The sequence below is a fragment of the Nocardia carnea NBRC 14403 genome (assembly GCF_000308515.1).
Lineage (GTDB): Bacteria > Actinomycetota > Actinomycetes > Mycobacteriales > Mycobacteriaceae > Nocardia > Nocardia carnea.
This window is the reverse complement of sequence record NZ_BAFV01000018.1, coordinates 1-57,145: the sequence shown is the minus strand read 5'-3', so window position 1 is coordinate 57,145 and position 57,145 is coordinate 1. Positions and strand designations below refer to the sequence as shown.

At 67.2% G+C, this 57,145-nt stretch carries 59 protein-coding genes (1 of these 59 cut by a window edge); 26 read left to right on the top strand and 33 right to left on the bottom strand.

Annotated features, from left to right (window positions below; all coding sequences use genetic code 11):
- Positions 1-413, bottom strand: the 5' end (the start) of a protein-coding gene (locus ON22_RS05600; RefSeq protein ID WP_231508686.1) for an NAD(P)-dependent oxidoreductase. 523 nt of this gene lie to the left of the window's left edge; only the first 413 of its 936 coding nucleotides appear in the window; its start codon is at positions 411-413; its stop codon lies off the left edge, out of view.
- A gap of 475 nt (positions 414-888) precedes the next feature.
- On the opposite strand from ON22_RS05600, the gene ON22_RS05595 reads away from it, so the two are divergent.
- On the top strand, positions 889-1,647 hold the full coding sequence (locus ON22_RS05595; protein WP_033245914.1) for a hypothetical protein: 759 nt from the start codon (positions 889-891) through the stop codon (positions 1,645-1,647).
- Positions 1,648-1,829: 182 nt separating this feature from the next.
- Here the strand turns inward: ON22_RS05595 and ON22_RS34410 are convergent, their stop codons facing one another.
- Positions 1,830-2,378, bottom strand: coding sequence for an Rv3235 family protein (locus ON22_RS34410; RefSeq protein ID WP_051157188.1), 549 nt, complete (start codon positions 2,376-2,378; stop codon positions 1,830-1,832).
- A gap of 614 nt (positions 2,379-2,992) precedes the next feature.
- On the opposite strand from ON22_RS34410, the gene ON22_RS05585 reads away from it, so the two are divergent.
- Together ON22_RS05585 and ON22_RS05580 are read left to right on the top strand one after the other, a co-directional pair.
- On the top strand, positions 2,993-3,697 hold the full coding sequence (locus ON22_RS05585) for a metal-dependent hydrolase (RefSeq protein WP_033246033.1): 705 nt from the start codon (positions 2,993-2,995) through the stop codon (positions 3,695-3,697).
- Between the two features lie 41 nt (positions 3,698-3,738).
- Entirely contained in the window at positions 3,739-3,945 is a 207-nt protein-coding gene (locus ON22_RS05580; protein ID WP_033245913.1) for a hypothetical protein, read from the top strand.
- A 391-nt stretch (positions 3,946-4,336) separates the two neighbouring features.
- Here the strand turns inward: ON22_RS05580 and ON22_RS37495 are convergent, their stop codons facing one another.
- On the bottom strand, positions 4,337-4,681 hold the full coding sequence (locus tag ON22_RS37495) for a hypothetical protein (RefSeq protein WP_033245912.1): 345 nt from the start codon (positions 4,679-4,681) through the stop codon (positions 4,337-4,339).
- A gap of 231 nt (positions 4,682-4,912) precedes the next feature.
- Here ON22_RS37495 and ON22_RS36550 point away from each other — a divergent pair, with 231 nt between their 5' ends.
- Positions 4,913-5,131 carry a hypothetical protein gene (locus tag ON22_RS36550; RefSeq protein WP_156052369.1) on the top strand — a complete coding sequence of 73 codons (219 nt, stop codon included), beginning with the start codon at positions 4,913-4,915 and terminating at the stop codon, positions 5,129-5,131.
- Between the two features lie 171 nt (positions 5,132-5,302).
- On the opposite strand, the gene ON22_RS05570 is transcribed toward ON22_RS36550, so the two are convergent.
- On the bottom strand, positions 5,303-5,908 hold the full coding sequence (locus tag ON22_RS05570) for a TetR/AcrR family transcriptional regulator (protein WP_033245911.1): 606 nt from the start codon (positions 5,906-5,908) through the stop codon (positions 5,303-5,305).
- Between the two features lie 46 nt (positions 5,909-5,954).
- Between ON22_RS05570 and ON22_RS05565 the strand changes: the two genes are divergently transcribed.
- Positions 5,955-7,385: an MFS transporter gene (locus ON22_RS05565; RefSeq protein WP_231508685.1), complete on the top strand. Its 1,431-nt coding sequence runs from the start codon at positions 5,955-5,957 to the stop codon at positions 7,383-7,385.
- Between the two features lie 771 nt (positions 7,386-8,156).
- Here the strand turns inward: ON22_RS05565 and ON22_RS05560 are convergent.
- The 3 genes from ON22_RS05560 to istB all read right to left on the bottom strand — a co-directional run bounded on the left by ON22_RS05560 (position 8,157) and on the right by istB (position 10,717).
- Complete coding sequence (locus ON22_RS05560) at positions 8,157-8,525, bottom strand: ArsR/SmtB family transcription factor (protein ID WP_033245910.1); 369 nt, start codon at positions 8,523-8,525, stop codon at positions 8,157-8,159.
- A 14-nt stretch (positions 8,526-8,539) separates the two neighbouring features.
- A complete protein-coding gene (locus ON22_RS05555) occupies positions 8,540-9,784 on the bottom strand; it encodes an MFS transporter (protein WP_280925320.1) in 1,245 nt (414 codons plus the stop codon).
- Positions 9,785-9,949: 165 nt separating this feature from the next.
- The gene (gene istB / locus ON22_RS05550) at positions 9,950-10,717 is read right to left on the bottom strand and encodes an IS21-like element helper ATPase IstB (RefSeq protein ID WP_033245909.1); all 768 of its coding nucleotides are present in this window, start codon (positions 10,715-10,717) and stop codon (positions 9,950-9,952) included.
- 216 nt (positions 10,718-10,933) lie between these two features.
- On the opposite strand from istB, the gene ON22_RS05545 reads away from it, so the two are divergent.
- The 3 genes from ON22_RS05545 to ON22_RS05530 all read left to right on the top strand — a co-directional run bounded on the left by ON22_RS05545 (position 10,934) and on the right by ON22_RS05530 (position 13,154).
- On the top strand, positions 10,934-11,245 hold the full coding sequence (locus ON22_RS05545; protein ID WP_033245908.1) for a hypothetical protein: 312 nt from the start codon (positions 10,934-10,936) through the stop codon (positions 11,243-11,245).
- A 301-nt stretch (positions 11,246-11,546) separates the two neighbouring features.
- Positions 11,547-12,260: a VIT1/CCC1 transporter family protein gene (locus ON22_RS05535; RefSeq protein ID WP_033245906.1), complete on the top strand. Its 714-nt coding sequence runs from the start codon at positions 11,547-11,549 to the stop codon at positions 12,258-12,260.
- 84 nt (positions 12,261-12,344) lie between these two features.
- The gene (locus tag ON22_RS05530) at positions 12,345-13,154 is read left to right on the top strand and encodes a hypothetical protein (RefSeq protein ID WP_033245905.1); all 810 of its coding nucleotides are present in this window, start codon (positions 12,345-12,347) and stop codon (positions 13,152-13,154) included.
- 132 nt (positions 13,155-13,286) lie between these two features.
- Here ON22_RS05530 and ON22_RS05525 read toward each other — a convergent pair whose 3' ends face one another.
- From ON22_RS05525 to ON22_RS05490, 8 genes are read right to left on the bottom strand one after another with little or no spacing between them, the layout of a single operon-like run.
- The gene (locus ON22_RS05525) at positions 13,287-14,243 is read right to left on the bottom strand and encodes an MlaD family protein (protein ID WP_033245904.1); all 957 of its coding nucleotides are present in this window, start codon (positions 14,241-14,243) and stop codon (positions 13,287-13,289) included.
- The gene (locus ON22_RS05520; RefSeq protein ID WP_081595357.1) at positions 14,240-15,328 is read right to left on the bottom strand and encodes an MlaD family protein; all 1,089 of its coding nucleotides are present in this window, start codon (positions 15,326-15,328) and stop codon (positions 14,240-14,242) included. Before ON22_RS05520 ends, ON22_RS05525 begins: the two co-directional genes overlap by 4 nt.
- Entirely contained in the window at positions 15,325-16,425 is a 1,101-nt protein-coding gene (locus ON22_RS05515) for an MlaD family protein (RefSeq protein WP_033246029.1), read from the bottom strand. The genes ON22_RS05520 and ON22_RS05515 overlap by 4 nt, the downstream gene beginning before the upstream one ends.
- A complete protein-coding gene (locus ON22_RS05510; protein ID WP_033245903.1) occupies positions 16,425-17,495 on the bottom strand; it encodes an MCE family protein in 1,071 nt (356 codons plus the stop codon). Before ON22_RS05510 ends, ON22_RS05515 begins: the two co-directional genes overlap by 1 nt.
- Positions 17,483-18,487 (bottom strand): MlaD family protein, encoded by a 1,005-nt coding sequence (locus ON22_RS05505; protein ID WP_033245902.1) that lies wholly within the window; start codon positions 18,485-18,487, stop codon positions 17,483-17,485. The genes ON22_RS05510 and ON22_RS05505 overlap by 13 nt, the downstream gene beginning before the upstream one ends.
- Positions 18,484-19,488 (bottom strand): MlaD family protein, encoded by a 1,005-nt coding sequence (locus tag ON22_RS05500; protein ID WP_033245901.1) that lies wholly within the window; start codon positions 19,486-19,488, stop codon positions 18,484-18,486. The genes ON22_RS05505 and ON22_RS05500 overlap by 4 nt, the downstream gene beginning before the upstream one ends.
- 6 nt (positions 19,489-19,494) lie before the next feature.
- Positions 19,495-20,361 (bottom strand): MlaE family ABC transporter permease, encoded by an 867-nt coding sequence (locus ON22_RS05495; RefSeq protein WP_033245900.1) that lies wholly within the window; start codon positions 20,359-20,361, stop codon positions 19,495-19,497.
- Complete coding sequence (locus ON22_RS05490) at positions 20,361-21,257, bottom strand: MlaE family ABC transporter permease (RefSeq protein WP_081595356.1); 897 nt, start codon at positions 21,255-21,257, stop codon at positions 20,361-20,363. Before ON22_RS05490 ends, ON22_RS05495 begins: the two co-directional genes overlap by 1 nt.
- A gap of 365 nt (positions 21,258-21,622) precedes the next feature.
- Here ON22_RS05490 and ON22_RS05485 point away from each other — a divergent pair, with 365 nt between their 5' ends.
- The 3 genes from ON22_RS05485 (at position 21,623) to ON22_RS05475 (ending at position 23,833) form a co-directional block, all read left to right on the top strand.
- Entirely contained in the window at positions 21,623-22,291 is a 669-nt protein-coding gene (locus ON22_RS05485) for a phosphate signaling complex PhoU family protein (protein WP_033246027.1), read from the top strand.
- A gap of 496 nt (positions 22,292-22,787) precedes the next feature.
- The gene (locus ON22_RS05480; protein WP_051157186.1) at positions 22,788-23,573 is read left to right on the top strand and encodes an HNH endonuclease family protein; all 786 of its coding nucleotides are present in this window, start codon (positions 22,788-22,790) and stop codon (positions 23,571-23,573) included.
- 35 nt (positions 23,574-23,608) lie between these two features.
- Positions 23,609-23,833, top strand: coding sequence for a hypothetical protein (locus ON22_RS05475; protein WP_081595355.1), 225 nt, complete (start codon positions 23,609-23,611; stop codon positions 23,831-23,833).
- Positions 23,834-23,850: 17 nt separating this feature from the next.
- Here the strand turns inward: ON22_RS05475 and ON22_RS37200 are convergent, their stop codons facing one another.
- The 6 genes from ON22_RS37200 to ON22_RS05450 form a co-directional block, all read right to left on the bottom strand.
- Complete coding sequence (locus ON22_RS37200) at positions 23,851-24,216, bottom strand: hypothetical protein (protein WP_174375557.1); 366 nt, start codon at positions 24,214-24,216, stop codon at positions 23,851-23,853.
- Positions 24,217-24,305: 89 nt separating this feature from the next.
- Positions 24,306-25,490, bottom strand: a complete 1,185-nt coding sequence (locus tag ON22_RS05470; protein ID WP_033245898.1) for an FAD-dependent monooxygenase — start codon at positions 25,488-25,490, stop codon at positions 24,306-24,308.
- Between the two features lie 255 nt (positions 25,491-25,745).
- Positions 25,746-26,399, bottom strand: a complete 654-nt coding sequence (locus tag ON22_RS05465; protein WP_033245897.1) for a PadR family transcriptional regulator — start codon at positions 26,397-26,399, stop codon at positions 25,746-25,748.
- Positions 26,400-26,574: 175 nt separating this feature from the next.
- Entirely contained in the window at positions 26,575-26,913 is a 339-nt protein-coding gene (locus tag ON22_RS05460) for an MmcQ/YjbR family DNA-binding protein (RefSeq protein ID WP_033245896.1), read from the bottom strand.
- Positions 26,914-26,965: 52 nt separating this feature from the next.
- Complete coding sequence (locus ON22_RS05455) at positions 26,966-27,535, bottom strand: isochorismatase family protein (protein WP_033245895.1); 570 nt, start codon at positions 27,533-27,535, stop codon at positions 26,966-26,968.
- Between the two features lie 27 nt (positions 27,536-27,562).
- On the bottom strand, positions 27,563-28,873 hold the full coding sequence (locus tag ON22_RS05450; protein WP_033245894.1) for a nicotinate phosphoribosyltransferase: 1,311 nt from the start codon (positions 28,871-28,873) through the stop codon (positions 27,563-27,565).
- Between the two features lie 193 nt (positions 28,874-29,066).
- Between ON22_RS05450 and clpS the strand changes: the two genes are divergently transcribed.
- The 10 genes from clpS to rdgB all read left to right on the top strand — a co-directional run bounded on the left by clpS (position 29,067) and on the right by rdgB (position 36,069).
- Entirely contained in the window at positions 29,067-29,429 is a 363-nt protein-coding gene (gene clpS, locus ON22_RS05445) for an ATP-dependent Clp protease adapter ClpS (RefSeq protein WP_033245893.1), read from the top strand.
- 21 nt (positions 29,430-29,450) lie between these two features.
- The gene (gene aosR, locus ON22_RS05440; RefSeq protein ID WP_033245892.1) at positions 29,451-30,020 is read left to right on the top strand and encodes an oxidative stress transcriptional regulator AosR; all 570 of its coding nucleotides are present in this window, start codon (positions 29,451-29,453) and stop codon (positions 30,018-30,020) included.
- Positions 30,017-31,078, top strand: a complete 1,062-nt coding sequence (locus tag ON22_RS05435) for a P1 family peptidase (RefSeq protein WP_033245891.1) — start codon at positions 30,017-30,019, stop codon at positions 31,076-31,078. The genes aosR and ON22_RS05435 overlap by 4 nt, the downstream gene beginning before the upstream one ends.
- Before the next feature lie 112 nt (positions 31,079-31,190).
- Positions 31,191-31,613 carry a M67 family metallopeptidase gene (locus tag ON22_RS05430; RefSeq protein WP_033245890.1) on the top strand — a complete coding sequence of 141 codons (423 nt, stop codon included), beginning with the start codon at positions 31,191-31,193 and terminating at the stop codon, positions 31,611-31,613.
- A gap of 51 nt (positions 31,614-31,664) precedes the next feature.
- Positions 31,665-31,940 carry a MoaD/ThiS family protein gene (locus ON22_RS05425; protein ID WP_033245889.1) on the top strand — a complete coding sequence of 92 codons (276 nt, stop codon included), beginning with the start codon at positions 31,665-31,667 and terminating at the stop codon, positions 31,938-31,940.
- A 7-nt stretch (positions 31,941-31,947) separates the two neighbouring features.
- Positions 31,948-32,910, top strand: a complete 963-nt coding sequence (locus ON22_RS05420) for a PLP-dependent cysteine synthase family protein (protein WP_033245888.1) — start codon at positions 31,948-31,950, stop codon at positions 32,908-32,910.
- Positions 32,911-33,035: 125 nt separating this feature from the next.
- Complete coding sequence (locus tag ON22_RS05415; RefSeq protein WP_081595354.1) at positions 33,036-33,749, top strand: rhomboid family intramembrane serine protease; 714 nt, start codon at positions 33,036-33,038, stop codon at positions 33,747-33,749.
- 69 nt (positions 33,750-33,818) lie between these two features.
- A complete protein-coding gene (locus tag ON22_RS05410) occupies positions 33,819-34,583 on the top strand; it encodes a cyclic nucleotide-degrading phosphodiesterase (RefSeq protein WP_033245887.1) in 765 nt (254 codons plus the stop codon).
- A gap of 104 nt (positions 34,584-34,687) precedes the next feature.
- Positions 34,688-35,461: a ribonuclease PH gene (rph, locus tag ON22_RS05405; protein WP_033246023.1), complete on the top strand. Its 774-nt coding sequence runs from the start codon at positions 34,688-34,690 to the stop codon at positions 35,459-35,461.
- Positions 35,461-36,069, top strand: coding sequence for an RdgB/HAM1 family non-canonical purine NTP pyrophosphatase (gene rdgB / locus ON22_RS05400; RefSeq protein ID WP_033245886.1), 609 nt, complete (start codon positions 35,461-35,463; stop codon positions 36,067-36,069). Before rph ends, rdgB begins: the two co-directional genes overlap by 1 nt.
- A gap of 54 nt (positions 36,070-36,123) precedes the next feature.
- Here rdgB and ON22_RS05395 read toward each other — a convergent pair whose 3' ends face one another.
- From ON22_RS05395 to ON22_RS05385, 3 genes are all read right to left on the bottom strand, one after another.
- Entirely contained in the window at positions 36,124-36,486 is a 363-nt protein-coding gene (locus tag ON22_RS05395; RefSeq protein WP_033245885.1) for a DUF3817 domain-containing protein, read from the bottom strand.
- Positions 36,483-37,007 carry a hypothetical protein gene (locus tag ON22_RS05390; protein ID WP_033245884.1) on the bottom strand — a complete coding sequence of 175 codons (525 nt, stop codon included), beginning with the start codon at positions 37,005-37,007 and terminating at the stop codon, positions 36,483-36,485. The genes ON22_RS05395 and ON22_RS05390 overlap by 4 nt, the downstream gene beginning before the upstream one ends.
- A 74-nt stretch (positions 37,008-37,081) precedes the next feature.
- Complete coding sequence (locus ON22_RS05385; protein WP_033245883.1) at positions 37,082-37,957, bottom strand: oxidoreductase; 876 nt, start codon at positions 37,955-37,957, stop codon at positions 37,082-37,084.
- Between the two features lie 113 nt (positions 37,958-38,070).
- Here ON22_RS05385 and ON22_RS05380 point away from each other — a divergent pair, with 113 nt between their 5' ends.
- Positions 38,071-40,119 carry an ATP-dependent DNA helicase gene (locus ON22_RS05380; protein WP_033245882.1) on the top strand — a complete coding sequence of 683 codons (2,049 nt, stop codon included), beginning with the start codon at positions 38,071-38,073 and terminating at the stop codon, positions 40,117-40,119.
- A gap of 23 nt (positions 40,120-40,142) precedes the next feature.
- Here the strand turns inward: ON22_RS05380 and ON22_RS05375 are convergent, their stop codons facing one another.
- The 3 genes from ON22_RS05375 to glgP all read right to left on the bottom strand — a co-directional run bounded on the left by ON22_RS05375 (position 40,143) and on the right by glgP (position 45,027).
- Positions 40,143-40,673 carry a DoxX family protein gene (locus ON22_RS05375; protein WP_051157185.1) on the bottom strand — a complete coding sequence of 177 codons (531 nt, stop codon included), beginning with the start codon at positions 40,671-40,673 and terminating at the stop codon, positions 40,143-40,145.
- A gap of 95 nt (positions 40,674-40,768) precedes the next feature.
- On the bottom strand, positions 40,769-42,130 hold the full coding sequence (locus tag ON22_RS05370; protein WP_051157184.1) for an NCS2 family permease: 1,362 nt from the start codon (positions 42,128-42,130) through the stop codon (positions 40,769-40,771).
- A gap of 368 nt (positions 42,131-42,498) precedes the next feature.
- Positions 42,499-45,027: an alpha-glucan family phosphorylase gene (gene glgP / locus ON22_RS05365; RefSeq protein WP_033245880.1), complete on the bottom strand. Its 2,529-nt coding sequence runs from the start codon at positions 45,025-45,027 to the stop codon at positions 42,499-42,501.
- 229 nt (positions 45,028-45,256) lie between these two features.
- Here glgP and ON22_RS37825 point away from each other — a divergent pair, with 229 nt between their 5' ends.
- On the top strand, positions 45,257-47,260 hold the full coding sequence (locus tag ON22_RS37825; protein WP_033246021.1) for an alpha-1,4-glucan--maltose-1-phosphate maltosyltransferase: 2,004 nt from the start codon (positions 45,257-45,259) through the stop codon (positions 47,258-47,260).
- On the top strand, positions 47,257-49,413 hold the full coding sequence (gene glgB / locus ON22_RS05355) for a 1,4-alpha-glucan branching protein GlgB (protein ID WP_033245879.1): 2,157 nt from the start codon (positions 47,257-47,259) through the stop codon (positions 49,411-49,413). The genes ON22_RS37825 and glgB overlap by 4 nt, the downstream gene beginning before the upstream one ends.
- Positions 49,414-50,079: 666 nt before the next feature.
- Here glgB and ON22_RS05350 read toward each other — a convergent pair.
- From ON22_RS05350 to ON22_RS05340, 3 genes are all read right to left on the bottom strand, one after another.
- Positions 50,080-50,931: a tetratricopeptide repeat protein gene (locus ON22_RS05350; protein WP_033245878.1), complete on the bottom strand. Its 852-nt coding sequence runs from the start codon at positions 50,929-50,931 to the stop codon at positions 50,080-50,082.
- Between the two features lie 61 nt (positions 50,932-50,992).
- Positions 50,993-51,358, bottom strand: coding sequence for a DUF3817 domain-containing protein (locus tag ON22_RS05345; RefSeq protein WP_373280845.1), 366 nt, complete (start codon positions 51,356-51,358; stop codon positions 50,993-50,995).
- Positions 51,359-51,427: 69 nt separating this feature from the next.
- Complete coding sequence (locus ON22_RS05340) at positions 51,428-52,606, bottom strand: acetyl-CoA C-acetyltransferase (RefSeq protein WP_033245876.1); 1,179 nt, start codon at positions 52,604-52,606, stop codon at positions 51,428-51,430.
- Positions 52,607-52,868: 262 nt separating this feature from the next.
- On the opposite strand from ON22_RS05340, the gene mce reads away from it, so the two are divergent.
- Positions 52,869-53,342 (top strand): methylmalonyl-CoA epimerase, encoded by a 474-nt coding sequence (gene mce, locus ON22_RS05335; RefSeq protein ID WP_033245875.1) that lies wholly within the window; start codon positions 52,869-52,871, stop codon positions 53,340-53,342.
- Between the two features lie 86 nt (positions 53,343-53,428).
- Positions 53,429-54,445: a coiled-coil domain-containing protein gene (locus ON22_RS05330; RefSeq protein WP_033245874.1), complete on the top strand. Its 1,017-nt coding sequence runs from the start codon at positions 53,429-53,431 to the stop codon at positions 54,443-54,445.
- Positions 54,446-55,082: 637 nt separating this feature from the next.
- Here the strand turns inward: ON22_RS05330 and ON22_RS05325 are convergent.
- From ON22_RS05325 to ON22_RS05315, 3 genes are read right to left on the bottom strand one after another with little or no spacing between them, the layout of a single operon-like run.
- Positions 55,083-55,388 (bottom strand): Rv1322 family protein, encoded by a 306-nt coding sequence (locus tag ON22_RS05325; protein WP_033245873.1) that lies wholly within the window; start codon positions 55,386-55,388, stop codon positions 55,083-55,085.
- A 10-nt stretch (positions 55,389-55,398) separates the two neighbouring features.
- Entirely contained in the window at positions 55,399-56,085 is a 687-nt protein-coding gene (gene nucS / locus ON22_RS05320; RefSeq protein ID WP_033245872.1) for an endonuclease NucS, read from the bottom strand.
- 21 nt (positions 56,086-56,106) lie between these two features.
- Complete coding sequence (locus ON22_RS05315) at positions 56,107-56,643, bottom strand: hypothetical protein (protein ID WP_156052368.1); 537 nt, start codon at positions 56,641-56,643, stop codon at positions 56,107-56,109.
- Positions 56,644-57,145: the final 502 nt, after the last annotated feature.

Sequence of the window (57,145 nt, the reverse complement as noted above, 5' to 3'; positions counted from 1 at the left end):
TTGATCGCCCCGCCGAGGAAGCGCGCCCCGCAGCTTTTCACCCATTCCGCGAATTCCCGAGCCTCGGCAGGGGTGCCGCTGTTGAGGGTGATCAAGGTCCGTCCGGCCAACCGGCGCTCGGCGCCCGCCAGACTTTCGCGTGCAGACCGGAAGCTGCTGGTGCAGCTGATGACGACCGGGCTTGCGGAGAGGGCATCCGCGACGGCGATCTGATGCTCGGCACCCGCGGCCACCAGCGGCGCCACTCGGTGCGGAGTGCGGTTCCAAACGGTGGTCGGATGCCCGGCCACGAGCAAGGCTCCGGCGAGCGCCCGCCCCATCGATCCCGTACCGAGCACAGTCACCGGGACCTGCCGAGCGGCCGATGCGGTTCCGGTACGCGCTGTTCGCGGGGATTCCGCAGTCTCGTTCACAGGGACCGAGTCTCAGCGCAGGCAGCAGCACCGGCAAGTACCCACCTTCCGGTGCGATACCCCACCTTCAGGTAAGCGAACTGCTCCCGAAGGACATCACGAGGCGATGAGTGTCCCACATCACAATGTGAGCCGCCCGAGCGGGCCTCCCCGGGTCGACTTCCTGGGCTAAGCGAAATTGTGCATCGGGAACAAAAGTGATTCTCGGAATGTGAAAAAAGCACCAACTTCTGAATATCCCCCGGGAACGAATAGGTTGAGGCGGATCCATTCAGTACTGTCGTCGGCAACGGGTACCACACCGGACGGGACCCGGCACCGGAAGCGCCCGGCCGGGACGGCCTGCAATTTCAGAATCGCGGACAATAATCCGTGACAGGGCAGCAGAAATCCGGGCACGCGGATCGACTGCGTCCGATATGCGCACCTATTCCGCTGATCGAGTGTTGCCGGCAAGTAATCGGAGGAATCAGCGATGGGTGCGGGAAAATCATGGGGGGAAGTGGCAGCGGAGCTGATCCAGAAATTGAAGCAGCTCGCACCGAATTACACCCGCGCTCACGAATTACCCACGCGCCGGGCCGCCGACACGGCGCGCGATGCAGGCAACGCCTTCGAGCGGAGCGACGCCGCTGCGGCCAGATCTCTGGCAGAAACCGGCCGAACCCCGAATCCCACCCCACCGGCGGGCAGCGATATCGGTAAGCCGACCAATGCGAGCGGCTCGAATCCGGAGCGGAGAGTGCGACTCGATCTCGCCACACCCGACTACACGGCCAAACTCGCGGAGGCTCCGATCTACCGGAAGAAAAGTTTGGTCCGCGCCCGTATCGCGGAGGAGGGTGAGCTCGTCGAAACCGTTCTGGCGGATGGCACCCGAGAAACCACCAATCGCACCCGAGCGGGCCAGGTCGTCATCACGAACCCGGGCGGCGAGGAATATATCTACAAGGCAGCCGAAACGGATATCGACGCCGCCCGAACCCATTTCCGGCAACGGCACGAGGAGACCGAGGAAGCCGGAGTGTATCGAGCGAAAGGAAAGATACGCGCAATCCCGAACGACACCGGTCACCCGATCGAGATCATGGCCCCGTGGGGCGAACCACAGTACGCCGACGTCGGCGGCAAGATCGGCACGCCCTTCGATCCGGAGAAACCGGATGAGATCAGCCTGGATCGTTACCTCATCGGCGGCCAGGAATTCATCGACACCTACGAACTGGATACCTGATACCGTCCCGGCCGGTAGCCACCCCGCGCGACCTACCAACCACCTCGGCCGGCGTGATTTCGCCACTGCTGTGCGCCGGGATCGAACATGCACTGATCGCCCGATTCGACAGGATCGCAGTTTCGCGGACATCGCCCTGGACGACATCCGAGTCTCCAGCAAAGGAAACGACCGGTAGGCGATCAGGTCAGGCGTAGGGCGGTGAGCTTCCAGCCGGTTGCCGTGTGATCGACGCGGCCGGCGAGGGCGAGCCGGCGGGGGCCGCGCTGGTACATGGCTATCAGTTCGAATGCGTGGTCGCCGGCCGGGAACAGGCGGAACTTGGTGAGTGCTGCGGTGCCCAGTGTCCGGCTGGGGGCGTGATCGCCCGCTACCAGGACACCGACCGTGTGTACCAGGGCGGGCGCACACAGGGTGTTCAGTTGCGCTACCGGGCGGCGGCGATCCAGGACCTCCAGCAGGATGCGTATAGCCCTGCCGGCGAATGCCCTTGCTTCGCTCGGCTCGGTGCGGGCGTCGGCGGTATGTCCGGCGCGGTGTGCGCGGCGGATCCCCGCCGGTGCGCTGCGGTTGGCGCGCAGGGATTTGCGGTCGATACGGGGACGGCAACCAGCGGGTGTTTCCGCGGGGGCGCAAGTAGATGCCGGTGCAGCAGAGACTGCACCGGGGGATTCGCTCGGCGCCGGTTTCGCCCCGCGGCCGCTGTTGCTCCTCCGTGTACCGGCCCGCACCGACGGCGTCCCCGGGGCCGGCGGCTGGGCTCCGGGCGAGAGCGTTCTCCCCGATGGAGCTTCGGCCGAGAGCGCCCCGGGCGGCTGCGCTCCGGGCGACAGCCTTCCAGCCGACGACGGTCCCGGAGAGAGCGCTCCAGCCGACGACCCTCCGGCCGATACCGCTCCAGCCGGCTGCACTTCGGGCGACAACGTTGCAGCCGACGACGGTCCCGGCGACTGCGCTCCAGCCGGCGGCACTCCGGGCGACGGTGTTCCCGACGGCGGCGGCACGGCAGGCGGCTCCATCCCACAGGGCCGCGCGGGCGGTAACTCCGCACACGGTTCCGTCGACGGTTCGAAATCGGGCACCCGATACAGAATCGGCCGGCCATCACGCATTCGACACCCCCTGGCGAGAACGGATCGCTCCACAGGCGCTCCGGTCGCGCCAGCATTGCATCGATGGATTCCGGGGTACAGGGGTAACCAGGAGCTTTTCACCGAAACCACCGTCGTCGCGGCGTGTCTCGTGCACGCCGGGTTCCGGCGCGTCGTGCGCCGGTCCGGGTTGTCGGCATCGATTGCTAACTTTGATCGCTACGTCCGATCGCACCTTGATACCGGGAGATGTTTTGCTCGGCCATTCCCATGCCACCAGCGGCGCATTGGCATTCGCCACCGCCGCTACCGTCGTACCCGTCCCGGTGATGGAATTCGTGCGCGGCCCTGTAGATGTCAGCGCACTCGAATTGATCCTGGGGGCCCTGATCACGGCCGGTGCGGCGCTGTTGCCCGATATCGATCATCCCGGCGGCACGATCGGGGATTCACTGGGCCCGTTGAGCAATGCCGTGGCGAAGGGGGTCGCGACCATCTCCGGAGGACATCGCAAGGGCACGCACGGATTGCTGTTCGTCCTGCTGGCGGGCTGGGCGACCTGGGCGGGTGTGAATTATCTGGGCAGATACTTCACGCTCGGCGTCATCTTCGTCATGCTCGCCTTCGGTATCCGGGCCCTGCATCTGACACCGCGGGGTGATTCCTTCCGCGCCTGGGGCCTGTGCGTACTGCTGGCGGGCGGCGGCACGGTTTTGATGGACCGCTGGCTCCCGGACTCCCCGTACTGGCTCCCGTTCGCCATCGGCCTCGGCGCCCTCATCCATATCGTCGGCGATTGCCTCACCGACCGCGGCTGCCCGCTGCTGTGGCCGCTGAAGCCCCGCCTGGCCGTCCCGATCATCTCCCGCACCGGGAACAAGGTGGAGACCTGGGTCCTCACCCCGGCGATGGGCCTGGTCACGATCGCTCTGTTCTACCTCTACGCAGTACCCCAATAGCCTGATACAGCAGTCCGGAGCGCTGCGCGCAGCGTCGCGTCATGGTCAGGATCACCGTCGCGCATGGACCCCACCTGGAACGCACGATTCGCCGCGCTCTACCGACCGGAGATCTCCGCCCTGCAATCCGCGCGGCGGTGCTGTGCTACGGCAAACGGGTAACCAACGTGCAGGCCACCGTGGACATCTGCACGGAACTGGTCGAGCGGCTGGCAAGCTCGCTGATCATGTGGGAACTCTGGGCGTGAATCTCGGCGTGGCGTCCGCGGCCCGATCCGTCTGCCGAACCTGGCACGTGAAGTACGGGCAAGCGCATCAACGCTTCCCGCCCTTGCTCCAGCGTCAGCCTCCACGGCAACTCCAACGCTGTCAGATCCACCGGCGCGGCCACGCCACGAGGATGCCATTCATCTTCCGAAGGAGTCGCGGGCCCTACATTGACAGTGCTGTTCATAAAATGAGGCATTTTTGAAAACAGGCGGGTTGATCATCGCTGTTCAACGATGATTCTGGGCTCCAGAATGCCCGTAAATCCCCCTTTGATGAACAGCTGCTGCTGCGACACTCCGGTGCAGGCGTAGCGCCGGTGGTTGCCGGACCGGAACTCGAGAGATAGTTCCGGCCCCCGATCCGATCGCCCTATGGCCGCGTGGCCGTCAACACCTCCAGGGTCACCGGTTCGACGAACCGTCCGCTCGGATCGAGCGTGAGCAGTTCCTCGCGGACGGCATGTTCGAACGCCGGCCGCTGTTCTCCCAATGCGCGACGAAGCGGTAGCGATGTCGAGTACAGGTAGCCGATGGCCTGTTCGACCGTCCATACACGCTCGAATTCGTAGGCCCGCCGATCGACCCTGCAGAACTGCGATCGCCCCAGGATCTCCTCGTGGGTCAGATGGTCGGAGTAGAACCGAATCGTTTTGACCGAAAGCCCCGTGCGTTCGGCCACGACCCCGATCGGGAACAGCATCTCGTCGCGCTTCACCAAACTCAGGAACCGTCCAACAATCGATGCATTATTGGACGGATTGGGTCGTCATCATCGCTGGTCAGCGATGGTGAGGACCGGAGTTCCGTTCGGAAATACCCTTTTCTGAACACCGATACCGGCCCCGGCGTCGGCCCGGGATTCCTCCAGTGGTCGAATCCGCGGCGCCCCTGGTCGAGGCGTGGAATATAGGTCGCCTTGGGTCGCGCGAGTGAGCAGAATGCGGCCATGCCAACGAACTCGGTGCTGACAAGAGCCCACGCTCTATGGGAAGGGCTGGCCGGGGCGCCGGTTTCATTCTCCTCGGCCGAGCCCGTGGATGTGGCGATCTCGCCGCGAGCAATGATCTGCCTGGAAGAAGTGCTGGGCCCGGCCACGCTGGCCTATGTCGCGCTCGCCTTGGGCTTTCGCGAACTCGGTGCCCAACTCAGCGCCAGACTGAGTTGATTGATTCGTCGAATCGGCGTTCTGGCACTCGGTGCAACCCCTCTGTGCCGTCCAAGAACTGATGCATTTTTGAACATCGGTGTCCGGATTGATCGCTGGTCAGCAATTTTCGAGCGGCTCTCCATGTCCAGTAACCGCCGATTTGTGAACGTTCGGCATCCGGCGTGTGGTTCAGGCGAGGGTGAAGAGTTGGTGGAGGTGGTAGCGCAGGAGCGCTGTCGCGGTGTCGGGGGTGTGTTGGCCGGCCAGGATGCTGGTGCCGATGCCGTTGGTCAGGGCGACCAGGCGCGCGGCTTCCTGGTTCGGATCGAGTCCGGGAGCGAGTTCGCCGTCGGCGGCGGCGTGGGTGAGGGCCTCGGTGAGTTGTTGTTGGAGACGGTTGATTCCGGCGGCGAAGGGGGAGGCGGCGAGGTCGGGGTCAGTGAGGGCGAGCATGGCGTAGGAGGTGCCGACGAGGTGGAAGATCCGGCTGGGTTCGTCGGTGGGTAGGGCTTCGGCGAGGAACGCTTCGACGAACGCGCGGGGTGGTGGCGGGTCGGGGAGGTCGGCGAGGCGGTGGTTCCAGCGTTGGTGGGATTGCTGTTCGAGGTGCTCCAGCGCGCCGAGCAGGAGTCCGGTTTTGGTGTGGAAGTAGTACTGCACCAGGCGCAGTGAGATGCCCGCTTCGGTGGCGACCGAGCGCATGGTGACCGCGTGCAGGCCGTCGCGGGCGGCGACGCGGACCAGGGCATCGGCGATCTGGGTACGTCGGGCGGTGTGGTCGGCAGTTCTGGGCACCGCGGTTCCTCCTGGCCTCAAAGTTTGATACAAGTGTATATGATACATGCGTATCACTTTGGAGGTGGGTATGCGGCTCGACCCGAGCCCGGAGGCCGGTGCTGGTTCTGTGGTGCGGCCGGTGGTGGTGTTGGTGGTGGTGTGCGGGGCTCAGTTCATGGTGGTGCTCGATATTTCGGTGGTGAATGTGGCGCTGCCGTCGATGCGTTCGGCGCTGGGGCTGAGTGAGGTCGCGTTGGGGTGGGTGGTCAATGCCTATGCGCTGGTGTTCGCGGGGTTGCTACTGCTGGGTGGGCGGCTGGCGGACCTGTTCGGGCGGCGGCGGTTGCTGATGGCGGGGTTGGTGGTGTTCACCGCGGCGAGCCTGGTCGGCGGTATGGCCGATTCAGGGGCGTGGCTGCTCGGCGCGCGGGCGGTGCAGGGCGTGGGGGCGGCGGCGTTGGCACCGGTGACATTGGCGATCGTGACCTCGACCTTTGCCGAGGGTCCGGCCCGTACGCGGGCGTTGGCGGTATGGGCCGCGCTCGGGATGGCCGGCGGCACCGCGGGAAACCTGTTGGGCGGCGTGCTGACCGAGTGGTGGTCGTGGCGGGCGACGCTGCTGATCAACGTCCCGATCGGGATCCTCGCGCTCGTGGTCGCGGTACGGGTGATCACCACCGACCGCCCGGCGGTCCGGCCGCAGCTGGATGTCGCGGGGGCCGTGCTGGTCACCGCAGGGCTTGCCGCACTGACATACGGAGTCGGACAGGCCGCGGTCCTTAGCTGGACCGCGATGTCCACGCTGGCCGGGATCGCCGCAGGCGTTGCCCTACTGGCGGGTTTCGTGGTGGTGGAGGCGCGGTGGGTACGTGCGCCGCTGATCCCGCTGCGCCTGTTTCGGATCCGGTCGGTGACCGCGGGGAATCTGATCCTGCTGTTGACCGGTGCCTGCCTGAATCCGATGTGGTTTTTTCTCACGCTGTCGATGCAGTCCGGCCTCGGCTACAGCCCGCTGCAGACCGGGCTGGCGTTCCTGCCCCACACCTTGATCGCCATCATGATCGGCGTGTGGATCACCCCATGGCTGATGCGGTCGATCGATACCCGGCTGCTGATCGGAGTGGGGGCTCTGGTGGCGGCGGCCGGCTTCGTATGGCAGGCCCAGCTGCACCCCGGCAGCAGTTATGTGGCCGGGATCCTCTGCCCGGCGGTGGTGTTCAGCATCGGGGCGGGCCTGTTGAACACCCCAGTCACCACCGCGGTCACCGCCGGGGTGGCCGGTGAGGATGCGGGCGCGGCGGCGGGATTGATGAACACCACCAAGCAGATCGGCGCGGCGCTGGGACTGGCGGTGCTGATCACGGTCGCCGCGCCGGGCAACACTTTGGACGGCTACAACCGGGCATTCACCGCGATCGCGGTGGCGATGGTGGCAGCCGCGGCCGCCACCGTGCTGCTGCCCGCCCACCGCAATATCGCGCAACCCTGTCCATAAATCGATGCATTCTCGGACAAGACTGGCCATAATAATCGCTGGTCATCGATGTTTACGGCCGGGGAGCTGCCCGGAAATGACCCTATTGTAAACACGCGGCGGGGCGCGGATCGATCATGCGGGCATGCGGTACTGGCTGGGCCAAATGCCGAGCCTGCTCAACTCGTTGTTGCCGGTGTCGGTGATGGCGAGCGCCCTGTCTCGTGAGGTCGTTGGCGTAGCCAGTTGTGTTGCAGCATTGAGGCCATCACGGCCGACCCAAGCCTGCCGGCGAGGTGGGGGGATCGCTCGGTCCAGTCGAGGCAGGCACGCGCGGCCGGCGCGTACCCTGCTGGGAGGCGAGTGATTTCGAGTGCGTGTAGCAGGGGATGGTCCAGCGAGCGGATCTCGGTGGGTTCCCGGGTGGCCAGCGTGTTGACCACACCGTCGGTGACCAGGATGTCGGCGATAGCGACGGCGAGGCTGCCGCCGAGATGGCTGTAGCAGGCACGGGCGATCTGTAGTCGACTACCGCGGCGGGCTTGGCGCAGGCTTTCGACCGGCAGCAGGGGCGAGACCGTGGCCAGTGCTTCGATGGCGTCTGCGACTTCGGGGTGCTACGCGGCCCTCGCCTGGTTGTGCCAGTGAACTCTGACGTCGTTTATCGGTGAATTCCGGCGTCGGAGTGAGCCGGAAGGGGCGCAGTAGGACGGTGAATTTTGACGTCACTGTGGAGCGTCGGACGGAGGCTCCGGCGGGTTTGAAGTGTTCGGCGGTCGGTGGTGTCGGAGTTTATTCGTGTGGGGGTTCGCCGGTGATGACGTGGTCGGCGTGGTTGAGGCCTTCTCGGACGAGGCGGGCGAGGTGGCCGCCGTGGAGGCGGTAGATGACGCGGCGGCCTTCTTTTCGGGTGTCGACCAGGCCGGTGAAGCGGAGTTTGGCCAGGTGCTGACTGACAGCGGTGCGGGAGGTTCCGCAGGCTTCGACAAGGGCAGTGACGTCGGCTTCGCCGTGGGTGAGTAGCCAGAGGATATGCAGGCGGGTGGGGTCGGACAGCATCGCGAAGACGCCGGTGGCCGCTTCCAGGTGGGCAGGGTCGGGGGAAACGGGGTGGGTGAGGCTGGCCTCGGTGGCCGTGGGTTCGTCCGCGTGTTCGGCCATCCTCGTCACCACTTTCATCCGACCGCCGCCGGGGTGGGTGTGACCGGCTGGTGGGCGGGCCACAGCCGGGCGGCGGTGATGGCTGCGAGTGTAGCGACAGTGGTCAGGGTGGCTGCGGCGATCGCGTGGCCGGCGTGGACGCCGACCCATCCGGCCAGCGGGTAGGTGAGCAGGAAACAGGCGTGGGACAGGGAGAACTGCGCGGTGAACACCGCAGTCCGCTCGTGGTCGCGGGATTGGTAACGCAGCAGCCGGGCGGTGGGGGTGTTGATCAGTGAGGTCGCGGCGCCGAGGACGGTCCATGCCAGGGCGAGGACGATCCAGCTGAGCACCGGGCCGGGGGTGCTGGCCAGCAGCACGGTGGCGGCCGCGAGGGCAGCGGGAACGATTCCGGCGCCGGTGAGCATGATCGTGCGGTCGCGTCGGCTGGTGAGCAGGCGTGGTAAGGCCAGGGCGACCAGCATGGATCCGGCGCCGAAGCAGCCCAGCGCGATCGCGACGCCGGTATCGGGGCCGCCCAGCAGCTCGCGGACGTAGACGACGGTGTTGACCAGCACCAGCCCGGTCCCGGCCGCGACCACGAGGTTCAGCGCCAGCAGTCCGCGCAGCACCGGCCGTGAGCCCATGACGCGGACTCCGGCGAGGATACGGATGGTCAGCGGCGCAGCGCCCTGTGGTGCCGGCAGCGCCGGCAGCGTGGTGGTGACGACCAGCAGTGCGGAGGCGAGGAACCCGGCGACCGTGCCGAGGAACAACCAGTGGTAGCTCATCACGGCCAGTGCGGCGGCGGCCAGCAGCGGCGACAGCACCGCTTCCAGGTCGTAGGCCAGACGGGACAGCGACAGCGCGCGGGTGTAGTCGCGTTCAGCGGGCAGCACCGAGGGAATGATCGACTGGAACGCCGGGGTGAAGGTCGCCGAGGCGGCCTGCAACACGAAGATCAGCACATAGATCTGCCAGACCTGGTCCACCAGCGGCAGTCCCAGCGCGATCGCGGCGCGGACGAGATCGGCGGTGACCAGCACCGCGCGGCGCGGCAGGCGCTCGGTCACCGCGGCGATCACCGGCGCCACCGCGACGTAGGCGAGCATCTTGATCGCCAATGCCGTGCCCAGCACCGCCCCGGCGTCCGGTCCGGCCAGGTCGTAGGCCAGCAATCCCAGCGCGACGGTCAGCAGCCCGGTGCCCGCCAACGCCACCACCTGGGCAGTGAACAACCGCCGGAACACTCGATGACCCAGCACATCCAGCACAACCACACGACCTTCATCTCGAAACTTCCGAACATCCCGAGATTACCCTATATGTGCGCAATCAAGCACATATAGTTGGAAGGTCGGCACCCGCCCGATGATCTGCCGGTGGCGCGCGAAAATTTGCCAGTATGGCGGTGCTGAACTGGGTTCTATCAACGAATTCTGACGTCACCTTGCGGCTGAGGCGACGGCTTGGGCCGTGCGGGCGAGACGGTAGGAGTCGGTGCCGGTTTCGATAATGTGACCACCGAAGGTGAGGCGGTCCACGATCGCGGCGCAAAGCCTCGGGTCGGTGAAGGTTTTCGTCCAGCCGGAGAACGACTCGTTGGACGCGATCGCGACCGAGTTCTTCTCCTCTCGCTCGGTCAGGACCTGGAACAGTAGCTCCGCGCCGCGGCGATCGAGTTCCATGTAGCCGAGTTCGTCGATGCAGAGCAGGTCGACGCGGCCGTAGCGGGCGATCGTCTTGGTCAACTGTTTCTCGTCGGCGGCCTCGACGAGCTCGTTGACCAACTTGGTGGCCAGGGTGTATTCGACCCGATGCCTCTGCATCGCAGCTTCGGTGCCCAACGCGATGAGCAGGTGGGATTTGCCGGTCCCGGAGTCACCGATCAGGCAGAGCGGCACGCCTTTCTTGATCCAGTCGCCCCGGGCGAGGGTGTTGATGGTGGCTTCCTCGATGTTCGGGTTCGCGTCGAAGTCGAACGCCCGCAACGACTTGTCGCGAGGAAATCCTGCGGCGCGGATGCGGCGTTCGGAGCGGCGGCGGGCACGGTCGTCGCATTCGGCCAGCAACAACTCGGCCAGGAAGGCCCGGTAGGTCATCTGCTCGCGGGACACGCCGTCAGCGATTTCGTTGAATTGAGCCCGAACGGTCGGCAACCGCAGGAGCCGGCATGCCTGATCGACCGCGGCATCGGCTGCCTGTTCGGTCATGGCTGCACCCCGGAATCCACCGTGACCCGGATCGAATGGCGATATCTCGAACCCGCCGCAGAGCAGTACGCGCTGCTGCAGCGCACCCGTAGAACCCCTCACCGCTCGACCTGGCGGTGAGAACCGAAGGAAGGGAAGACCAGTGATGAACTGGGAGACACACCTGCGCACCGCCGACCCGGAGGTGCTGGAGATCGCGCAGGCAGACTGGGACGAATGCCGGTCATTTTCACCCGCGAGACGGTGATGTGGGCCGATCCCCTGCGGGTCGCCGCGTTCGGTGGCGCCGAAGGCGGTTCGCCGTGCGGACACGGCGCGAAATTCCTGCTGCCGGTGCAACTGCTGCTGGAGATGCCGGGCCCGATGGCACTGGCGTTGGCCGGCGTACCGCTGAAACCGCCGGAAGGACCGTGGCCGGACTGGGCACGCACCGATCACCCGACCGACTGGCCCGCGCTGATCGACGCAGACCCCGACCACCTCATGTGGGACCAGGGAATACTGGAGGCGAATGGGTGCCAGCAGTGACGGTGTCGCGGCCGCGTACCGACTCCTGGATGCTCACGGCCTCGACCCGTATATGGATGTGTGCCTGTGGATCCAGCCCGACGGCCGCTTCTCCGTCGAGCACACCGCCATGTGGTCAGAACCCGGCGACCTCGCAGTGAGCCACCAGGTCGACGACATCCTGGTCGACAGCGGGCGCCCACGGGAGCGGCTGTGCCAGCCCAGGAACGTAATCCCACGTCAACGAGCAATCGGAGCTCGAGGGCGGTCCGCCCGCTGGGAAGTGTGTCCTCAGCTGACCCTTTTGTCATAGCCTTCGGATATGACCGAAGCGGAGGAGGACCGGTATCTCCCGCAGACAGGTTTCGCGGCCAAGCTCAACTGGCTGCGGGCCGGGGTGCTGGGCGCCAACGATGGGATCGTTTCCACCGCGGGTTTGGTGGTGGGTGTCGCGGCGGCCGCGTCCAGTACCAGCACGATTCTGACAGCCGGTATCGCGGGGATCAGCGCGGGCGCTATTTCCATGGCTGTCGGCGAGTACGTATCGGTGAGCACCCAGCGTGACGCGGAGGCGGCGCTGCTCGCCCAGGAGCGCCGGGAACTGAAGGAGGATCCCGCGGACGAACTGGCCGAACTCACCGCGATCTATCACTCGAAAGGCCTGTCCGCCGAGACCGCCCGGCAGGTGGCCGAGGAACTGACCGCCTACGACGCGTTCGCCGCCCACGCCGAGGCCGAGCTCGGTTTGAATCCCGACGAGCTGACCAATCCGTGGCATGCGGCGTTCTCGTCGGCGGTGGCCTTCACCGTGGGTGCGCTGCTGCCGCTGCTGGCGATCCTGCTGCCGCCGACCGCGGCGCGAATCCCGGTCACCATGGTCGCGGTGCTGCTCGCGCTGGCGTTGACGGGTTCGGTCAGCGCCTGGCTGGGCGGCAGCAACCGGGTGCGGGCGGTGGCCCGCGTGGTACTCGGCGGGGCGCTGGCCATGGCGGTCACCTACGGTATCGGACAACTGGCCGATGTGGCCGGTATCTGATGCGATTGCGAGATCCGTTGCCCCGGTGTGGGTTTTATTTGAAGTGAACCAGCGACAATTCGCATATTTTGATGTACTTGGCGGGTGAGTTCTCTATTCGCCGTACTGCCGGCGGCCGCGCTCGATTCGGCCGAGCAGGCATACGAGCGGTATCTGTCCCTGGTAGAAGCACCCGAGCCCAGTCCACCGGAGCGGGCGGTGGGTGTGGTGTGCACCCTGATCCACCGCTCCGGCACCGGTTTGCGGGTCCACCGCCGCCCCGACGCCCGCGGTGCTCTACTGGAAGCCACCGTCCGCGACCGGTTCGACTGCCTGCGCGCCCTGCTGGCACTCACCGCCGATCGTGACCTGGCCGTCCTGGATGTCGCGACGCGGCGCCTCTACAACCCGCGCGGCGCCACCCGGATCCAGGTCACCACGGGCAATATCACCCTCCCTTATCTCACCGAGAGCATTCTCGACGAGATCCTGGAAACACCTCCGGACCCGCGCGACCCCACCCTGCAGGTGACCCGCGCCCCGATGTGCCATATCCGGGCCCGCCGCCTGCCCGATGAGATCTTCGAACTCGAACACCGCGATCTCGATGCGTTCTTCCAGCTCTTCACCGATAACGCGCCGCTGGTCCGCAAGACGATCTGGGCGTGGGCCATCCGCGATCCGTGGTGGCAGCAGGCCATTGCCTGGCAACCTGTCGATACTCCGGTCGCGCCGCGTAGGCGGCCGGTGCCGGAGGACGATATCGACACGGTATTGGCCGAGTTACGCCGGATGGCCGACGAACCACCCCCGGAACTCGGTGCGCTGGAACTGCTCTCCACGTTCGGAGATCTGGACAGCCGGACACAGGCCATCCTCGATCGGCCGGAACCGGATGCCCCGGAGCGGGGGTGATTCGCCGCGAAGCCACCGTGCGAGCGGGTCGCACGGCTCGGAAACGAACCTGCCGTTACGGGACACGGCGCCGAGACCGGGCGCTGTAGTCACTACGCATCGGGTGATGCCGGCGCGTCGAGCCGGCGAAAACTACTTCAGCCCGACCCGGACCTGCACGGAGTCCTCGTCGGTACTCGCCAGCGCCTGCTCGATCAAGCTGCTGATGTTCACCTGCGGCGCAGTGTTGCCCAGGCTCTCCGTGAGCGGAGCCAAACCGGGTTGCAGGGCAGCGAGTTCGGGGCCGATTTCGTCGAGGACGGTGCGCAGGCGCTCCAGTAACGGGACGATCCCGCCGTCCGCCAGGTACTTCTCCGGCGACCCCTCGGCTCCGGTGACCCGGCCGACCGATTCCACGAAATCGTCGAGGACTTCGGCGAACCTGGTGAATTCGGTGGCGGCCGCAGAGGTGGCGGGTCCCGCCCATTCGGCGTCGGCGGCGGCGGTTTCGAAGTTGTCGAGCAGTTCGGCGATCTGCGGTTCGCGGGACATGATGGCCGCGGCGAGCAGGTCGGCGGCGCGGGTGAGTTCCGGGAGTACCGCGTCGGTGCCGTGCAGGGCCTCGCTCATGGTGCGGACCAGCGAATCCATAGTGGTGGGGTCGAGCTGGTTCATGGTCCGGGTCACCATGCGGGCGGCCTCGGGGATGGACAGCGGGCTGTGGATATCTTCCGATTCCAGCCGCTGCCCGTCGGATATATAAGGCCCGGCCCCGGTTTTCGGCGCGAACTGCACATAGGGTTCGCCGAGCGCGGACAGATGTTCGATGGTGACGACACTGTCGGCGGGTAGCCGGTGCGAATCCTGCACCCGGAACCCGACTTCCACGCCGTCGGCGATACGGTCGACCGAGGTCACGCGGCCGACTTCGATACCGGTGAGCAGGACCGGTGAGCCCACACCGAGACCGCCGGAATCCTCGAGCACCAGGGAGGCGTTCAGGTATTCGCGGAACGGATCGGCGCGCACCACCCCGAAGGTCAGATAGCCGGCGCCGAGCACCGTGATGGCCGCGATACCGCCCAGCGACGCCAGTGGACCCAGTTTCATCGCACGGCTCCGATCATGCGCAGTGTTTCGATGATCCGGTTCACCTGGTCGTCGGTGGACAGTCCCGGTGTGTGGACGGCACTGATATCCACCTTCGGGCCGTTCTCCACGAACGGGATGATCTTGTCCCGCAGGAGCGCGACCAGCAGGTTCAGGTTCGAGGGTTGCCGCAGGTCCAGCGGACCCCCGGTGGCCAGCGGGACGAACGCCGCCGCGGCCGCTCCCCCGGACTGTGCCAGCGGCGCGAGCCAGCTCAACGACTGTCCCACCGGTCCCAGGCCGCCGAAGATCTCGGTCACCTCGGCGATGGACGCCGTGGCGTCGTTCATCTGCTGCACCGATTCGGGACGCAGAATATTGTCCAGCTCGTCCTGGATCCCGTGCATGACCTCAGCGTTCTCGGCCACACCGTGCAGCAGCAGGTCCACCTGATCCAGATGTGCGGCCAGGTCCACCGCGTCCGTGGCCAGCACCTGCGCGATCTGCTGGGTTTTCGCCGGGTCCTGTGGCAGTACCGAATTGAGCCGGTTGACGATGTCCTGCAGATCCCCGACCGCTCCGCTGTTGACGAACAAGGCGATCGCCGCCATCGTGTCCTCGAGCTGGACAGGTGGTTTCGTGCGGTCGCGGGGGATGGTGTCGCCGGGGTGCAGCAGGGTGTCGTAGCCGTCGGGCGGGGTGGTCAGCGCGACGTGGATATCGCCGAGCACCGTGTTCTGCCGCAGCTCCGCGATGGTGGTGGCCGGTAGCTCGACCTCGTCGTCGACCTCGATATCCACCACGACGTAGCCGGTGGTGTTCGCGTCGCCGGGGACGACGTCGACATTTTCCACATTGCCGATCTCCGCACCGTTGGCGATGACCTTCGCGCGCGCGGGCAGGTTCAATACATTGGCGAATTCGATCCGCAGCGGATAACTCCCCCCGGTGACAGTGGCACCGGGGACAGGGATATCGGAGGGGTCGAATGCGCATCCGGAAACGGCCAGGGCCGCGGCGAGTCCGCAGGCCGCCACCCCGCGCCGCAGCCGGGTGCGGTCGAAGGCGATCCGCCTCGTGGTATCGAAGGAAATTCGCCGTGTCATCGCGCACCCGCCGATCCCAGTACCAGCCGCACCAGATCCAGATCCACCATGCCGTTCGCGGCACCGGCGCAGCGCCCCGGAGCGAGCGCGTTCACCGCGGCGCAGACCTGCTCCGCGTGCTCCTGCGGTATCGCAACCCGCGGCGGTGCGTAGGTGAGACCGGGTGCACCGGTCGCCGGATCGGTGACGGTGCGTAACGCCGAGGTCAGCACCGGTGTGGTGGCGACGATTTCGCTCAGCGACCCCACGTTGGCGCGCAGCAGTTTCACCAGCGGCACCAGATTGTCCAGGGTGGACATCAGCGGGTCCGCCAGGATCACCGACAGATCGTTGAGCATCGGCAGGATTTCGCCCAGCCCGTCGAACAGCTCGATCCCCGGTGTGAGCAGCTCGGCATGCGACATCTCCAGCGTCGGCCCCAACCGGGTGAGCATCAGTTTCAGATCACCCCAGTGTTCGGCGACCTTGTTCGACACCGAGGCGTAGGCGTCGAAAATACCGGCCAGATGGGCGATATCGGCGTCCGGAGATTCCATCACCCGGCCCAGCTGGTTGATGAGGTCGTTGATCTGCGGGCCGGTACCGGCCGAGGCCGAATCCAGTGCGTCCAGGCCACCCGCCAGCGCATTCGGCCGGTTCTCGGTACCGCCGATCTGCTCGGACAGCTCGGCCAGCGCGGTCACGGTCTGGGTGAGACTCTTCGGCGTCAAGGTATTGGTGAGGCACTGCCCCGGATCGTGTTCGTCGGCGGTGTTCACACCCGGCAGCACCGCCAGTTCCCGGTCGGCGACCACGGTGTCGGACACGGTGGTGGCACCGGCACCGGCGTACACGGGATGGTCGGCGTCGACCTCGAAATCGACGCGTACCTTCGCGCCCGCCGGGGCGATCCGGGTCACCGACCCGACCGTGATACCCCGCATCGACACCTGATTGCCCTGGTAGAGGCCGATACTGTCGGGCATGATCGCGCAGTAGGCGCGGGTCTGTTTGAACGGTTCGAACGCGACCACATACCCGGCGGACACCAGCACTACCAGTACCACCGCTCCCGCGATCGACATCAGGGCCGGCGAGGCGAGCGCCCGTTTCAGCATCAGCACACCTTCCCGGGAAGCGGGACGCAGACCACGGCGCCGGGATCCAGGCCGGGCGCGGTGACCGTGGTCCCCGACTGATCGACCTGCACTCCGCCCCCGGGACCGACCAGTTCGCGCAGTTTCGCGCTCAGGCTCTGCGCCGAGGCGATCATCGGTTCCAGCTGGTCGCCGTACTCCTGCAACCGCGGCAGGGCATCGGCGAGCTGCTGCACCTTCGGCTTCAGTGTCTGATCCCAGCTCGGGGCCAGCGCCGTGACCCGCTGCACCACCGAGCTGAGCAGGCCCAGCGCCTGGCGCAGTTCGGCGCGTTTATCCAGCAGCACCGTCTCCATCAGATTGACGTTGTCCATCAACCGGCCCAGATCGGTTTTCGCGCCGTCGTACATGGTCACGTATTCGTCGGCGGTCGCGATGGCGTTCGACACCTGGGTGCGCTGGCGTTCGATGGCGTCGAGATAGCTGCCGACGGTGTCCAGCACGCTGCGCAATGTTTCCGGCGCTCCCTCGATGGAGGTGTCGAGGGCGGCGAGGTTGTTGCGCAGGGTGTCACCGTCGGTTTCCCGCAGCGGCGCCGTGGCGTCCTGGAAGGTTTCCATCAGGCTGTAGGGCAGGCGGACACGGTCCGCGGGAATCGGGTTGTCACCCAATGGTTTGTCCCCCGCCGGGAAGAGCGCGACATAGTGGCCGCCGACCAGCGTGAGCATGCGGATATCGAGCGAACTCCGGTCACCGACGAAAACATCGCGGTCCACGGTGAACCGCATCAGCACCCGATCCGGTTCCAGTTCGAGGGATTCCACCTCCCCCACCGGGACCCCGGCCAGCCGGATATCGTCACCGGCCTTCACCGACTGCGCCTCGCTGAGTTCGGCGGTGTAGGTCTTCTTACCCAGGGGGATCACATAGAGCGCGCCGACCGCCACTCCCAGCACTGCCACCGCGCAGAGTCCGGCGATACCCAACCGCAGTTGTCTACGCAGGTTCGTCGGCTCGTCGGTGATCGGCCGGTCCCGATCGAACCAGCGGCCGAGTACCGGCTTCAGCCGGGAGAGGTTCATCCGTTGCATATCGCCACCTGCTGCCCGCCGATCAGGACTCGCACCGGGGCCGGCACCTCGGCTTCGCCTTTACTGCAGTCCGGCCGGAAACCGGACGGGGTCCGCGGGAACGCGGTATCCACCGCGGCCAGCAAACCGGGCATCCGGCCGAACGTGTCGAGAGCCTGCTGCGGGTCCGGGAACAGGTTGCGGACCATCGCATCGATATCGGGGCCCATCTCCGGGCTCAGTCCCACCGCGGCCAGCAGGCGATCCACCGGTTCCAGGACCGACGGGGCACTCATCGCGAAATCCGCGAGTCCACCGACGTTGCGCTGTAACGCCTCGAAGATATCGGTGAGCCGGGCCAGCAGCGGCACCAGGTGGTACAGCCGGCCGCCCACCCGTTCGGCGAGGTCGGACATATTGCGCACCAGGGTCCCGATGAGGTGCTGGCGGTCTTCGACGTATTCGCTGAGCGTGCCGATGGCGTCGAGCGCCGGGCCGATTCCGGCGCCGTCGCCCTCGATCACCGCGAGCATGCTCTCGGTGAACTGGTTGATCGCCTCGGGCGACAGGGTCGCCAGGACCGGTTGCAGACCGTTGAACAGGCTGGTCACATCGAACGACGGAATGGTCTGCTGCGGTCCGATATCCGTACCGTCGGCGAGCCGGACCCCCGGGTTCGGCTGCTGCTGCAGATCGATATAGCGCTGGCCGGTGAGATTCTGGTAGCGGATGGCCAGGATGCTGTTGTCGTAGACGGGGGTGTCGGTGGTGACGGTGAGCCGGACCTTCGCCCGGTCGCCGTCCAGGGTGACGGCCTCGACCTTGCCGACCTGCACACCGAACATCCGCACATCGTCACCGGTTTTCAACCCGTTGGCATCGGTGAACAGTGCCTGATGGGTACCGGTTTCGCCGTCCACCGGCCGTTTGATGGCCCCGATCACCAGGGCCAGCACCAGCGCCATCACACCGGCGAACAGGGCCAGCCGCCAGGCGGCACGCCGCGCGGTCATCGTTGCCCTCCCCCGGCTCCGTTCACTTCGACCTCGAGGTCGAGCACCGGCCCATCGGGTCCCTCCTCGAACGCGACCCCCAGCCGGGTGAGCAGGGTGCGCAGATCGGCGGCCGACTGCTGCGGGTCGGGCACGGCCAGGGCCAGCAGGTTCAGGGTGGGCGCGAGCATATCGGTGTATCCGGACAGCTGGCTCGCGCTGTTCATCGTGCCGGTCAGGGCGGGCAGAATATCGCCGGTCAGCGCCTTCACGCCGGCGTCGAAATCGGGCCGGTTCGTGCGCAGTACATCGATATCCACGATCTGGTCCAGTACCTCGATGGTGGCGCCGGCGAACTGCCCGCCACCTTGGAATGCCGGACCCAGCTGCCCCACCAGCTCGTTCGCCGGCATCGACTGATGTTCGGCGATCACCCGCCCGGCCGTGATCAGTGCCTCGGCCAGCGGGGTGAATGCCTTGACATCCGCGGCGGCCTGGGAGATCACCCGTGCCATATCGGCGGTGAACACGGTGCCGCTGGTCTGCGACATACTGCGCAGCAGCGCGCCCATGGTGGCGTCGTATACATCGGCGGCACGGCGGCCGGTCAGGTCCACCACCGCACCGGACTGCAGCGGCGTGCCACCGGCGCCGGGCCGCAGTTCGATCTCGCTGATACCGAAGAGGTTGGCCGGTGCGTAATCCACCGTCATGCTGTCGTCGATCCCGTGCAACCGGTTCTCGTCGAGGGACAGGCTGATCTGCTGGGTGCCGCGACCCCCCGGCACGATCTCGGTGACCTCCCCGACCTGCACGCCGTCCACCCGCACCAGCGTTCCGGCGACCACACCGTCACCGATCTGCTCGGTGCGCAACGCGACCCGCAGCCCGTCGTCCGAGGTGAGCGACCGGTAGCCGTAACCCGCGAGGGTGACCACCGTGAGCACCGCGACGACCAGTACGCCGACCCGCCGCGCACTACGCGGACCGGCGGCGACCCCGGGCATTCCGTACTTCGGCATCTGTCCCTATCCCGTGAAGCTGATCGCCGAGTTGAATCCCCACAGCACGATCGTCAGGACCATGTCGAGGGCGATGATGGCGACGAAACTGGCACGTACCGCCCGGCCCGAGGCGATACCGACACCTTCGGGTCCGCCGGTGGCGAAGAATCCGTAATAGCTGTGCACGCAGATCACCACGATGCCGAATACCGCGACCTTGACGGTGGCCGCGATGATGTCGAATCCCGCGATGAACTGGAAGAAGTAGTGGTCGTAGACGCCGGCGGACTGGCCGTGCACCAGGGTGATCAAGCCGCGGCAGGCGAAATAGGAGCCGATCAGCGCGATCAGGAAGGTCGGCACGATGGCGATGGCGCCGGCGATCACCCGGGTGGTCACCACGAACGGCACCGACCGCAGGCCAAGCGCCTCGATGGCGTCGATCTCCTCGGAGATCCGCATCGACCCGATCTCCGCGGTGATCCGGCAGCCGGCCTGCGCGGCGAAACCCACCGCGGCCGCGATCGGCGCCAGTTCGCGGGTGGTCGCGAAGGCGGACACGATCCCGGTGACCGGTCCCATCCCGAGCATGTCCAGCGTGGCGAACGATTCGACTCCGATGGACGCGCCGATCACCAGTCCCAGCACGATCATCATAGGTACGGTTCCGCCGCCGACGATGACCGAACCGCGCCCCCACGTCATATTCGTGATGATCCGCAAGGTTTCCCCGCGGTAGCGGCGCAGTGCCAGCGGAATCGACGACAGCACCTGCCAGCAGAACACGACGGCGAATCCCAGCGAATCCACCGCGCCCAGGATCCGGCTGCCGCGGCGGAAGTAGCGCGCGAGGAATCCGAGCCCCTTCGGGGCGTACGAGGTCGCCGCCATCACGCCAGCCTGGTGGGCAGGAACATGGTGGTCACCTGAGTCATGACCAGGTTGACGATCACGATCGCGACGATCGAGAGCACCACCGCGGCATTCACGGCATCGGCGACCCCGCGCGGCCCGCCTTTGGCCTCCAGTCCGCGCTGGCAGGCGATGATCACCACGATGAAGCCGAAGATCACCGCTTTGAGCAGTGAAACCCATACATCGGCGGCGGTGGTGAACGATCCGAACGCGGCCCAGTACGAGCCGGGCGTCACTCCCTGCCCGCCGATCGCCACCAGATAGCCGGCGACGATACCGACGAAGATCACCAGAATGTTGAGCAGCGGCGCGACCAGCAGCATCGCGACCATACGCGGGATCACCAGCCGGTGCACGGGGTTGATCCCCATGGTGTTCAGGGCGTCGATCTCCTCGCGGATCGTGCGGGCACCGAGGTCGGCCGCGATCGCCGCGGCCCCCGCACCGCCGAGCAGGAAGCCGGTGGCCAAGGGCGCGCCCTGTTTGATCACCCCGAGGCCGCCGGTGGCACCGATCAGCGAATCGGCACCGAGATTGTGGATCAGGTTGCCGACCTGGACCGAAACGATCACGCCGAACGGCACCGCCATCAGGATGGCCGGGAATGCGGTGACCGTGACCAACCGCCACGCCTGCACCAGCATTTCCTGCCATTGGAAGCGGCCGCGGGCCAGATCCGAGACCGCGCCGCCGACCGATTCCCGGGCCATTCCGACGCCCCGGCCGAAGGTCCGTACCGAGGACACGATGGTGCCCGAGAAGTTCTGGCCGACGATTTCCCGCGCGGTTTCGGCGCGGCGGGCGGGTTGCGGCTCGGTGGAGCCGGAGGGCCGGTCCGTATCGATCGCCGCGGTATGGCTCTCGGGAGTCATCGCCGAGATCCGTATACCGCCACGGGGGCACGCAATGTTGCGAAGTTCATGCGTTCAATCTCTCCGGTCCGGCATCGATGCCAATGGAGAGCAAGCTAATCGTTACTAGAGGTGACAAACAAATTTGCGGCAGTGTGACAGTGGCCACGGAAAATTACCGCCAGACATCGCCGGTAATCGATTGTGTGTCGCGCCACTCATGGCCACGAGGTGAATGAGAACAGGTTCTACCAAAATTTACACCCTGCAAACTCGGGCGATCACCCACACGGGCAGCTCGCCGCGCACACCGCGCCCGGATGGGCCGGGGCACCGATTGGGCGGAACATTCGACCGATACGCACACAATGGGCGACAATTCCCCCGTGCGAACTCAGTTCACCAACGAGCTCGTCGCGTTGACCGCGGATCTGACACAGATGTGCCGCATCACCCACGAGGCGGCCGAACGTATGATCGACGCGCTCGTCGGGGCCGATCTCACCGCGACCTACGAGGTCTTCGCCCTCGACGAACGACTACAGGCCATGTACAGCGCCTGCGAAGCCCGCACCGTCGTCCTACTGGCACTCCAGGCACCGGTGGCGCGCGATCTACGCCATGTCGTCACCGCCATCCAAATCGCCGGTGAACTCTCGCGAATCGGCCAACTGTTCAGCGGAGTCGCCGATCAGGTGTATCGGAGCCATCCCGAACCGGTCGCCGCCACACCGGTTCTCGACCCACTCGGAGCCATGGCGGAACTCGCCGCCGCGGCCACCGAACGGGCCGAACGCGCGGTGACCACCGGGCGGTACAGCGTCGCCGACGAGAACGCCCCGGCGACCATGCGGGCCCTGACCCAGAAACTGCACACCGCGCTCTCGGATACCGGCGATACGACCGATACCGCCATTGCGCTCGCCCTGGTCGGACATCGGCTCGCGGGCAGCCTCGAGCACACCGACCGGATCGCGCGATTGATCCATTTCCTCGATACCGGTATCCCGCCGACCGCCCAGATCGTCGCCGACGAAGACGAGGAAGCGAGCTGAACCGAGCGGTAACCCACCCCCGGTTCGCTCCCAAACTTGGGAATTCCCTATGCTTTTGACGAACCCTCAGCCGGCGGCCACCAGCCTTCGGTGAATTGTTCACCACACCACCGAACAGCCGGAAACATTCCGGCCCACAGACGTCACGACGAGCACATCCGGTGCGCCGGTGACCACGGGGCTCCCCCTCATCAAGCCCCGCGGCGTCGGCGCGGTACCCGGTCCGGACAATCGGGCCGCGAACGCACCGGAACGCAAGCCCTCGTTCGTGGCAGGTCCCACCCCCGAGTCGGCGCCGGCACGGCGACTCGGGGGTGGTGCCGTGGGCACACTATGCCGAATCTCACACCGGAGAGTAGCTTCGGGTTAGCTGGGCGACGCGGTAGCTTGACGCTCGGCACATCCCGGCACCTCGGCAAGGAATTTCGTTGAAGCCCACAACTTATGAGCAATCGGGCGTTTCGCCCATCGGCGCCCGATTCGCGGAGGTGGCGCGGTGAACTCGCTGCTGTCCGCACTACCCGCCCCGGTGCGTAAATTCGCGGCCGTCGCGGTACCGATCCTGATCGTGATCGTCCTGGCCGGCGGCTACTTCCTCGAAGGCCGCAGCAGCACAACCGATCCGGCCGCCGACGCGGCGGATGCCCCGAGCGCCGCGGCCGCCGACGTACAGTCCGCACTGGACCGCCTCCCGGTCGAGACCGAGATCGCCATGACCGGCTACAGCCGGGAGAAATTCCGGCACTGGGACGATAACGACGCCGAACACGGTTTCGGCCCCGAATTCGCCCAGTACAGCAAATGCACCACCCGCGAGGTGATGATGCTGCGCGACGCCACCGGCGAGGTGACGCTGGACCCCAAGACCTGCGATCTGAAAGTCGGCAAAGGCGGTGGCTGGCAGGACACCTACGGCGTCATGGACCCCGAAACCGGGAAACTGAAGCCCTACAAGTTCATCACCGAATCGTCCGGTGTCGACGCCGAACATATCGTCCCGCTCGCCGAAGCCTGGCGCTCCGGCGCCAAGAGCCTGGACGCCGATACCCGGCGCCGCATCGCCAACGACGCACAGAATCTCATCGCCTCCGACCCTTCCGCGAACCGGTCCAAAGGCGATCAGGATCCGGCCGACTATCTGCCGCCGGGAAGTTTCCGGTGCGGATATATCTCCCAGTACGTGCAGGTAAAGCTAAAGTACGAACTGAGCGTCGACAAGGACGAGCAGACCGCATTGCGCACCGCCGTGGACGACTGCATAAAACGAGGTGAGTTCAAATAGCCGAAGTCATCGAGTTGCCGAGTAAGACATCGGTCATGACCCGGGAAGCCGGGACGATATCCGGTGCCCTGGATATCACCCTCGATCCCGACGGTTACGGTCTTGTCCGCTACCGGGAAACCGAGCAGTGGTACACGATCGGCAATCTCGATGACACCACGCCGCGCACCTGGAAGTCCTGCACCGAATTGGCGGACGCGATCGCGCAGGTGGCCGGAACCCGCGACGCCGCGGGCAACACCGTTCCCTTCGAGTCCTGAGATCGCGGCGGCGGAGGTCATTCGCCTCCGCCGCCGCCACCTCCTCCCCCACCTCCTCCCCCACCACCTCCGCCACCACAGCCGCTACCGCCCCCGCCGCAGCCGCTACCGCCACCACAGCTGCTGCCGCCCCCGTCTGCGCCGGAGCCGTCGCCGGCACCGAAATCGCCGAGGAACCAGGCACCCGTGCCGGCGCCACCCGCTGCTGCCGACCGCTTCCCGGCACGCCGAGACGCACGACCGCGTGGTAACCAGCGTGCAATCGTCATCACCACCAGCATCGCGGAGACCCAGAAAAGCGGCAGGCTCCAGGTCAGCCCGAAGTTGTCCAGGACAACGCATCCCAGCCAGGCAGCGCCGCCGGCGATCATCAGCAACAGCACGCTATCTCCCGAATCCGCAGCGTATTGCGGACGATATTACGTGCCGCTGCGATCTGCCCGGCCCGGACAATTTCCTGCGGTGTACGTGATCACAACACCTTTTCTGCCCAATCGATGCGGTAACGCTGCTCGGTGCCGGCCAGTTTCTCCGGGTTCATCGTCCGGGCCATGATCGGCATCATCAGCTGCATCACCTTGCGCGCCAAAGGCCCTGGGGTCTTGCTGTGGTTGATTTTGGCGGCGCGCGCCGCCACGCCTTCGACCCGGGAGCGGCGTAACCGCTCATAGGTGGCGAAAGCGGTTCCGAGATCGGGTAGGTCGCGCAGGCAGCGGGCCAGCTGGATCGCGCTCTCGATCGCCAGCGAAGCCCCCTGTCCGGAACTGTTGGACGGAGCGTGCACGGCGTCGCCGATCAGCACCATGCGGTCCCGGTACCAGCGCGGCACGGGCGGCATGATGTGCAGTGCGCCGGTGACCTCCAATTGTTCCGGAGTGGTCGCCCGGGCGAGCGGGCCGCCCGGATGGTCCTCGCCGTAGGTGTCACGCAGGATCTCCAGCCAGCGCTCCGGTGCGGTATCGCGGGCTTCGGTCAACGAAAGATATTCCGCGCTCGGCAGATTCGCACCCCAGCCGATACGGCCGTCGCCGAGGGGCCAGTACAGGTAGTAGGCACGTTTCCCGTAGGCGAAGACGATCGTTTCGTCCGGGGTCGCGATATCGCATTCGACCGTGGCACCGAAGCCGAGCATCCCGGTGAACTCCGGGCCCGGAGCAGCAGGGTCGATCAGGCGGCGCACGGTGGACCGGATTCCGTCGGCACCGACGAGTACATCGGCGGTGGCGGAACTGCCGTCGGCGAAGTGTGCGGTGACACCGGCAGCGGTGTGGTCGGCAGCTATCAGGCGTTTACCGTATTCGACCGGAACGCCGGCGGTCACTGCCCGTTCGTGCAGAACCCGATGCAGTTCCCCACGATCCACCAACTGCAGTGGCGGCTGGTCCGGGAGGCTGGGGGCAGGCAGCAGTTTGCCGCCGACCGACAGGCACATACGGGGTACCGGGACGGCGATATCGCGGACCGCGTCGCCCGCGTCGATCACATCCAGCGCGGCCACACCGTTGGGTGCGAGGGCCAGCCCGCTGCCGATTGTGAAGGCCGGCCCGGGGTAGGCCTCGTAGACACGGGCGTCGATATCCGCTTTGCGCAGTGCGGTGGCCGCCACCGGCCCCGCGATTCCACCGCCGATCACCAGCGCGGTTTCTGTTCTGGACACAGGAGTACTCCTCGAGAGTTGCAGGGTGGGCGACGCCGCGGCAGCACCGCCTTACGGGCGATCGGTCCGCACCGCTGTGCGACCGGCCGCGCGCCCGGACTGGTACGTCGCCGAACCGCCCTGCGCTTCGCCTCCCGGTTATCCTGTGTTCTGCCAAACTCGCGGCCGGGTGTGCGCCTGCGCGGGCACGGTCCGAGACGGTGATCCGGTCTCGATGGTGGTGTTGGCGCACCACCATCGAGACCGGTGTGTGAATCAGTGGCCGGTATCAGCTCCTTCTACGTATTCGCGTACACGTGCGGCGTCCACACCGGACCCGCCGCGATGCCATGCCTGCCATTCCGCCTGGCCGGCGAAGGTGCCGTCGACGAGTTCGGCACGCAGGGACCGGGTCCATTCGGCTTCCGCCTCCAGCACCGCCAGCCCGTACTCGGATTCGATGAGGAACAGGCGCGGCAGTGATGTGGAGAGGTCGGCGAGATCTTTCTTCACCTTGGCGATCTGCTCTTCGAGCACCGTGAGCCGGCGGCCCAGTAGTTCCGCCACCTCATCCGGCGGCAGCACGGCAAGGATCGACAGGCCGGCGATATAGCGGCCGCGTTCGGGCTCCGGTTCGGCGATGAGCTCCCGGGTCCAGTCCACGAGTTCGGCGCGTCCGGCTCCGGTGATCCGATAGATCACCCGTTCGGGCCGCGCACCGTCGCGTTCGCTGCCCACCACCTCGAGGAATCCGGCTTTGGCCAGGTTCTGCACGACCGTGTACAGCGACCCCCATTTGATGTCCATGTCCTGGTCTTTGCCGTACTCACGCAACCGTGCGGCGATCTGATACCGGTGCATGGATTCGTCCTGCATCACCGCGAGCACGGCCAGCGCCAGCAGATTGCCCACCTTGCGCTTCTTCGCCACATCGCCTCCTTACTCGTCTACGAATATACGTGTACGAGTATGTGGGGACAAGGCATCGATACCCACCCGACCGAGGCTGGCACTCGGCACGCCGGGATCCCGAGGCCGGCCTGATCCGAACCGAGCACGGCCGGCGACGGTGCCGCGCTCAGCGGAGCACCTGAGCGAGGCGGCCCTATCGAGCGTCGTCGATCAGTTCGGCCGGGGCAGCCAGACGCCAGGAATCGAGAATGATGGCGCGCATTTCCTCGTGATCATCGAGCGCGGCGAGCCGGACCCGCACCCACGGATTACCGGCCTCGTGACCGGCGATCCAGAACTTGGCCGGCTCGGCGACCACCAATTCGTCGCGGTCGACAATCGGGCAACGCACGGCCATCGAGGTCTCGTCTTCGGGAAGAGTCAGGAACAACCGGCGCTCGACCCGGAAGATCGGCATATTCCAGGCGAACTGCTCAGTGGTTCCCGGCAGCGAAAGAGCATAGGCGCGTACATCATCCCCGGTCGCGGTCATAGAAGAATTGTGCCCCGGCGCACCGACAGACCGGGCCGCGCAGCCCGCGGAGTCAGCCGCCGACCACCGTGCCGGAGAGCTCGACTCCGGCGCCGTCGAGTTGCTCCAGCGCCGATTCGACCGTGACCGGCGCGACCCCTGCGGTCAAACCGAGCAGGACACGGGTGCCGAAACCGGCCGCGGCCGCGTCCAGGGCAGTGGCCCGGACACAGTGGTCGGTCGCGATCCCGACGATATCCACCGATGTGATTCCCCGGGTGCGCAACCAGACTGCGAGGGGCGTGCCGTCGGACGCGGCGCCTTCGAAACCCGAGTAGGCGGCCGAGTACTCCCCCTTCGAGAAGATCTCCTGCACCGCGGCGGTATCGAATTCCGGATGGAACTCCGCGCCGGGAGTTCCGACCCGGCAATGCGGCGGCCAGCTGTCGACATAGTCCGGGGTCTCGGAGAAGTGGGCACCCGGATCGATATGGAAATCCCGGGTCGCCACCACCGCGTCGTATTCGGTATCGCGCAGATATTCGCTGATCAGCCCGGCCACCCGGGCGCCACCGGTGACGGCAAGCGAACCGCCCTCACAGAAATCGTTCTGGACATCCACCACGATCAGCGCGCGTTCCATACCCTCATTTTCCCCCGCAGCGGCCGGTCAGGCCACAAATGTGGTGGGCACCGCCGGATCACCGCCGGACAGTTTGATGCCCTCCCAGGGCAGACTCACCAGGCCGCGCGCCACGAGCTCGCGAGATTCGGTGAGCGGCGGACGGTCGAGCGGTTCGCCACCGCGGACCAGCGGTACCGGCAGCTCGCGTACCGCGAGCTCACCCGGGTCCGGGTATCGGCCGGCCGCCGGGTACACGATCTCCTCGACAATCGTCCCGGTGGACCGGGCCAGGCGCGCCGCCCGTTTCGCCCCGCCCCGCGACTCCTTGTGGCTGGAACGCTTGGCTACCGGTAACCCCTCGACCTCGACCAGCTTGTACACCATGCCCGCGGTCGGGGCCCCTGAACCGGTGACCAGCTGCGTACCCACCCCATAGGCGTCGACGGGTTCCGCGCGCAGGGCCGCGATCGCGTATTCGTCCAGATCGCCGGAGACCACGATGCGGGTGTTCACCGCGCCCAGTTCGTCCAGCTGCCCGCGGACCTGCCGGGCCAGCACGCCGAGATCACCGGAATCGATACGTACTGCCCCGAGCTCCGGACCGGCCACCTGCACCGCGAGGTCGACGCCGCGGGTGATGTCGAAGGTGTCGACCAGCAGTGTCGTGCCCGGCCCGAACGCCGCCACCTGACTGCGGAACGCCTCCACCTCGTGTTCCCCGTCCGGCCCGCTGTGCACGAGAGTGAACGCATGCGCGCTGGTCCCGGCGCCGGGCACGCCGTAGTGGCGTACCGCCTCCAGATTCGAGGTCGCGTGGAAACCGGCCAGATAGGCCGCCCGCGCACTGGCCGGTGCGGCCAGTTCGTGCGTGCGGCGCGACCCCATCTCGATCATGCGTCGGCCGGCCGCGGCGCTCACCATCCGGGCGGCCGCGGACGCGATCGCGCTGTCGTGGTTGAGGACCGACAACACCAGAGTCTCCAGTACCACGCATTCGGCGAAGGTCCCGGTCACCGACAGGATCGGCGATCCCGGAAAATACAGTTCACCCTCGGGGTAGCCGTCGATATCGCCGGTGAAGCGGTAGTCCCGTAACCAGTCGACGGTCGCGGTGTCCAGGAATCCGGCGGCGACTTCCAGCTCCGCTTCGCCGAACCGGAACCGGGCCAGGGCGTCGAGGAGACGGCCGGTCCCGGCCACCACGCCGTACCGGCGACCGTGCGGCAAACGCCGGGCGAACACCTCGAAGGTGCAGCGCCGCGCCGCGGAACCATCGGCCAGCGCGGCCGCCAGCATCGTGAGCTCGTATTGGTCGGTCAGCAGGGCGGTGCTGGCGGCGGTATCGCGCGGGTCCACGGTTGTCACTGTAAACAGGCCGGGCCACCGGTCGGTTAGAGCACCCGCCACGCCCGGGACGACGGGCAATCCGGCATACGCTCTCCCGGCCGTACCGCCCGGCCTGTGTGCGGCCCCTCGCCGAGCCGGAGGCAGCCGTATTGTTCCTGCTCCGGGTGTTGTGAATTACACCGCGAGTCGTACCCTTGGATTTATGGCCTTGTGCAACACAGCACCCCGCACCCGGACGATCGAGGTCCGAGTAGGCGCCGCCGGCGCCACGTTGTCGGCGGCACAGGCGACCCCCGAAGCCGTAGAAGCCACCGAGATCCTGGAGGCCGAGGACCGCCCCTGGGTCACCGTGGTGTGGGACGATCCGGTCAACCTGATGCACTACGTCGCCTACATCTTCCAGAAGCTGTTCGGCTACAGCAAAGCCAAGGCGACCGAGCTGATGCTCAAGGTGCACAACGAGGGCAAAGCCGTCGTATCGTCCGGTTCGCGGGACAAAATGGAACAGGATGTCCGCCGGCTGCACGCGGCGGGCCTGTGGGCGACCATGCAACGAGACGACTGATCGGACGGTTACCGTAGCGACGTGCGTAAATGGAGCCGGAAGAACTCATTGAGCGGTCTCAAGCTGCGGTCCGAGCTGGACGCGCGCGAGGCGAGCGTGCTGCGTTCGCTGGTCGGCGCGGTCTCCGGTCTGCTGGGTGAGCGCGCATCGTCCGCCCCCGAAGACGAGCTCGCCGCACTCACCGGTCTGCGCAGCGGCAACACCCTCCCCCCGGACGATCCCCGGCTGGCCCGGTTGCTCCCCGATTTCCATCGCGCCGAACCCGGCTCCCCCGACGCCGATCGCGCCGATCTCAACAGCGCGCTACGCGGATTGCACGAACCGGAGATCATCGACGAGAAACTGGCCGCCGCCGGGGTCGTCCTGCGCACCGTGCCGGAGGACGGCGGCAAGATCGCACTGACCCCGGAAGAAGCGGACGCCTGGCTCGCCGCCCTCACCGATATCCGGCTGGCCCTGGGCGTCGTCCTGGAAATCGACGCCGACACCCCCGAACAGTTCCCGCCCGACGACCCCCGCGCCCCGCATCTGGACGTCTACCACTGGCTCACCTGGATGCAGGACTCCCTACTGCAGGCGATGGCACCGTGACCGGCGCACCCGGACCGCGGAACGCGCTCACCGATATCGCCGGCCTGCTGGTCGGCCACCACCACGTCCTCGACCCCGACGCCACCCACGGTTCCGGCGCCGCCACCGGCAGCACGGTGGTCCGCGCGCCGGGCGGCGCGGTCGCCGCTGTGGATGTGCGCGGCGGCGGCCCCGGCACTCGGGAGACCGATCTGCTCGACCCCGCCAATACGGTGCGGCAGGCGCACGCGATCCTGCTCACCGGCGGCAGCGCCTACGGCCTCGCGGCCGCGGACGGCGTGATGAGCTGGCTGGAGGAACACGGCGAGGGCATCCCGATGGACCCGGCCGACCCCACCCGCGTGGTGCCGATCGTGCCCGGCGCGGTGATCTTCGATCTGCCGGTCGGCGATTGGTCCACCCGCCCCACCGCCGAGTTCGGTTACCACGCCGCCGACGCGGCCGGACCCGATTTCCTGCGCGGTTGTGTCGGTGCGGGAGTGGGCGCACAGGCGGGTGCGCTCAAGGGCGGTATCGGCAGCGCGAGTATCCGGTTCAGCGACGGTATCGCCGCCGGCGTCACCGTCGGCGCGCTGGTGGTCGCGAACCCGGTCGGATCGGTTTTCGATCCGCGCACCGGGCTGCCGTGGGGTGTCGGCACCGACGGTCCCGAGTTCGCCGGGTTACGACCGGCCACACCGGAACAACTGGCCGCGGCCAATGCGCTCCCCGTCAAGAGCACTGTCCTGAACACCACGATCGGCGTGGTCGCCACCGACGCGCCCCTCGACACTCTGGGCTGCCGCCGCCTCGCCACCACCGCGCACGACGGTTTGGCGCGGGCCGTACGACCGGCGCATTCCCCCCTCGACGGCGATACGTTCTTCGCCCTGGCCACCGGCACGGCAACACCGCCGGACCTGCCCGCACTCCCGGCCACCTTCCCCGGCGACCTCCCGCTGCTCGACGAGCTGTGCACCGCCGCCGCGGTCTGCGTGGAGCGGGCAGTGGTCGACGCGATCCGGTCGGCGGTATCGGTCGCGGGTATCCCGTCCTACAGCGAACTGTTCGGCAGCTGACCCCGCGCCGCCGGAGGCGGCGCCGCAGACCCGGGAATACCCGAATATCCTCGACGGTTGTCGGCTGTGATGGGTCGGCGAGAGCCGAGACGATGTGTGGAGAGGTTCGATTGTGCTCGTGATCAGGGCCGACCTGGTGGATTCGATGGTTGCGCACGCCCGCGCCGACCATCCCGACGAGGCCTGCGGGATCATCGCGGGGCCCGAGGGGTCCGACCGTCCCGAGCGGTTCGTCGCGATGATCAACGCCGAGCGCTCCCCGACGTTCTACCGGTTCGATTCCGGTGAGCAGCTGAAGGTGTGGCGGGCGATGGACGACGCCGACGAGGAGCCGGTGGTGATCTACCACTCCCACACCGCCACCGAGGCCTACCCGAGCCGCACCGATATCTCCTACGCCTCCGAGCCCGGCGCGCACTACGTCCTGGTCTCGACCCGCGACCCGGAGCAGCACGAACTGCGCAGCTACCGGATCCTCGACGGCGAGGTCACCGAGGAACCGGTGCGGATCGTCGCCGCCTACGAGACCGCCTGACCCCCACAACTTCCGACCGATTTCCGAGAAGACAACAAGCGAGGAGTACCCATGCCGGTCACCGTGTCCATCCCGACGATCATGCGCACCCACACCGGCGGTGAAAAGCGCGTCGAGGCCAAGGGGTCCACGCTCGCCGCGGTGATCGAGGATCTGGAGGCCAACCATCCGGGCCTGGCCGAGCGCCTGCTCAACGAGGGCAAGCTGAACCGCTACGTCAATATCTATGTCGACGACGAGGATGTCCGGTTCACCGGCGGCCTCGACACCGCCGTGGGTGAAGGGACAACGGTCACGATCCTGCCGGCCGTCGCGGGCGGGGCCTGACGGTCCGGTGGCACGCTACGAATCCCTGATCGCGACCCTCGGCAATACGCCGCTGGTCGGTCTGCGCAATCTCTCCCCGCAGTGGGAGGGCGAGTTGCCGGTACGGCTGTGGGCCAAACTCGAGGACCGCAACCCCACCGGGTCCATCAAGGACCGCCCGGCCCTGCGCATGATCGAACAGGCCGAAGCCGACGGCCGGCTCTCCCCCGGCTGCACCATCCTCGAACCCACCAGCGGCAACACCGGGATCTCGCTGGCCATGGCGGCGAAACTCAAGGGCTACCGCCTGGTGTGCGTGATGCCGGAGAACACCTCGGTGGAACGGCGCCAGCTGCTCACCATGTTCGGCGCGGAAATCATCGATTCGCCCGCCGCCGGCGGTTCGAACCAGGCCGTGGCCAAGGCCAAGGAGATCGCCGCGGCGAACCCCGACTGGGTGATGCTCTACCAGTACGGCAACCCCGCGAACGCGCTCGCCCATTACGAGACCACGGGCCCGGAGATCCTCGCCGATCTGCCGGAGATCACCCATTTCGTGGCCGGCCTGGGCACCACCGGCACGCTGATGGGCACCGGGCGGTTCCTGCGGGAGAAGGTCCCCGGTATCGAAATCGTCGCCGCCGAGCCCCGGTACGGGGAACTCGTCTACGGACTGCGCAACATCGACGAGGGTTTCATCCCGGAGCTGTACGACGAATCGGTTCTCACCAGCCGGTTCTCCGTCGGTCCGTACGATGCGGTCCGCCGGACCCGGGAGCTGGTGCTGGAAGAGGGTATTTTCGCCGGGATCTCCACCGGTGCGATCCTGCACGCGGCGCTGGGCGTGGCCCGCAAGGTCGCCGCGGCCGGTAAACGAGCAGATATCGCCTTCGTCGTCGCCGACGGCGGCTGGAAATACCTGTCCACCGGCGCCTACGACGGCACTCTCGAAGAAGCCGAGGAACGTCTGGAAGGACAACTCTGGGCTTGAGTTGCCCGCGGCGGCGGCCAGTACCCGAACTTGCAAGCCGCCGCCACCCGGCGACAGCCTCGGTAGACTCGGTAACGCTCCGGCTCGCGTCGCCGGAGGCGGCGCCGAATTACAGGAGGATCGTCATGACCGGTGGCGCACCCCTGGGCGCTTCGTTCGACCCCGATCGTATTTCTGCGCTCCGGCCGACCTCCGGCGGCGGATCGGCCGCCCCCACCGGGCGGCCGCGTTTCACCGCCGGACGGGACTGGGGGCGGGCCGCGGTGCTGATGGCCGCGTTCGTCGTCCTGTTGTATCTGATCGAATCGGTGGATTCGATCATCGACTACTGCATCGACTGCACCGCGGGGATCGAACCGCGCGTCGTCGACGGCCTCGACGGCATCCTGTTCGCTCCGCTGCTGCACGGCAGCTGGGACCATCTGATCGGCAACACGCTGCCGGTGCTGATCCTCGGCTTCCTGACGCTGGCCACCGGTATCGGCCGCGGGCTCGCCGCCACCGGGATCGTCTGGCTCGTCGCAGGCGTGGGCACCTGGCTCACCGGCGGGACGAACTCCGTACATATCGGCGCATCGTCGCTGGTCTTCGGCTGGCTCACCTACCTCATCTGCCGCGGCTGGTTCGCCCGCCGGATCGGCCAGATCGTTCTCGGCGTCGTGGTACTCGTCTTCTACGGCTCCCTACTATGGGGTGTTCTCCCAGGTCAAGATGGAATCTCCTGGCAGGGACACCTTTTCGGCGCAATGGGTGGACTGATCGCCGGCTGGGTACTCTCCAGTGATGAACGTCGACACCGCCGGCAACTGCGCACCGGGGCAGCCGTCCCACCCCGGTGACCGTGGATGCGGCCAGTATTTTCGGGGGATGCGGTCTTGAATCGGGAAACATCGTGGCAGCATGGGAGCATGCGCCTCACGGTCCTCGGGTGCTCGGGCAGCGTGTCCGGCCCGGATTCCCCAGCGTCGGGTTATCTGCTCACCGGCCCGGATATGTCGCCGGTGATCATCGATTTCGGTCCCGGGATCCTCGGCGCGCTGCAGCGATACGCCGATCCGGGCGAGGTCGACATCTTCCTCACCCACCTGCACGCCGACCACTGCCTGGATCTGCCGGGCCTGCTGGTCTGGCGGCGCTACCACCCGACGCCGCCCACCGGGCAGGCCATCGTGCGTGGTCCGTCGGATGCGCCGGTGCGGATCGGTAACGCTTCCGCCGAGATCGGTGGCGAATGCGACGACTGGTCCGATGTGATCGATTTCCGCGCATGGGCCGAGGGGGAAACGGTCGAGTTCGGTCCCGGTCACACCATCACCGCGCGCCGTATGTTCCATCCGCCGGAGTCCTACGGACTGCGTATCGTCACCGCCGCCGGGCGCACCTTCGTCTACACCGGTGATACCGCCGTCTGCTCGGCGGTTCAGGAACTGGCCCAGGGCGCGGACGTTCTCATGGCCGAGGCCTCCTGGACCCACGATCCGGCGAACCGCCCCGAAGGCATCCATCTTTCGGGCACCGAAGCCGGCCGGATCGCGGCCGCGGCGGGAGTCGGGGAACTACTTCTCACCCATATCCCGCCGTGGACTTCCCGCGAAGACGTCATCGCCGAAGCGAAGGCGGAATTCACCGGCCCCGTACACGCCGTGACACCGGGCGAGTCCTTCGAGCTGTAATTTCGGCGCCGGCTCCGTCGGCGCGGGGTCACCGGGTCCGGCGCGGCGGTCGAACGCTGCGACCCCGGCGGATGCCGGCACGGGGACCCCACTACGCTGAGCGCGTGTCGAGACGAGCCGATGGCAGGGCGGACGACGAGCTCCGCGAGGTACGGATAACCCGAGGTTTCACCACGCATCCGGCCGGTTCGGTGCTGGTCGAGTTCGGGCAGACGCGGGTGATGTGCACGGCCAGCGTCACCGAGGGCGTACCGCCGTGGCGGCGTGATTCCGGTCTGGGCTGGCTCACCGCCGAGTACGCGATGCTGCCGGCCGCGACCCACACCCGCAGCAGCCGGGAATCGGTCAAGGGAAAGGTCGGCGGACGTACCCAGGAGATCAGCCGGTTGGTCGGCCGCTCCCTGCGCGCCTGTATCGACCTGGCCGCCATCGGTGAGAACACCATCGCCGTCGACTGCGATGTCCTGCAGGCCGACGGAGGTACCCGCACCGCCGCCATCACCGGCGCCTACGTCGCGCTCGCCGATGCCGTCACCTACCTCGGTGCCGCGGGCGGACTGGCCGATCCGCAGCCGATCTCTTGCTCGATCGCCGCGGTCAGCGTCGGGGTCGTGGACGGCCGGGTCCGGCTGGACCTGCCCTACGAGGAGGATTCGCGCGCCGAGGTCGATATGAACGTTGTCGCCACCGATACCGGCACCCTGGTGGAAATCCAGGGCACCGGCGAAGGCGCGACCTTCCCGCGTTCCACCCTCGACAAGCTCCTGGATTCCGCGCTCGCGGGCTGCGAGCAACTGTTCGCGGTGCAGAAGGAAGCGCTGGCGCTGCCCTATCCGGGTGTGCTGCCCGAAGCTCCGGAACCGGCGAAGAAGAAGTAATGACCCGCCGCGTTCTGCTGGCCAGCCGCAACGCCAAGAAACTGAACGAGCTGCGCCGGATCCTGGACGAGGCCGGCGTCGCCGGGCTCGAGATCGTCGGGCTCGACGATGTCCCGGAATACCCGGAGGCACCGGAAACCGGGGCGACCTTCGAGGAGAACGCGCTGGCCAAGGCGCGCGACGGTGCCGTGGCGACCGGGTTGCCGTGTATCGCCGACGATTCCGGGCTCGCGGTGGACGCGTTGAACGGGATGCCGGGTGTCCTGTCGGCCCGCTGGGCCGGGCGGCACGGCGACGATGCCGCGAACAACGCCTTGCTGCTGGCCCAGCTCACCGATGTCCCCGACGATCGCCGTGGCGCGTACTTCGTCTCGGCCTGCGCGTTGGTGCTACCGGACGGCGCGGAGACCGTAGTGCGCGGCGAATGGCCCGGAACCATCGCGCGCGCACCGCAGGGCGACGGCGGCTTCGGCTACGACCCGCTGTTCCAGCCCGAGGGCGGCGAGCTCAGCGCAGCTCAGCTCACCCCGGCGCAGAAGGATGCGGCCTCCCACCGCGGCCGCGCGCTGGCCGAACTGCTGCCGGCACTCACTCGGCTGGCCGACTGAGCAGAACGAGCCCGACCGGAGGCCACATTTCGTCCGGTCTGCGAGAGGGGCCGATCAGACGCCGAAGTCGCGTTTGACCTGCTGAGTATTGCGGTGCTCGACGAAGAACGACAGCAGCGGGATCGTGCCCGCCAGCAGGGTGCCGATAGTGCGTTTGATCGGCCAGCGCACCTTGACTGCTAGGTCGGCGGTGAGGATCAGGTAGATGAAGTACGCCCAGCCGTGTACCAGCGCGATCCACGACGGGGTATCCACGCCGAACCCGTACTGCGCGATCATCTCGGCGGTGAGCAGCAGCAGCCACAGACCGGTGACCCAGGCGAGCACGCGGTAGCGCAGCAGCGCACCCGCGATCTTGCGGTCGCCGGCGGGCCGCGCGGGCTCGGCGGCGACGGTGGTTTTCTCGCTGGCGGTCAACCGGCGCTCCTCTCGGGATCGCGGGCTTCGCTGCCCGCTTGGTCGCCGGCGTTCAACCGGGCGAGGTAGCTGTTGTATTCGGCGAGCACCGGATCGGCGTCGCGGGCGGCTCGCGGCCGTTCCGGCAGGAAACCGGCAGGAATCTCGCGCGGTTCCCGGACAGCGGTGCTGCGCCGGCGGCCGGACGGTGCCGATTCGTCGTCGGCGGCCGGTTCGGCACCGGTCGCTGTCGTCGATCCCGCTTCGCCGCCTGTGCCCGCCGAGTTCGTGGCCGGGTTCGTGGATTCGGCATCCTCCACCCCGGCTTCCTGTTCCAACCGCACGAAGCGGAAGTAGGCAAAGAGCGCGAAAGCGCCGAACAGTGGCCACTGCATCGCATAGCCGAGGTTCTGCGCTGTCCCGCTGGCCGAGGAGAACCGCTCCATCTGCCACCAGCCCAATGCCAGCGCTGCTACCGCGAGCACAACCGCCAGGACGATCAGAGCCGGGCGGTGCACGGTACGGCGGGAGGTTTCGGGCACGCCTACCACGGTACCCGTCTACTACACCGGCCGTAGTGTGAGGTGTGCGTCGCGCGGGCGGCTGTCGGCGCCGGTCAGAGGTCGTAGACGACTCCGGTCATCCGCTCCGACTCTTCCCACAACCGCCGCCACAGGCCCGTGTTCTTCGACAACCGGGTCGACGGGGAGGCCGCCACGGGGCCCTGGGACTGGAACAGCCGGGTCGGACCCCAGTAGGTCTGCGGATCGGCATCCGGCATCGTCGCCGCGAACAAGGTGGAATGCGCCGCCTTGGCCGGGGCGTGCCCGACCAGCCGGATCACCGGTTTGCTGACCAGATCGAGTGGGGTCTCGGTGCGGGTGAACAGTTCAGTGGCCGATACCCCGGGATGCACCCCGTAGGACCGTTTCGGTGAGCCGGCCGCCGCCAGGCGGCGCTGTAGTTCGCGGGCGAACATCAGGTTGGACAGTTTGGCCTGCGCGTAGGCGAGGTTGCGCTGGTAGCGCCGGTTCTCGTAGTTCAGGTCGTCGATCCACAGTTTCGGTGTCTGTTTGTGGGCGATACTGGCGAGGGTCACCACCCGGTCGCGCATCCGGTCCAGCAACAGCCCGGTGAGAGCGAAATGCCCGAGGTGGTTCACTCCGAACTGGGTTTCGAAACCGTCCACGGTCCGCGAGAACGGCACATTCATCAGGCCCGCGTTGTTGACCAGTACATCGAATTCACCGGTGGCCTCGGCGAATTCGCGGATCGAGGACATATCGGCCAGGTCGAGCCGGCGAACCTGGAGATCTCCACCGATACTGTCGGCGACCTCGCGGGCCTTCTCGGTGTTGCGGCAGGCCATCACCACGGTGGCCCCTTTACCGGCCAGGACCTTGGTGGTCTCGGCGCCGAGGCCACCGTTGGCTCCGGTGACGACATAAGTGCGCCCGCGCTGGTCGGGCATCTGATCGGGTTTCCACGCCATGATCCGACCTTACTGCCGAGTAAGATCACTGTGAAGGGCGACACCCACCACTCGACACCGCGGGGTTCGCGACTGCGCGCACGGGTGTCGGTGGGGCGCAGTAGGCTGCCCGAGTGCCCGAACTCCCGCCCGTATCGACCCTGCTGGCGACCGCCGTAACCGCACTCGGCGGTAAGGAACGCCCTGGTCAGATGACCATGGTGGCCGCGGTGGACGATGCCATCGAGACCAAACGCCATCTCGCGGTCCAGGCCGGTACGGGCACCGGCAAATCCCTGGCCTATCTGGTGCCCAGCCTGCGGCACGCGGTCCGCACCGGGCGCACAGTAGTGGTCTCCACCGCCACCATCGCCCTGCAACGGCAGCTGGTGGACCGGGATCTGCCCCGGCTGGCGCAGGCCCTGGCGAAACCGCTCGGGCGGGCTCCGGAATTCGCGATCCTCAAGGGCCGCAACAACTATCTCTGCCTGAACAAAATCAACAGCGCCATCCCGGAGGAACCGGCCGAAGCCGAATTGTTCGACGCTTTCGCGGTCTCGCGGCTCGGCCGCGAGGTCAAACGGCTCAACGAATGGGCCTCCGATACCGAAACCGGCGACCGCGACGAACTCGCCCCCGGCGTCAGCGACCGCGCCTGGCGGCAGGTCAGCGTCTCGTCACGGGAATGCCTGGGTAAATCCCGCTGCCCGTTCGGTCAGGATTGTTTCGCCGAACGCGCCCGCGCCGAATCCGCGCAGGCCGATGTGGTCGTCACCAACCACGCACTGCTGGCCATCGACGCCATCAGCGGTATCCAGGTGCTACCGGAACACGATGTGGTGGTCGTGGACGAGGCGCACGAACTGGTCGACCGGGTCACCGGTGTCGCGACCGCCGAACTGTCGGCAACAGCCATCAGCGCCGCCGCCCGGCGCTGCGCCAAACTCATCGACGAGCAGGAGGTCGATCGGCTCGAGGCGGCCGCCGAAGCGTGGCACGGCGCCCTCGAGGATCTCGGCCCGAACCGCTGGGAGGCACTGCCCGGCGGGATCGGCCAGGTACTCGCCCTCATCCGGGATGCCGCCTGGAACGCGCGCACCGCGCTCAACCCGCAGGGTTCCGCCGCACCGGGGTCCGATCCCGAGGCCGCCGCCGGCCGGAATATGGCCGTGGCCGCGGTCGAGGAGATCCACGACAGCGCGGTCCGCGCTCTCACCGCTTTCGACGAACCCGATCCGGCGGCGCGCCGCGATGTGGTGTGGCTGTCGGCCGACGAGATCCGCGGCGTCACCCGCCGCTCACTGCATATGGCACCGCTGGCCGTCGGCGGGTTGCTGCGCAGCCAGTTGTTCGGAACGGCCACGGTCATCCTGACCTCGGCTACCCTGCAGATCGGCGGAACGTTCGACGGTCTGGCCCGCACCTGGGGCCTACCGCCCGAATCCGGCGGCAAGGTCGATCCCGCGCTGGCCAACGGCGCGGAGGCCCCCGCGGATACCGCTACCGTCCGCTGGTCCTCGCTGGATGTGGGTTCGCCGTTCGACCACGCGAAATCCGGGATCCTCTATGTCGCTAAACATCTGCCCGCCCCGGGGCGGGATGGACTGCCCCCGGCCTATCTCGACGAGATCGAACGGCTGGTCTCGGCCGCGGGCGGACGCACGCTGGGGCTCTTCTCGTCCATGCGCGCCGCGAAATCGGCCACCGAAGCACTGCGTTCCCGGCTGAAGACTCCGATCCTGTGCCAGGGTGAGGATTCCACCGGCGCCTTGGTGCGCAAATTCGCCGACGACCCGGAAACCTCCCTGTTCGGCACCCTTTCGCTGTGGCAGGGAGTCGATGTCCCCGGCCCGTCGCTGAGCCTGGTGATCCTGGACCGCATCCCTTTCCCTCGCCCCGACGATCCGCTGCTGGCGGCCCGTCAGCGCGCGGTCGAATCCCGTGGCGGCAACGGCTTTCTCACCATCGCCGCCAGTCACGCCGCCCTCCTGCTGGCCCAGGGCACCGGGCGCCTGCTGCGCAGCGTCGACGATCGCGGCGTCGTGGCGATCCTCGATCCGCGCCTCGCCACCGCACGCTACGGCGGTTACCTACGCGCCTCACTGCCCCCGTACTGGGAAACCGCCGACCCGGAAGTCGTGCTGAAGGCCCTGCACCGCCTGGACTCAGCCGCAACGGTCTGATGCCTGCTGCACCGATAACCGCGCTATAGGACCGCTTTGCCGATCAACGTGACGGCGGCCGCCACCACCGCGGTGACCACCGAGATCACACCCCACGTCAAGCCGGTGCGCGCCCACGGGCGACCGTAGTCCACCGCAAACCGCCCAGGTCCGGTGAAGGCGACCGCCAAGGCGACCACCGCGAACAGCAAACCCATCTCGTAGCCGCCGAGCAATCCCTTGCCGAAACCCGTGTTGACGATGACGATTCCGGTGCCCAGCACGATTGCCGCCGCCAGCGGGGTGAAGGCCCCCAGCGCGAGCAGCAGGCCACCCACGAATTCGCTCAGCCCGGCCACCGTGCCGAACACAGTGCCCGGCTCGAATCCCATCTTCTCGAATCCCGCGTTGTTCGCCGCCAGCCCCTCACCGCCGAACCAGCCGAACAGTTTCTGTGCGCCGTGGGCGGCGAACAACAGGCCGAAGACCAGCCGCAGGATCAGCAGGCCGGTATCAGCGGATATCGACTCACCCTGGGTCGTGGCGGCGCGTTCGAGCGTCGTATCGGCAGTCATGGGAACCCCTCGTTGTCGCAGTTTCCCGGCCGGGAGACGGACGAACGAACTCCGGTCAACGCGGCCAGGTTAGCCTAACCTTGCCACGTTTCGGGCTATTCCGCGAGCAGGAAGAAGTACGCGAGGAAGATCACCGTCAGCACCCACATCACCGGATGCACTTCCCGGAACCGGCCGCGCGCCACCATCACTACGGGATAGAAGATCATCCCCATGGCCAGACCGTTGGCGATCGAATACGTCAGCGGCATCATGATGATCGTGATGAACGCCGGGACCGCGAACTCCAAACGGCTCCAGTCGATATCACCGAGTGAACGCGCCATGAGCACCCCGACCACGATCAGCGCCGCCGCGGTCACCGCACCCGAACCCGCCACCACCGCGAATATCGGGAAGAAGAACATGGCCACCGCGAACCAGGCGGCAGTCACCACCGCGGTGAGCCCGGTCCGGCCGCCGGCCGAGACACCGGCCGTCGATTCCACATAGGCCGTGGTGGTGGACGTTCCGATCACCGCACCTGCCACCGTGCCCACCGCATCGGCCGACAGCGCACTCGACGCCCGCGGCAGCTCCCCCTTCGCGTTCAGCAGACCCGCCTGGTTCGCCACCCCGATCAGCGTGCCGGACGCATCGAAGAAATCCACGAACAACATTGTCAGCACCACCACCGCCATCTGGGCGGTGAACGCGTCGGGCAAATGGACCAGCGCCTGCCCGAAGGTCTCATCGAGACCCTGCGGCACAGAAACGACCCCGTCGGGGATATCCACCAGGCCGGTGATCATGCCGATCACCGCCGTCGCGACGATGCCGTACAGCACCGCGCCGTGCCAGCCCCGGACGAGGAAGACGACGGTGAGCACGAGCCCGAACAACGCCAGTACCGTGGTGCCCTGGGTGAAATCACCGAGCCCGACCAGGGTCGACGAATTGTCCACCACGATGCCCGCGTTTTTCAGCCCCAGGAACGCGACGAAGGTCCCCACCCCGGCCGCCACGGCCAGTTTCAACTGCAACGGGATCGCGTTCAGGATCTTCTCGCGAATCTTGGTGACCGCGAGCACGAAGAAGATCACACCGGACAGCAGCGTCCCCGATAACGCGACCTGCCACGGGATCCCCATCCCGAGCACCACCGAATAGGCGAAGAACGCGTTCAAACCCATCCCGGGTGCGAGCGCGACCGGATACCGCGCCCACAGTCCCATCACGAGCGTCCCGACCACCGCTGCCACCGCGGTCGCGGTGAACACCGCCTGCGTGGGGATGCCCTGCGCGCCGAGGTCGCCCTGGTCGCCGAGGATGGAAGGGTTGACCGCGAGGACGTAACACATCGCCAGGAACGTCACGGTCCCCGCCATCAACTCACGTCGCATGGTCGAGCCGTGGATTCCGATTCCGAAGAACGAATCCACCCGTCCGCGAGTCCGGGTCAGAAGACCTGTGGCCATGGCATCTCCAGTCGGCTAGCGAAACTCCGTCCCGGCGGTTGCCGCCCACCCCGGTGCGGTTAGACGCAGGTCAGCGCCAGTGGAACGGTATCGGAAACTTGTTACGAACCGAAGTCGCACCGCGCGCCCGCGCCCGCCGGACCGGCCGCTCGGTAGCGCGTTGGCGACGGCCGCAATCACAGACTGCAAACCCCGAATCCTGTAACGCCCGGCCGCACTCGGTTCCGGAGGCATACATGAAAGTTCGTGCGTGCCCGAATCCGACCACGACGACGGGTCTGAATCCGGTGCGCGCTACGACGAGCCCGCCCTACTCGCCCAGCGAGGCACTACCCGGGCTCACCCCGCGCCGAGCCATATGACGCAACTCATGCGTTCGCGACCAAACCCAGCTCCTCGTGCGAGGACAACAGTTCATGGGCGGGTAGCACGCGGACCGTATAGCCGATCGACCCCGGCAGCGGTATCGGGGTGTCGACCGTGAACACCTCCACGGTGGATTCGGGAGTCTCCCGACCGGTCGAAGACATCGTGGCGAGGGTGGTGTCGTACAGCTCGCCATCGGGCGAGACCCGGCCCAGCACCACCTGCACCACCACATCCTGTGGCGCGAGCCCACCCAGGTCCACGCGCGCGGTCAGCGACAGGGGCGCACCGGGCACGGGGGTGTCGGGCAGGCCGGTGGCGTCGGCACGGAGCACTCGTACCCGCGGCCAGGCGTGCGTCACCCGGTTCCGGTACTCCGCGAGCTCCCGCGCACCGCGCAGCTCCGATTCGGTGACCCGCCGGTACGCTGCCGCGGCCGGGACGTAGTACTGCTGCGCGTAGTCGCGCACCATCCGGTCGGCCTGCACCTTCGGACCGAGGGTGCGCAGGGTGTGGCGCACCATTTCGAGCCAGCGCACCGGCAGACCGTGCGTATCGCGTTCGTAGAACCGGGGAGCGACGGTACGTTCCATCAGGTCGTAGAGCGCGGTCGCCTCCAGATCATCGCGCCGTTCTTCGCCGACACCGTCGGCGGACGGGATCGCCCAGCCGTTCTCGCCGTCGAACATCTCGTCCCACCAGCCGTCCCGGATGGACAGGTTCAGGCCGCCGTTCAGCGCCGATTTCATACCCGAGGTTCCGCAGGCCTCGAGCGGTCGCAGGGGATTGTTCAGCCACACATCACAGCCCCAGTACAGGTAGCGGGCCATGGACATGTCGTAATCGGGCAGGAAAACGATCCGGTGCCGGACGGCCGGGTCGTCGGCGAAACGCACCACCTGCTGAATGAGCGCCTTCCCCCCTTCGTCGGCGGGGTGGCTCTTACCCGCCACCACCAACTGCACCGGACGGTCGGGATCCAGGAGCAGGGCGCGCAGCCGCTGCGGGTCGCGCAGCATGAGCGTCAGCCGCTTATAGGTGGGTACCCGCCGCGCGAAACCGACGGTGAGTACCTGCGGGTCGAAAACACTGTCCACCCATGACAACTCGGCGTCCGCGGAACCACGCTGCAACCACGATTCACGCAGCCGCCGTCGCACCTCCGCGACCAGGGTCGCGCGCAGAGCGTTCCGGACCCCCCACAGCCGCTCCGGCGCCAGTTCACCGAGCTCGGCCCACCCACCGGCACCGTCGGGCAGCTCACCCCATTCCCGCGCCGCCCAGGTGGGAGCGTGCACACCGTTGGTCACCGAACCGATCGGCACCTCGGCGGTATCGAAACCGGGCCACAGCGGGTTGAACATCTCCCGGCTCACCTCCCCGTGCAGCCGCGATACACCGTTGGCGCGCTGCGCGAGACGCAACCCCATATGCGCCATATTGAACACCGACGGATCGGCTTCCCGGCCCAGCCCGATGATGCGGTCCACACCGATACCGGGCAGCAGCGGCGAATCCGCCTCGCCCGCCGATCCCCCGAAATACCGGTGCACCAGCGATACCGGGAACCTGTCGATACCGGCGGGGACCGGGGTGTGGGTGGTGAACACGGTCCCGGCCCGCACCGCGGCCAGCGCGGTATCGAAATCGTGCCCGGCAGCGAGATATTCGCGAATCCGTTCGAGCCCGAGAAACCCCGCGTGCCCCTCGTTCATATGGAACACCTCCGGATCCGGGAGACCGGCCGCCGCGGTGTAGGCCCGCACCGCCCGCACACCCCCGATACCGGCCAGGATCTCCTGTTCGATCCGGTGGTCCTGGTCGCCGCTGTAGAGCCGGTCGGTCACAGCACGCAGATCCGGGTCGTTGGCGGCGATCTCGGAATCCAGCAGTAGCAGCGGGACCCGGCCCACCTGCGCGATCCACACCCGCGCCGCCAGCACCCGCCGATCCGGCATCGCCACATGCACCAGGACCGGCGACCCGTCGGCGGTCAACGGCCGCAGTGGCAACCCCTGCGGGTCGAGCGCCGGATACCGTTCGACCTGCCAACCGTCGGCGCTCAGCGATTGCCGGAAATACCCCGACCGGTAGAGCAGCCCGACCGCGATCAGCGGCAGACCCAGATCCGACGCCGCCTTCAGATGATCCCCGGCCAGGATCCCGAGACCACCGGAATAGTTCGGCAGCACCTCACTGACCCCGAACTCCATCGAGAAGTACGCGATCCCCCGCACCCCGAAATCCGCCCCGGGCCGATCCAGGTAGTCCCGCAGATCCGCAGCCGCCGCATCCAGCGACGCGCAGTACTCGGCATCGTCGGCGAGGTCGGCCAGCCGCCCGGCCGGCACTTCCTGCAGCATCCGTACCGGGTCGTGCCCGATCTGCGCCCACCGCACGGGGTCCAGTGCGGCGAATACATCCTGCGTCGGGCCATGCCAGGACCAGCGCAGATTGGTCGACAACTCGCCCAGCGCGGCCAAACGCTCCGGCAGTTGGGCGCGGACGGTGAACCGACGCAGTGCCTTCATGCTGTAATTCTGGCGCGCCTGCGGCGCGCGGGGTTTTGCACCCCCTCGGTCCCTGCGCGGAGGTCGCCGTGGCCGGGCGGCTGCATTCCGGCAAACGACCACGATTCATGATCACCACCGAACATGACCGCCCTCTCGGTGCACACAACATCGGCCCACCCCCATGGTTCGAGACCCAATAGGGCCCCGAACCTGCGGCGCCGGAGGCGGCGCAAATATTGTGGTGTGGATGACCGGCCGCATCGCCATCGATGACACCGCCCCGCATATCCCCGGAGGTTATCCGGCGAAGGCGGTGGTCGGGGAAGTGTTCCCGGTGCGGGCCGTCGTATGGCGCGACGGCCACGGATGCGTCGGCGCGAGCCTGGCGGTCCGCGCACCGGGGTCGACGCGCTCCCTGCGGGTGCCGATGACGCCCGACTACGACCCCGACGTGTTCAACGGCATCTTCACTCCCGATCGGCCCGGGTTATGGCATTACCGGATAGAGGGCTGGGCGGATTCGATCGCGACCTGGCGGTCGGCGGTCGAAGCGAAACTGGCGGTCGGCCAGAGCGCCCCCGATCTGGCCAACGATCTGGAGATCGGCGCGCGCCTGTTCGACCGGGCGGCGCAGGCGGTCGGTAAGAAGCAGTTCGAGCGGTTGCGGGCGGTGGCGGCGGCACTACGCGGGTCCGAACCGCTACCCGCCCGGGTCGCGCCGGCGTTCACCGATGAGGTGGCCGAGATCCTGCGCGCGAACCCGCTGCGGGATCTGGTGACGCGCGGCCCGCAGTTCTCGGTGCTGGTGGAACGGCCGCGCGCGCTCACCGGCGCCTGGTACGAATTCTTTCCCCGCTCGACCGGCGGCCGCGATTCCGACGGCAATGCTGTCCACGGCACGTTGGTCACCGCGGCGACCGAGCTGCCCCGTATCGCCGCGATGGGTTTCGATGTGGTCTACCTGCCGCCGATCCATCCGATCGGCCGAGTGAACCGCAAGGGCCGCAACAACGCCCTCACCGCCGGACCCGGCGATATCGGTTCGCCGTGGGCGATCGGCGCGGCCGAGGGCGGGCACGATGCCTTCCACCCGCAGCTCGGTACCGAAGCCGATTTCGCGGCGTTCGTCCGCGCCGCCGCAGGCCTGAAGCTCGAGGTGGCCCTGGATCTGGCGTTGCAGTGCGCACCCGATCACCCGTGGGTCACCGCACACCCCGAATGGTTCACGACCCTGCCGGACGGCACGATCGCCTACGCCGAGAACCCGCCGAAGAAATACCAGGACATCTATCCCCTCGATTTCGACAACGACCCCGACGGCCTGTACGCCGAGGTCCTGCGGGTAGTGCGGTATTGGATCGGGCTGGGAGTGAAGATCTTCCGGGTCGACAACCCGCACACCAAACCGGCGGATTTCTGGGAATGGCTGATCACCGCGGTCCGCCGTACCGACCCGGATGTGGTGCTGCTGTCGGAGGCATTCACCTATCCGGCCCGCCTGTACGGTTTGGCTCGGCGCGGTTTCAGCCAGTCCTACACCTATTTCACCTGGCGCACCCATAAACACGAACTGACCGAGTTCGGCCGCGAACTCGCCGCGAAAGCCGACGAGGCGCGCCCCAACCTGTTCGTCAACACCCCGGATATCCTGCACGAAAGTCTCCAGCACGGCGGTCCGGGCATGTTCGCGATCCGCGCCGTGCTCGCCGCCACCCTCGCCCCGAGCTGGGGTGTGTACTCCGGTTACGAGCTCTACGAACACCAACCTGTGCGCCCCGGCAGCGAGGAATACCTGGATTCGGAGAAGTACGAACTACGCCCCCGCCCGTTCGCCGACGCCCGGGCCCGCGGTGAATCCCTGGAGCCCTGGCTGACCAGGCTCAACGAGATCCGCCACCGCCACCCGGCGCTGCGGCAGCTGCGCTGCCTGCATTTCCACCACATCGACAACGACAATCTGCTGGCGTATTCGAAGGTCGACCCGGCGACCGGTGACGCCGTTCTGGTGGTGGTGAACCTGAACCCGTTCACCACCGAACAGGGCATGCTCTCCCTGGACCTGCCCGCCATCGGCCGCGAATGGCACGACCGTCCGGTGGTCCACGACGAGATCAGTGGCGAGGAGTACCACTGGGCGCAGACCAACTACATCCGGTTGGATCCGGCCCGCGCGGTCGCCCACGTCATCGCCCTGCCGCCGGTGCCGCATCATGCCCGCGCCGGCCTGGCCTACCGGCGGACGCTGCGGTGAACCGGCGCGATCTGCTGCTGCTGGCCGCGGGCAGCCATCCCGATCCGCATACCGTGCTGGGCGCCCACCCGGCCCCGGACGGCACGATCGTGCGGGTGCTGCGGCCGGAAGCGGAATCGGTATCGATCCGGGTCGGCGGCGCCGAGCATCGGCTGGCTGCGCTGGGCCACGGGGTTTTCGGCGGCACCCTCCCCTACCCGGAACTGCTGGACTACCGGGTCGTCACCGCCTACCCGCACCACCCGACCACGGTGCTCGCCGACGGCTACCGCCACCTACCGACCCTCGGCGACCTCGACCTGCATCTGATCGGCGAAGGCCGCCATCAGCGGTTGTGGGAGGTACTCGGTGCGCATCCCCGCCGTTATCCGGGCCTGGACGGCGAGGTCACCGGCGTGTCGTTCGCGGTGTGGGCCCCCAATGCCCGCGGCGTCACCGTTTTCGGCGATTTCGACCACTGGCAGGGCGGTACCTGGCCGATGCGCGCCCTCGGCAGTTCGGGTGTCTGGGAGGTTTTCGTCCCCGGCTCCGCACCCGGCGATCGCTACAAATACCGCGTGTACGGTGCCGACGGCCGCGCCGCCGACCATGCCGACCCCCTCGCGTTCGCCACCGAACTCCCCCCGGCCACCGCGTCCGTCGTCACGGCGACCCGGCACAGCTGGACCGATCAGCGCTGGCTCACCGACAGAGCGCACACCGATCCGGCGCGCGCACCACTGAGTGTGTTCGAACTACATCTCGCGTCGTGGCGGCCGGGTCTGGGCTACCGCGAACTCGCCGAACAGCTCAGCGAATATGTGCGCCGCCTCGGATTCACCCATGTGGAACTGCTGCCGATGGCCGAGCACCCTTTCGGCGGCTCGTGGGGTTATCAGATCACCTCCTACTACGCCCCCACCGCACGGTTCGGCAGCCCGGACGATTTCCGTGCCTTCGTCGACCGGATGCACGCCGACGGGATCGGCGTCATCCTCGACTGGGTGCCGGGGCATTTCCCTCGCGACGCCTGGGCATTGGCCCGATTCGACGGCACCCCGCTCTACGAACATCCCGACCCACGCCGCGGTGAACAACCCGCGTGGGGCACCTACGTTTTCGACTACGGCCGCCCCGAGGTCCGCAACTTCCTGGTCGCCAACGCCCGCTATTGGGTCGAGGAGTTCCATATCGACGGGCTGCGGGTCGACGCGGTCGCCGCCATGCTCTACCTGGACTACGGCCGCGCCGACGGCGGGTGGGAGCCGAATATCCACGGCGGCCGGGAGAATCTGGAGGCGGTCGATTTCCTCGCCGAACTGAACGAAAGCCTGCACGGCTCGTATCCGGGTGTGCTGACGATCGCCGAGGAATCCACCACCTGGCCCGGTGTCACCCGGGCGACCGAGGTCGGCGGCCTGGGGTTCACCATGAAATGGAATATGGGCTGGATGCACGACACCCTCGGCTATCTGAGCCGCGACCCCGTGCACCGCGCCTGGCACCACAACGAGATCACCTTCTCGCTGATGTACGCGTGGAGCGAAAACTACGTGCTGCCCATCAGTCACGACGAGGTCGTGCACGGCAAAGGCACCCTGTGGACCCGGATGCCAGGCGACGAGTTCGCCAAGGCCGGCGGCGTCCGCGCACTACTGGCCTACATGTGGGCCCATCCCGGTAAACAGCTGCTGTTCATGGGTCAGGAGTTCGGCCACTACCGCGAATGGTGGCACGATCACAGCCTCGACTGGCACGAACTGGACAACCCGCTGCACCGCGGTATCCAGCTTCTGGTCGCCGACCTCAACCGCGGCTACCGCGAACACCCGGCCCTGTGGAGTCAGGACACCACCCCCGGCGGCCATTCCTGGATCAACAGCGACGACCGCGACGCCAATGTCCTGGCCTTCCTACGGCACGCCGCCGACGGCAGCGTCGTCGCCTGCCTCTGCAACTTCTCCGGAAACACCTACACCGATTACCGGATCGGCCTGCCGGTCCCCGGCCCCTGGCTGGAAATCCTGAACACCGATGCCCTCGAGTACGGCGGAACCGGCGCCGGAAACCTCGGCGTCGTCCACGCCGAACCCATCCCCCTGCACGACCGGCCCGCATCCGCCGGACTCACCGTGGGCCCGCTCAGCGTCATCTGGCTCGTCCCCCAGCGCTGACCGGCCACATCCATAGCGCGGCCACCATCACCGACCGGACCGCGGTCGGCGATAGCCGGATCCAGTAGCCGGGAGACGTGCGGGTTCCGTACACTGCGGACTGCCCGCGCCGGATACCCGGAGCGCCCGAAACTCGGTCGGACCGGATCGCCGAACTCGGTCGCCGGGCGTGTGCGGGGCCATGGCCGAACTACTGCAGCAGCGCCGCCCGAGTCCGACTTCGTTACTGTCGGCGGCCGGGCCGTCGCCGACTTACCCGCGGCCTCGCGAGCGTCGATCCGTCACCGGTGCCGAATCCGTGGAAGAGCCGCAGCGGCCGGCCGATACCCGAGAGCAGCCGACGACGCTGGATTCCGCCCGCACCCGAACAGCAGGCTCGCGGATATGCAGCCGGACCACGACGGGCCCGCGCGATCCGCCACAAGGCTCACCTTGCGCGAACGGCAGGGCCGATGGCGATACCGCAGACGCCGCAGCCGGCTACTTCACACCGGTCGCGCGCCATCCCAGATTCGGCCCAGAGCGTACGAACTGTTCACGTTCGGCGCCATGGCGGTCCGGTGGCCGCATATGCCGACGGGCCGGGAACCGTTCGCCGCCGACCAAGCGCTCACACGATCCCGTCAGAACGAGGCACACCGAGCTGATGCCCGGTACGCACCGACGTCAGTAGAGGGCAGTCGCCAGCTTGCGACGGGCCGCGACCACGAAGGGCTCCGACTGGTCGAACAGTTCGAAAAGCTCCACCAACCGGGTACGCACGGTGGCCCGCTCATCACCCGACGTCCGTTTGATCAGGCCGATCAACCGGTCGAACGCCGCCTCGGGCTGCTGCTGGAACATCTCCACATCGGCGGCGTCCAGTGCGGCCGCCAGATTGCCCGGATCCGCGTCCGCGGTCGCGATCGCCGTTTCCGGCAGCTGCTGGGCCCGTCCGAGGAATTTCACCTGACGCAGCGCGGCCTTGGCCTCGGCATTAGCCGGTTCCTGGGAGAGGATCGATTCGTAGGCCGATTCCGCACCCGCGAAATCGCCCTGTTCCAGGAGCGCTTCGGCAGCGGCGAATCGGGGATCGGCGGGCGGTTCCGGCGCTTCGCCGTCCGGGTCGCCTTCGAGCTTGCCCTCCACCGCCTGGACGACGGCGGCGAGCCATTGCCGGACCTGATCCTCGGGCTGCCCGCCCTGGAAATCCGCGAGCGGCTGGCCACCCGCGACGGCGACCACCGTGGGAATGCCCTGGACGCCGAAGGCCTGCGCGATCCGCATATTGTTCTCGGCCTCGACGGCGGCCAGATCCCAGGTGCCGTTCGCCTCGCCCACGAGCCGCTCGAGCAGCTGCACCAATTCGATACTGCCGGGGCTGCGCTGCGAATACAGCGCCACCACGACCGGCACCTGCATGGAGCGGCGCAGAACCCTGGTCTCGAAATCCGCCTCGGTGACCGTATGGTCACCGGCCGCAGCCGCCGCACCCGCGGGCGGCTGTTTCAGGGCGGACAGATCCACCGCCCCGGACATGGCGGCGGCAGCGGCTGGTGAAGGACGGCGTGGTGCTGGTCGAGTCACAGGTTCCAGTCTGTCACGACGAGGCGGCGAGAGTCTTCGCGGACTCGGTGCCGGACGCAGCCTGCTGGTCGAACTTGCCCGTACGCACGGCCCACACCTCGAACAGCACGGTGAAGAACGGCGGAATGCTGGACAGCAGCGCCAGCACGGTGGTCTTCCAGTTCCATTCGAACTCGCGCGCGGTCACCAGGGCGATCAGCACGAACAGCACGAAAACGCCGCCGTGGACCGGGCCGAAGATCTTCACGCCGATCTCGTTGCCCTCTTCCGGAAGGTATTTGAACGCCATTCCGGTCAGCAGGCCCAGCCAGGACAGCGCCTCGAGCACGGCGAAGAAACGGAACCTGCCGGCAGTGGTGCGCAGACCAAGAAAGTTCATGCGCACCATTGTGCCCTAGCCACTACACCGCGTCGTAGTCGAACCGGTCACACCGGTCATACCGGACGCTCAGACCCGGACGATCAGCGCATCACCCTGGCCACCGCCACCGCACAGCGCCGCCGCGCCGACCCCGCCGCCGCGCCGCTTCAATTCCAGCGCCAGATGCAGCACGATCCGCGCGCCCGACATCCCGAGCGGATGCCCGATGGCGATGGCGCCGCCGTTCACATTGACCTTCGCCGGGTCGATCCCGAGCGCGCGGGTGGAGGCGATACCCACCGCCGCGAACGCTTCGTTGATCTCCACCAGATCCAGATCGGCCGGGGCGATCCCCTCTTTGGCACACGCCTTCGCGATCGCGTTGGCCGGCTGGTCCTGCAGCGTCGAATCCGGGCCGGCCACCATACCGGCGGCACCGATCTCGGCGATCCAGCTCAACCCGAGCTCCTGCGCCTTGGCCTTGCTCATCACCACGACCGCCGCCGCGCCGTCGGAGATCTGCGACGCCGAACCCGCGGTGATGGTGCCGTTCTTGCTGAACGAAGGCCGCAGCTTCGACAGCGACTCCGCGGTCGTATCGGCGCGGATACCTTCGTCCTGGCGGAACTGCACCGGATCGCCTTTACGCTGCGGCACCTCGACCGGTACCACCTCGTCGTCGAACACGCCGTTCTTCCACGCGGCGGCCGCCCGCTGATGCGAGGCCGCGGCGAAGGCATCCTGATCGGCACGGGTGACCGGATCGGTCTCGTTGCGCTGCTCGGTGAGCGCGCCCATCGCCTGATCGGTGAAGATATCGTGCAGGCCGTCGTAGGCCATATGGTCGCGCAGCGTCACATCGCCGTACTTGAACCCCTCGCGGCTCTTCTCGAGCATATGCGGAGCGCGGCTCATCGATTCCTGGCCACCGGCGACCACGATCTCGTGCTCCCCCGCCCGGATCAGCTGATCTGCCAGCGCGATGGCATTGATACCGGACAGGCACACCTTGTTCAGGGTGAGCGCCGGAACATCCATCGGAATACCGCCGGCGACCGCGGCCTGCCGCGCCGGAATCTGCCCCGCACCGGCGGTGAGCACCTGCCCCATGATCACGTAGTCGACCTGGTCGCCGCGGACACCGGCCTTCTCCAGGGCACCGGCGATCGCGACACCGCCGAGCGCGGAGCCGCTGAAATCCTTCAGGCCACCCAGCAGCCGGCCGACCGGGGTACGCGCACCGGCAACGATCACGGAGTTGGTCACGACAAGCCTCCTGTATCTATGGCGCCGCCTCCGGCGGCGCGGGTCGGGGCCCTATTGACCCCTGGAGACGTCCAAGCCGACCGGACGCGCTACCCGGGAGTAACGCATCGTGCGGACGACTCCACGGTAACCCGCCGACCCCGGCGTTCGGCCCACAGGGATGCGCAGATCACCTGCGAGGACATGAAGGCAGTCGCCATCACTTACCGGTTTCCGGGTGGGTACACACCGCCGGCGCACCGGAACGCGCTACGTTCGAAGAGTGAGCACCGCTACCCCGTCATCAGAGTTCATTCCCGCCGACTACGTCGTCGCAGTCGATCACGTCGGCATCGCCGTACCCGATCTGGACACAGCCGTGGTCTGGTACGCCGAGAACCTCGGCCTGGTCGAAACCCACCGTGAGGTCAACGACGAACAAGGTGTCCAGGAAGCGATGCTGTCCGCTCCCGCCGCCGAGGACGATTCGACTGCTCTACAGTTGCTGGCGCCGCTGGACGCGACCTCCACCATCGCGAAATTCATCGACCGCAGCGGACCGGGCCTGCAGCAGTTGGCTTTCCGGGTCACCGATATCGACGCCGTTTCCGCATATCTACGCGACCGCGGGGTGCGTTTGCTGTACGAGGCGCCCCGCCGCGGCACCGCCGATTCGCGCATCAATTTCGTCCATCCGAAGGATGCTGGCGGTGTGCTGGTCGAGTTGGTCGAGCCGGACCCGAATGTTACGCACTAGTATCGTAATCGGACCGTTAGGCGTACCTCCGATAACATTCCCGGTCGGCTCACCATGGGCCGGTCTCAGGCTGTAGTTTGTTGGCCATGTCGTCACCCGAGTCCGATCGCAATCGCTTCGTTGCGCTGCCCTTCACCGTCGTGCGCAAGGGTTATGCGCAAGACGAGGTACGTAACTATTTCGACCGTTTCGATGCCGAGTTGCGGGTCACCGCCACCGACCGCGATGCCGCTGCCGCCCAGGCCCGCAATCTCGCCAGTCAGCTGGAGGATGCCCGCGACGAAATCGACGAGCTCCGTAAGGAAGTCGACCGGCTGTCCGTCCCGCCGACCACTGCGGAAGGGATGAGCGATCGCATCTCCCGGATGCTGCGATTGGCTTCCGACGAGGCCTCCGAGGTCCGCGCGCTGGCGCAGGCCGAGGCCGCGGAGATGGTTTCCATCGCCGAGCAGCAGGCCACGGAGATGCGCGGCAAGTACGAATCGCTGCTCGCCGAAACCAAAGAGAAGCGCGAAGCCCTCGAAATCGAGTACGAGCAGACCCTCGCGAATGCGCGTACCGAATCCTCGAAGATCATCGAAGCCGCCCAGGCCGAGGCCGAGCGCCTCGCCAAGGAGTCCGAGGCCAAGCGTAAGGCCACGCAGCAGGACTTCGAGGTCACCATGGCCGAGCGTCGCACCAAGCTGACCCGCGCCATGGAGGAGCTGGAGGCCACCAGCCGCGCCGAGGCCGCCCAGCGGATCAAGGACGCCACCGACGAGGCCAACCGCCTCATCACCTCCGCCACCCAGACCTCCGAGCGCAAGATCGCGCACGCCAAGGAACTGGCCGAGGAGATGCGCGTCCTGCGTGGCCGCGTCCTGGCCCAGCTGCTCGGTATCCGCGGTCAGCTCGATTCGGTGCCCGCCATGCTGGCCGCCGTCAACCGGGAGAGCGAACTGCTCGACGGGGTGCCCGAACAGTCGCGTAAATCGATCGGCAGCGGGCAGAACAAGTCGGTATCCGGCCGTAACAACCAGAAGGCGATCCCCGAGGTGAACGCCGAAGACGAGTCGGAAGATATCGTCGACGAAGAACGCGAAAACGCCGACATCAGCAACTAGAGCTCCATCAGAGCTGCTGTCGGAACGTGTACGGCGACACGACAAATCACTCCGAAGGCCGCCCCCACGGGGGCGGCCTTCCTCATGTCGAGACACCGCACACCTTGCCTTGGCCAGATCGGGCTCACTCCGAAAAATCCGCCTGTCCGCAGCCTGGCGATGGCAGTCGCCCACCGTGTGGGTGTCGCGGGCAGGGCAGCCGCCCACGCAGCGTTATGGCCTACCGCCGGGCGTCCTTCTCGCCTGTTCCGGACCATGTCCGGTGCCAGAGCGCCCGGCACCGGGCAGTTTGCTGTGTCACCGCATCCCACCGGTTCATATCGGACCTCCGATCGGTACCCCGAGTCCGGCTGGGGCACCCGCCCTGGAGCTCCCGGCCACGCCGGTCTACTACCCCGTGTTCCGGCCTGTGCCCCAGACGCTCTCGACCGCTCAGCCCACTGGGGCCCCGGGCACGATCCATTCCATGGGCCGGCCGGTGAGATCGCCGATGAGGTCGAAGTCGTGGTCGTAGTGCAACGGATCGGCGGTCACCGGATGGCCGGAGGCCGTCCGCGAGGCATATCGCAGACGATTCCCTGTCGCCCCAGCCCGAGGGGTGTCCGATGCTGCGACAGCGGGCGGCACGTCGACCGGCTCAGGACCACCGTCGCGTGATTCCGCGGGTTCCCCGCCCACTCCAGCAGCCCCGATGCCAATGCCGGCGGTCGGTCTCCCCGCTACCGGCCGGCCAGGCCACCACATGCGGAACTCCGGGCATGATCTCGTGATCGCAGCCCGGGCAACGGTACCGTTTCACCGCTCGGGCGCCGGGTACCGTCCGCACCACGTACTCGTCGCCGTCGGGTCCCGCTTCGGTCCGGCGGTAGACATCGCCCAGCCCGGTGCCCAACCGTTGCGGCTGCGCTCCGTAACGCGCGCTGCGCGGTTTTCGTCGTGGCATGGCTTCCAGCTTAGAAGAGCCGGAATTCGTTGCTCTCGGTGCCGCGCAGAGCGTTGTAATCCAGGGTCAGGCAGCGGATCCCCCGATCCTCGGCAAGTGTCCGCGCCTGCGGTTTGATCTGCTGCGCCGCAAACACCCCCGCCACCGGCGACAACAGCGGGTCCCGGTTCAGCAACTCCAGGTAGCGCGTCAGCTGTTCCACCCCGTCGATCTCCCCCCGCCGTTTGATCTCCACCGCGACCGTCCGCCCGTCCGCGTCCCGGCACAGCAGGTCGACCGGCCCGATAGCGGTCATGTACTCGCGACGGATGAGACTGAACCCCGCACCGAGGGTTTGCACATGCTCGGCCAGCAACTCCTGCAGATGCGCCTCGACCCCATCCTTCACCAGCCCCGGATCCACCCCGAGCTCATGACTGGAATCGTGCTCGATCTCCTCGATCCCGATCCGCAACTCCTCCCCCGCCTTGTTGCTCACCACCCACAGTTCCTTGAACTGGCCCGCCGCCGCATCCGGTTCCCGCTCCTCCAGCCAGCACGGCGGACTCATCCAGTTCAACGGCTTATACGACCCCCCATCGGAATGCACCAGCACCGACCCATCCGCCTTCAACATCAACAGCCGGCGAGCCATCGGCAGATGAGCGGTCAACCGCCCCACATAGTCGACCTGGCAACGAGCAATCACGAGTCGCATCCGGCAGAGTCTAGGCCTTGGTCACGGCGTATCGAAGCAGTAGGTCTTCGCTTCGGTTTCATCGACGAAATTCGCCATGTACGCCGTCGTATCGTCCATTACATCCGTGCCGCACACATCGGTGGACAACACCTCCGGCAGCACCCGCACCAGCCGCGCAGAATCGCTTCCGCAGGCCGGCCGATACTCGGCTTTGTGTAGGAGCATGTGGTAGCAACGGCCGACCGACAGGTGTGGGGCACCACAGGCAGACAAGAAGACGTGGTCGCCGTAGTGATTGCCATGAAACTGGTAAAGGATCTGATCACCGGTGCAATTCACCTCGGTCCCGGGGTCGTCCGGGTCCTGGGACTTCACGATCTTTGCGGTGGCACGTGGGTGGGCACAGTCCAGCTGATTCACCGGATCGTTCATATGGTGCGTCACCGTATCGGTACAGGTGCCGGGCTTCGGATAGTCCAATGGCCCGGAAGCCGACTTGCGCTGCTCCACCCAGAAGTACACGCCGCCCGCCAGACCGAACGTGAGCCCGAGTACCACGACGACCGCGATCACCACTCTGGCGACGGAGGTGGGCCGTTGCGGCCGCGGGTTCATGGGCGGGCCGCCCGGATAGCCTCCGTACCCGGGTGGCCCCGGATATCCGCCCCCGGGCGCGGGCCCGCCGAATGCCGGTCCACCGTACGCACCGTTTCCCGGAGAACCATATAGATGAGCCACGGAGCCCCCCTTCTCTTGCACCGCCTCGAGGCCGGCGCCATTTCACGACCCCGCCGACGCCGACCGGCGGAGACTGTACCGAAAGAGAAGATACCGCAATCACATACACGCTCCGGCGCCTCCAGGAGCGTCGGCAACGATCACTACCAAGGTGAAGTACACGGCCGGACGGCGCTTCCGGCTGGTCGCCGGACGTTCACTTGTCCGGGCTGACAGTTACTCACCGATTCCAGCCAGGGGTTCGGGCACCGGCTTTCTGCGACCCGTGACCGAGGATCTTCTCGAAAACCCACCCAGAACGCACTCTAGGGGCCCACAAAAGTGGGCCCCTAGAGGGAAA

Bases quoted from the DNA above. Each gene is read 5' to 3' on its own strand.
- istB (WP_033245909.1), bottom strand. From the start codon at position 10,717: ATGACCGAACAGGCAGCCGATGCCGCGGTCGATCAGGCATGCCGGCTC.
- ON22_RS05385 (WP_033245883.1), bottom strand. From the start codon at position 37,957: ATGGCGTGGAAACCCGATCAGATGCCCGACCAGCGCGGGCGCACTTAT.
- ON22_RS05490 (WP_081595356.1), bottom strand. From the start codon at position 21,257: ATGACTCCCGAGAGCCATACCGCGGCGATCGATACGGACCGGCCCTCC.
- ON22_RS05350 (WP_033245878.1), bottom strand. From the start codon at position 50,931: ATGTCCGGGGCGGTGGATCTGTCCGCCCTGAAACAGCCGCCCGCGGGT.
- ON22_RS05425 (WP_033245889.1), top strand. From the start codon at position 31,665: ATGCCGGTCACCGTGTCCATCCCGACGATCATGCGCACCCACACCGGC.
- nucS (WP_033245872.1), bottom strand. From the start codon at position 56,085: ATGCGACTCGTGATTGCTCGTTGCCAGGTCGACTATGTGGGGCGGTTG.
- ON22_RS05415 (WP_081595354.1), top strand. From the start codon at position 33,036: ATGACCGGTGGCGCACCCCTGGGCGCTTCGTTCGACCCCGATCGTATT.
- clpS (WP_033245893.1), top strand. From the start codon at position 29,067: ATGGCCTTGTGCAACACAGCACCCCGCACCCGGACGATCGAGGTCCGA.
- ON22_RS05410 (WP_033245887.1), top strand. From the start codon at position 33,819: ATGCGCCTCACGGTCCTCGGGTGCTCGGGCAGCGTGTCCGGCCCGGAT.
- rdgB (WP_033245886.1), top strand. From the start codon at position 35,461: ATGACCCGCCGCGTTCTGCTGGCCAGCCGCAACGCCAAGAAACTGAAC.
- ON22_RS05510 (WP_033245903.1), bottom strand. From the start codon at position 17,495: ATGCAACGGATGAACCTCTCCCGGCTGAAGCCGGTACTCGGCCGCTGG.
- ON22_RS05475 (WP_081595355.1), top strand. From the start codon at position 23,609: ATGACCCGGGAAGCCGGGACGATATCCGGTGCCCTGGATATCACCCTC.
- ON22_RS05330 (WP_033245874.1), top strand. From the start codon at position 53,429: ATGTCGTCACCCGAGTCCGATCGCAATCGCTTCGTTGCGCTGCCCTTC.
- ON22_RS05325 (WP_033245873.1), bottom strand. From the start codon at position 55,388: ATGCCACGACGAAAACCGCGCAGCGCGCGTTACGGAGCGCAGCCGCAA.
- ON22_RS05545 (WP_033245908.1), top strand. From the start codon at position 10,934: ATGCCGGTCATTTTCACCCGCGAGACGGTGATGTGGGCCGATCCCCTG.
- ON22_RS05520 (WP_081595357.1), bottom strand. From the start codon at position 15,328: ATGACACGGCGAATTTCCTTCGATACCACGAGGCGGATCGCCTTCGAC.
- ON22_RS05505 (WP_033245902.1), bottom strand. From the start codon at position 18,487: ATGACCGCGCGGCGTGCCGCCTGGCGGCTGGCCCTGTTCGCCGGTGTG.
- ON22_RS37825 (WP_033246021.1), top strand. From the start codon at position 45,257: ATGACCGGCCGCATCGCCATCGATGACACCGCCCCGCATATCCCCGGA.
- ON22_RS05565 (WP_231508685.1), top strand. From the start codon at position 5,955: ATGCGTATCACTTTGGAGGTGGGTATGCGGCTCGACCCGAGCCCGGAG.
- ON22_RS05495 (WP_033245900.1), bottom strand. From the start codon at position 20,361: ATGGCGGCGACCTCGTACGCCCCGAAGGGGCTCGGATTCCTCGCGCGC.
- ON22_RS05580 (WP_033245913.1), top strand. From the start codon at position 3,739: ATGGTCAGGATCACCGTCGCGCATGGACCCCACCTGGAACGCACGATT.
- ON22_RS05500 (WP_033245901.1), bottom strand. From the start codon at position 19,488: ATGCCGAAGTACGGAATGCCCGGGGTCGCCGCCGGTCCGCGTAGTGCG.
- ON22_RS05515 (WP_033246029.1), bottom strand. From the start codon at position 16,425: ATGCTGAAACGGGCGCTCGCCTCGCCGGCCCTGATGTCGATCGCGGGA.
- ON22_RS05370 (WP_051157184.1), bottom strand. From the start codon at position 42,130: ATGGCCACAGGTCTTCTGACCCGGACTCGCGGACGGGTGGATTCGTTC.
- ON22_RS05375 (WP_051157185.1), bottom strand. From the start codon at position 40,673: ATGACTGCCGATACGACGCTCGAACGCGCCGCCACGACCCAGGGTGAG.
- ON22_RS05455 (WP_033245895.1), bottom strand. From the start codon at position 27,535: ATGGAACGCGCGCTGATCGTGGTGGATGTCCAGAACGATTTCTGTGAG.
- ON22_RS36550 (WP_156052369.1), top strand. From the start codon at position 4,913: ATGCCAACGAACTCGGTGCTGACAAGAGCCCACGCTCTATGGGAAGGG.
- ON22_RS05595 (WP_033245914.1), top strand. From the start codon at position 889: ATGGGTGCGGGAAAATCATGGGGGGAAGTGGCAGCGGAGCTGATCCAG.
- ON22_RS05535 (WP_033245906.1), top strand. From the start codon at position 11,547: ATGACCGAAGCGGAGGAGGACCGGTATCTCCCGCAGACAGGTTTCGCG.
- ON22_RS05560 (WP_033245910.1), bottom strand. From the start codon at position 8,525: ATGGCCGAACACGCGGACGAACCCACGGCCACCGAGGCCAGCCTCACC.
- ON22_RS05525 (WP_033245904.1), bottom strand. From the start codon at position 14,243: ATGAAACTGGGTCCACTGGCGTCGCTGGGCGGTATCGCGGCCATCACG.
- ON22_RS05460 (WP_033245896.1), bottom strand. From the start codon at position 26,913: ATGACCGCGACCGGGGATGATGTACGCGCCTATGCTCTTTCGCTGCCG.
- ON22_RS05345 (WP_373280845.1), bottom strand. From the start codon at position 51,358: ATGAACTTTCTTGGTCTGCGCACCACTGCCGGCAGGTTCCGTTTCTTC.
- glgP (WP_033245880.1), bottom strand. From the start codon at position 45,027: ATGAAGGCACTGCGTCGGTTCACCGTCCGCGCCCAACTGCCGGAGCGT.